Raw genomic sequence first — 57,671 nt, 5'->3', positions numbered from 1 at the left:
AATATTGAATTATCTATTTCAATATTTTCACCTTCTACAACAAGTATTACACGTTCACCTAATATAGTATCCTTTTCTGATGCAATAAAAAACTTTGCATTAATTTTACCACTTAATATGTTTTCTACTTGCTCTGGAAACACTTTTATTCCTCCAGAATTAATAATAGAATCTGCTCTACCTATCCACTCGAATTCAGTTTTAGACTGAAGCTTAACCACATCATTTGTAATTATTATAGTATCTGAAACAAATGGAGCATTAATAATTAAACAGTCTCTATCGTCTTGCTTAATTTCTATATTTGGTAAGGTTTTAAAACTATTGTTTTTAGTAATACCGTTTAATTGCTTAACAGCTATATGAGAAACAGTCTCTGTCATACCATAAGTCTCAAAAATATTAGCTTTAAGTTCTTGTAATTTAGCATTTAATGCTGATGATACTTTTGCACCTCCAACAATAACTGTTTTAATAGATTTTAATTTATCTAAATTTTTTTCAAGTTGTAAAGGTACCATTGCTGTAAAATGGTATTGTTTTTCTAAATCTATTTTGAGGTTAGATTTTGGTTCGATACTATCAATCTCAAGCCCTAAAACTAATGCACGAACTAGCATCATTTTTCCAGCTATATAATGAGCTGGCAAGCATAAAAGGGCTTTACTACTTGGTTGTAATTTAAAGTATTCTCCCGTTGCAATAGCACTATTTACCATTGCTTGTTTTTTTATAACAATTGTTTTTGGAACTCCTGTAGATCCAGACGTTTTAAGAGCTATTGTATTAGAGTTATCTTGCCATAGTAGTAGAAAATCGCCAATATCTTTATTATAAGATAACTTACTTTCAATTAATTTTAAAGCAAAATCTTTTAAAGCAATAAAACTATAATGCTCTCCATTGTACTTAAAACACTTATTAACGATATCGAAACCTGGCATGTATTAATCTATTATTTTATAGTTCTCTTTTGCTGGTTCCACAACTTTTCCTGTAAGTTTTTCTTTCCAGTTAGTCCATTTATAAACACGACTAAAAATGAATAGCAGTATTGGAAAAATAATAAAAACCGGAAGTATTAAATTTGCAAAACCAGCTTCTGGCTCTGCCGTATCTTTAAAAATAGAATGCGTTTGTAAAGCAGTCCAATTTGCAGTAACTAATAAAGCGGTAAAAAGGTTATTGGCTGCATGAAAACCTAAAGCCAGCTCCATTCCTTCGTCCATTAATGTTATAATACCAAGAAACAAACCTGTTCCTATATAATAAACCATAATAGAATAACCCAACTTATCTACTTCTGGATTTGCAATATGCAATAAGCCAAAAATAACTGATGTTATAATTAATGGGACCCATTTATTTTTAGCCACAACTCCTATACCTTGCATTAAATAACCTCTAAATAAGTACTCTTCGAAACTTGTTTGAAAAGGAATTAAAATAATGGCAATAACTGCCAATATAAGAAACCTATTAAGTTCAAAATTATCTAAATAACTCTCTGGAGATAAAAAGTAATCTAAAAGTGTCATTCCAGAAGATACTATTCCCCAAAAGAAAAAAGCAAACCAAATACGTTTCCAATCAATCTTTTTTCTAGCTGTAGTTAAGCTTCTAATACTTTGCTTATGTAGTAATTTTACAATAATTAATAAGAATATTAGACCACCAGCAAATGGTAGTAAAACAAAAACAAGGTTAATATTAGAGTCGAATAAAGACATTAAGTAATTAACATCGTCTAGCCTTGTTAAATCAACAGTGCCTTCCATTCTTTTCATAAAAATACCAACAAAATGTGGTATCGAAAAGACACCTACACCAATAAAAGCGACAATGAGACCTAAAACGTATCTCCACCAATCGTGTAAATTTTTAAATGTTTGAGCTATATACATATTCTATAAATTAAAATTCCAATTTCTATTGTTATTGTACTGTAATGTACCATTTTTCACTTCTAAAGGCGATTGAATGTTGTTAGTAAACAAACCTCCTGTGCCCAAGCCTTGCGGCATACTATTTTGTTTTAAATAAGTGTATTGTGCAATAGCACTAAGCCCAATATTGCTTTCTAATGCACTTGTAATCCACCAACCACTATTTTGTTTTTCAGCTAAAGCAATCCATTCGTCTGTGCTTTTAAAACCGCCAATAAAACTAGGCTTTAATATAATATATTGTGGCTTTATGGTTTGTAATAATTCTATTTTATTCTCAGTAGAAAACACACCTATTAGTTCTTCGTCTAAAGCAATAGGCAAAGGTGTTAGTTCACACAATTTAGCCATTTCTTTAAATTGATTAGCCTTAATTGGTTGCTCTATAGAATGTATACTAAAATCACTTAATCGCTTCAGTTTTTCTAAGGCACTATCGGTACTAAATGCTCCATTAGCATCTACACGAAGTTCTATATCGCTTTCGCTGAAATGTGTTCTAATCCCTTTTAGTAAGCTTAATTCTGTATTAAAATCTATGGCACCTATTTTTAATTTAATACACTTAAAACCAGCTTCAATTTTATCTTGAATTTGCTGTTTCATAAATGTTTCATTTCCCATCCAAATTAATCCATTTATAGAAATTGAATCTTCGTTTTTGGTGAATTTTGATGGAAATAATTCGAAATCATCATTGGCTTCAAAAGACATAAAAGCCATTTCTAAACCTATTTGAATACTAGGGAATTCTATATTTTTTTCTAACAGGAAGATTAAACCTTTGTCTATATTCTCGCAAGTATATTTAAGTTGTGCTTCGTAATTTGGTCTATCATCTACAGATAAACCTCTAAGAATACCACATTCTCCAATACCACGTTTTCCTTCCGAAGATAATATTATAAACCACGTTTCTTTAGTTTTTAAAACACCTCGTGATGTACCACTTGGTTGTTTAAAATTAAGGATGTGTTTTTTGTAAATTGCTTTCATAAATCTTATCAAAAATACTCAAAAATAATTGTAACTTGTGTGTAATTATCCCCTAAACTAATGAGCACTTTTCCATATATAATTTTATTTGCTATTCCTTTTTTCGTAATCTCTATTGCTTTAGAAGTTTATGTTATTATTAAACAATATAAAAAGTACGATTATAAAGATGCTATAACTTCAATTTCTATGGGAAGTGGTAATGTTTTACTCACCTTTTTTAGTAAAGCTATAGTACTTTTTTGCTTTTTGTATATCTATAATAATTTTAGATTATTTACTATCCCAATGGTTTGGTGGAGCTTTATTTTACTACTATTTCTAGACGACTTCTGTTACTATTGGTTTCATAGAATATCTCACGAATGTAGATTGTTTTGGGCCTCACATGTGGTGCATCATTCTTCTAAAAAATACAATCTAAGTACCGCTTTAAGACAAACGTGGTCTGGTGGATTTTATACTTTTATCTTTTGGATAGTACTACCATTTTTAGGTTTTCATCCTGGAATGATACTTTTACAAATGTCTGTTAGTTTAATATATCAATTTTGGATACATACAGAAACTATAAACAAGCTGCCTAAATGGTTTGAAGCTATATTTAACACACCTTCTCATCATCGTGTCCATCATGGTAGTAATCCTATTTATCTCGATAGAAACCATGCAGGAATTTTTATTATTTGGGATCGACTATTTGGCACTTTTCAAGCTGAACTAGATTCTGAAAAGGTACAATATGGATTAACAGCCAATATAAATACAAACAACCCAATTAAAATAGCGTTTCAAGAATGGATAGCCATGTTAAAAGATGCATCTATGAAAAAAGTATCTTTTATTAACCGACTAAAATACCTTGTAAAACCTCCTGGTTGGAAACATGATGGTAGCGGAGTTAATTCAAACGATCTTAAAAAAGAATGGCTAGAAAAACAAGTCTTAAAATAAGTGACCAACACCTAAAAGCACTGCCAATAGTACTGTTGATAGTGCTAGTTTTTTTAATTCAGGATCAAAATCTTTTAAATTCGTAATTGCATTAACACGTTTTAAATGTAATACTAAAGGTATGTATGCTATAAAAAATATTAAATTAAAAGGAGAGACATAATATAAAATCCCAAAAACAAGAGATGCCACCATTGCTCCAATAATTAAAAAGTTATGGTATTTTTTCGCCTTTTCTTTACCTAATTTTACTGCAGTTGTTATTTTGTTACTTTTAAAATCGTTTTCTATGTCTCGCATATTATTTAAATTTAAAACACCTGCACTTAGTAAGCCTAGCGCAATAGCAGGCAAAATAGTAACGTGATCTAATTGTTTAGCAAACAACACGTAACAACCTATAACACTAACGATTCCAAAAAATAAAAACACATAAACATCGCCTAAACCTCTATAGCCATAAGCTTTGTTTCCCATTGTATATTTTATAGCAGATCTTACAGCAAATGCTGCAATAACAAAAAACAGAAGTGCTAGTAATAAATGTTTAGATCCAAAAGCTGAATAAATTAAGCCAATGGTTAATACTATGCAAATAAGAATATTCAATCTTATAGCATAAAACATTTCGCCTGGCGTAATACCACCACTTTGTATGGCACGTTCTGGTCCTATTCTATCATCGTTATCTGTGCCTTTTTCGGCATCACCATAATCGTTTGCTAGATTAGATAGTATTTGGTAACTAATAGTTGCTGCAATGGCCAATAAAAAAATTTGCCAACTAAATACGCCATTATATTCTGCAAGACAGCCAGCAACTATAATTCCTGAAATTGAAAGCGGTAATGTTCTTAATCTAATTGCAGATAACCAAATTGAAATATTTTTCATTAATTTATTTTATGGAATCCACTGCTTTGGGAAATTAGGTTTTCTTTTTTCTAAAAAAGCGTCTCTTCCTTCTTTAGCTTCATCCGTCATGTAAGCCAAACGTGTTGCTTCTCCAGCAAATACTTGCTGTCCAACCATACCATCATCAGTTAAATTCATTGCGAATTTAAGCATCTTAATAGATGTAGGAGATTTTTCTAATATTTCTTGTGCCCATTGGTAAGCTGTAGATTCTAATTCGTCGTGCGGAATTACTGCATTTACCATTCCCATTTCATAAGCCTCTTGAGCAGAATAATTACGACCTAAAAAGAAAATTTCTCTAGCTTTTTTCTGACCAACCATTTTTGCAAGATATGCAGATCCATATCCACCATCAAAACTAGTAACATCGGCATCTGTTTGCTTAAAAATAGCGTGTTCTTTACTTGCTAAAGTTAAATCACAAACCACATGTAAACTATGCCCTCCACCTACTGCCCAACCTGGAACGACAGCTATTACAGCTTTAGGCATAAAACGAATTAAACGCTGGACTTCTAATATATTTAATCTATGGTAACCATCTTCACCTACGTAACCTTTATGTCCTCTGGCTTTTTGGTCTCCACCAGAACAAAAAGAATAGATACCATCTTTAGTTGATGGACCTTCTGCTGATAGTAAAACTACTCCAATATTAATATCTTCTTGTGCATCGTAAAATGCATCATAAAGTTCTTTTGTTGTTTTTGGTCGAAACGCATTTCTAACGTTTGGTCTATTAAAGGCTATTCTTGCAACACCACCACTTTTATTATAAGTAATATCTTCATAATCTTTAACCTTAACCCATTTTATCTCGCTCATATTATTTCTTAATTTTTCAGATTTTAAAAATACATAATTTCGGTTATTGTAGTCCTTATTTTTTCAATTATTCTTCAATAAACTAATCGGTTTTATCTATTTAAACTATTAAATCAATGTTTATTAGAGAGTTACAAATCGATTGTTTTGTAGGTAAAAACTTATAGATAAATATTTTTAATCGTCCAAAAAACACCTTTTGTCGTAAAACGATTTAATAATATTTAAAAAAATGCAAATAAATGAGTTCGCAATACCTTTACAGTGTTATTAATCCACATACAAACCCTTATAAATGAGAACAATTAACTCTCCGCTTTATCAAAAAGTACTAGAAACACATCATTTAACCATTGGTGATTTTTATTTTTTAGAAAACTTTTTAATCGCCGAAATAAATGAAGGCATCCATCTAGATTCAACAAACACTAGGACACTTTTAAAAATTGTAAACTCCTTTTTTAAGAATCGTAATTTTGGACATATTATAAATAGAGTAAACAAATATTCAGTTTCTCCATTAGACTATGCTAGTTATTGCAAAAAGCTTAATAATGTAGTGTCTTTTAGTTCTATTACATACGATAATCATTTCGATAATATGAATGTAACAATAGAGAATCACTTTTTACACAAACCTTTTCATGTTGCAAAAAATATTGAAGAGTCATTTCTGTGGTCTGAAAATAAAATAAAAAAAACGCTTACTATTAGCGCCTAGTGATAACATATAATTATATATGAATCAACTATATATAACAATGCACTTAAACAATAAATTTAATGACTAACATAAATTCCCTTTATTTATCATTAACAAAAAAGCTACTATAAATATAGTAGCTTTTTAATTTTATTGAAAAGTAAAATTGACAAATTAAACCAAACGAATACCATCTTTTTCGATAGTAATTTGCTTTTGCTTGTAAAGTGCACCAATCGCTTTTTTAAAGTTTTTCTTACTCATTTCTAAAGTTTCTTTAATAGCTTCTGGTGAAGATTTATCGTATAATGGTAAATATCCAGAATTGTCTTCAAGGATGTCTAAAATCTTTTTAGCATTAGGCTCTATGTTTCTAAAACCGACTTGACCTAAAGCAATATCTAACTTATTACCTGGTCTAATTTTTTTAACAATACCTTTTAAGCGATCTCCAATACTTAATTCTTGAAAAATACTATCCTTGTAAATTAAGCCCATATGTTGCTTATTTACAATAACATTCATTCCAAAATCACTTGGGTGCGATACTATTAGCTCTACTTCTTCAAATTCTGCAACCGTTAGTATTTCATTATCTAAAAATCTATTGGTTTTACTTGTTGCTACTAGTCTTTCGCTTTTTTCATCTAAATAGCAATGTACTAAGTACCACCCTCCTTTTTTCATTGGGAAAGCTTGCTCCTTAAACGGGCAAAATAATTCTTTTACCATTCCCCAATCAAGGAAAGCACCATAATCGTTTACGGCATTACAGCGTAAAACCGCAAAATCACCTTTTGTAATATGTGGCTCGTCCGTTACTGCAACTAAACGCTCATCATTATCTAAATAGATAAAAACTTCTACATCATCACCTACTTTAAAAACGTCTTCAACGTAACGATTAGGTAATAAAACCTCATTACCATCTTCATCTGACAAGAACATACCCGGTTCGGTTTCTCTTATTATTTCTAAAGTATTATATTCTCCTATATTTATCATGCGGCAAAAATACTAATATTAAAATTCAAAAATGATTTTTTTTTATATTTTGAAAGCAATTTTAAACACTTTAAAAAAAATCACAAAAAAAAGCGTTGTAAACTAAATTACAACGCTTTATATATGTTAAAAAAGGTATTCTATTTGTAAACAGATTCTTTCTTAAAGTGTCTTGCTAATAAATAATAAACAACTGCTCTATATTTATTTCTGTTAGACTTACCATATTTCTCCATTACAGAAGCAATAGCTTTATCTAACTCTGCACTATCCTCTAAGCCTAATTTTTTAATTAAAAAATTATTTTTAACTGTAGCTAATTCTTTATCATCTGAACCAGAAACCGTTGCAGCATCTTTATTATAAATAGATGGCCCGCAACCTATTGTTACTTTAGTTAAAAAATCCATATCTGGAGTTTCACCTATTTTGTCTTTTAAATCAGCAGCATATTTTGCGATTAGATCATCTCTTTTACTCATAATTATAGTTTTAAGTGGTTTAATTCTTCTTAAATATACAATTTTTTTAAACCAATAAAATAACTGACTTAATAAATTATAGCTATAATATCGATAAACGGATAAAACTACCGATTAATTACTTAATTTGTGCAAAATACTTCAATAGCGTCTCATCGTTCAATTCGCTTGGAGTAAATATTTCAAGTAACTTAGGCTTAGTACCTTCAATATAAAACTGATCTAAACCTGAAACTAATTCAAGTTCGTTAGAAGCCGTTCTATATTCAAAACCATACATGGCACAAAGCTGCTTGGCTGTTAAGTTGTGCTTTGTTTCAAAGTAAGTATCATAATTTAAGGTGTTTTTATGTCCAGGTAAAATCCTGAAGATCCCTCCTCCTGCATTATTAACAACAATTACTCTAAAGTTATTGGGTATATAATTATTCCAAAACGCATTGCTATCGTACAAGAAACTTAAATCTCCAGTAATAAATGTGGTTTGTAATTTAGAAGCCGTTGCTGCACCAATAGCTGTACTAGTACTGCCATCTATACCGCTAGTTCCTCTGTTACAAAAAACTTCAATGGATGTTTTTAAATCGAAAAGCTGCGTGTATCTTATTGTAGAGCTATTTCCGACTTGTAATTGTGAATTACTAGGCAATGTATTTAATAAAACTTCAAAAGCTTTAAAATCACTAAAAGGGATTGTTTTTAAATACGCTTCGTGCTTTTTTCTTCTGCTATTAAAAGCAGTAAGCCAAAAGCTGTTGTAATCACTTTCTACAGTGTTTGTTTGAAATAAAAATTGAGAAAAGAATGCATTAACAGACATTTTAAATACTTTATTTAAAGCAAAAAAGGTATCGTTAGCATGCTGCTCTCCAATATGCCAATGCTGTTTCAAATTACAATCTCTTAAGAATTTTTTAATTTTTTTAGAAACTACAAGACCTCCAAAAGTTAAAAGTATCTCTGGTTTTAATAGCTCTAGTTCCTCCGTATTTAAAGCAGCTATTAATTTATCTATACCTGGAATAAAACGCTTGTTATGGATATTAGAAGTTGTTTCGGTAAGTACTAAAACACTTTCATCTTGAGCTAAAACATCTAAATATTGCTGTTCTACAGTATTTGGCTGGTTTACACCGACCAATACTAATTTACGCTTGGCAGTATTCCAAAGGTTAATAAAAGTAGATAAATCTTCCGTTATGGTTTCTTTTGTGCTTAAAGGAGTCACTGTTGGTTTGACAACTAATGCTTCAACAATATCATACAAAGGCTCGTTAAAAGGTATATTAATATGTACAGGTCCTTTTTCTGAAACCGATATGTTAATTGCCTTATTTATTTCTTCTTCATTAAAATCTTGTACACTCTTTTGCAAATCTAAATACTTCGCTTTTTCACTTGCTTCAAGTTTATTTACTTCATCTATATCTTGCTTTAAATTAGCAGAATACAAAATATGGTTTTTATAAACATCTTCTTGATTTATAGTTTGTCCGTCGCCAATACCAATTAAATGTTTTGGTCTATCTGCACTTAAAACTACTAAAGGAATATTACTAAAAAAAGCTTCTGCAACAGCAGGATAATAATTTAAAAGTGCACTGCCCGAAGTACAAACAACAGCTACTGGCTCTTGAATTTGCTGTGCAATTCCCATAGCAAAAAACGCAGCACAGCGCTCGTCTACAATACTATAACATTTAAAAAAGGGATCGTGAGTAAAACCTATTGTTAAAGGTGCATTTCTACTACCTGGAGATAATACTATATGTTGTATATTCTTAGCTTTACAAAGCTGAACAACGGTTTGAGCGAGTGGTATTTTTGGGTGCTTCATCTGTGGTGTAAAAATACAAAATCACACTTTTAATCCGAATTAAAACAACACCTTTTTCATGGTTTGTGTTTTATTCACCGTTTCTTGCCATTCATTTTCAGCAATCGAGTCTTTTGTTATACCGCCACCAACATAAATACTCGCTTTTACATCTGTTAATTGCATACAACGTAGGTTTACATATAAATTAGAAATCGTTTTTACGGCGCTGTACGCATTATTCTCTACGTTTCTACGGTTGGTGTTTCGAGTGGTTTTTTCTTTAATGTTTAGTTCGCCTAAATAACCTGTGTAAAACTCACGATTATAGTTTTCGTTGTTTAAAATAAATTGCTTTGCAGTTGTTTTTGGTAAGCCACAAACCGCAGGCGTTGGATGTAAAACAGTTACAACCTCTTTTAAATTTGAAGTTAGCAGTCCAGATACTCTAGTTTTTAAATGTAGTAAGCTACCTGCTTTTATCGTTTCTACTTTTGCTACACTCAAATTAGTGACTGAAGCCTCTAAACTTTCGACTAAAAAATCTGTAACCAATTGTTGCTCTTCACTTTCTTTGGCTTCCCATTTTGGGTTGGCATCTCCTTTAAATTCTTGAGTACCTGCCAAAGCCATTGTTGTAAACCTGTTTCCGGTGACGCTTAATAAAGTTTCTGGTGTTGCACCTAGCCACAACCCTATTTTGGGATGGTACCAACAATACACAAATGCTGTTTTATATTGTGATAATAAGCGTTTAAAAAGCTGAATGGGATTACTTTCTAAAAGTACCACTTCTTCCTTTCGTGAAATTACTACTTTCTTAAAAGTGTTCTCTTTTATCGTGTCTATAGCTTTTGAAACTAAAGCGATATGAAACGTTTTAGCGTTGTTTAAATCGGCTTCACTTTCGTTTGACTTCAATGTATCTTCAGCTTCTCGATTGTCTTCAGTAACACTAAAACTTGTTTCTAAACTATCGGATTGCTCGGTAGGAATTAATACCGTTTCCTTGTTTGAATCGAAAGGCGAAAAAATGAATCCGCTTTCGGTTAAATTTTCAGAAGTATACACTATATCATTTTCTTGAAACACTCCTTTAACAAACGAAGTATTGGGTTTAGAATACAATACAAATGGTAAAGCATCGTCAAAATGATTTTGGGTACTCTCGAAAAAATCTGATGATTGCATTTATTACTTCTTTTTTGGTAACGAGATTGTAGACAATCTACAAATAGAAACTAAATTATCGGCTTCGTCTGTTACTCTAATATCTAATAATTGTGTAGTCCTCCCTTTGTGTAAAAAAGTCGCTTTTGCATAAACATAACCGTCTTTTACGCTCTTTAAATGATTTGCTGTAATCTCTAAACCGCGTACAAACATATTCTCTGTGTCTGTAAATATATGCGAGGCAAAACTACCTACACTTTCTGCCAAAGCCGCTGTTGCTCCACCATGTAATACGCCATCTGGTTGGTGTACTCTTGGTGTTACTGGCATTCTGGCTACAAGAAAATTATCGCCAAAATCGACCATTTCAATGTTTAAAGTTTCCATTAAAGTATCTTTACTAGAAGCGTTTGCTTTTGCTAGCATTTCTGTTTTAGAAATATTCATCTATTTACTGTATTTTTATAACCTCAAAAATACGAAACATAGCAAGAATGCAATCTACCCAAAAGGAAATATTTTACACTACCAACAAACCTTATTCTACTTTAAACACTTTAACAGATAAAACCAAGAATGTATGGTTTGTATGCCATGGTTTGGGTTATTTAAGCAAATATTTTATAAGATATTTTAAAGGTTTAAATGCCGAAGAAAATTACATTATTTCTCCTCAAGCGCCTAGTTTATATTATCAAGACGGTTTTAAACATGTTGGTGCCTGCTGGTTAACTAAAGAAAACACACAAGTTGAAACCCAAAATATTGTCAATTATTTTGATTCTATTTTAGCCGAAGAACAAATTCCTGAAGACAAAAATATTATTGTTTTAGGCTATTCTCAAGGTGTTAGTGTAGCGACACGTTATATTAAAAATAGACAGTTACCATGTTCTCAACTTATATTGCATTCTGGAGGTTTACCAAAAGAATTAGTAGCCGAAGATTTTAAACTATTAAAAGCAAAAGTGTCTTTGGTTTATGGGACTGAAGATGAATATTTAGATGCAAAACGTATTGCCCATGAAACTGAACGTGCCCGTGAATTGTTTGGAAAAGATGTGAGTATTATTCCTTTTGAAGGTAAACACGTGGTTAATGTGGATATTATTAATGGATTGGTATGATGGATTGGTTGGATTTAGGACGTTTCGTTTAATGTTTCGTTGATATAAAATCGTTTCAATGTTTTATATCATACGTTAAACGAAGTTGGACTATTTTTTTGACAAAGTCAAGCATTCGGTTTTAGTACTTTTTATATTAAAATCAAGTTGAATTTAATTTTCCTTTTCCTAAAAAACATAGTTGTCTCAACATTAAAACGAGTTAGTCTTATTACACTTTGTAAATATATATCACTGCTAATGATATAGATTTTATGAGAAAGATTGTTAGTAATAATTTGTTACTAATCTTTTCCGAATTTGGTTTTGGAGTAACCTATAAATTCTAATAAAATAGTCTTAGGAATAATATCTTTTTCATATTTAATAAGTCTAATTTTAATATGTTTTTTATTTTACTGCTGCAACTTAGATTTTATTCTACTTAAAGTTTCTTGAGAGATATTAATATAAGAAGCAACTATTTTATTTGGTAGGCGTCTAACAATATTAGGGTTTATTTTAAACAACTGCTGATACCTTTCGGATGCATCGAGAGTGGTAAATGATATTAGTCTTTTACTACTATTAACGTAGGCTTTTTCTAAATAGATGTTATAAAAATCTTTCCATTTAGGAATCGTTTTTATGAGAGTTCTAAAGTCATCATGAGTAATATATAGCAACTCACTCTTTTCTATAACTTGAATATTTTCTTGTGCAGGCTCGTTAGTTATAAAGCTAACAAGTTCTGTCGCAAACTGATTTTCGAATGCTATGTAACGTGTAATATCCTTGCCCTCTTCATCTATATAAAAAATCCTTAGACACCCTTTTTTAACGAAATAACTAACCTGACTGTTCTTTCCATTTGAAAGTAAAATTTCATTTTTACTTTTTTTAATGGGTTTAAAATAAGACAAGACGACTTTTAAGTCTTCATCCTCAATATCAATATTCTTTTTTATGAAATTTGTGAGTTCAATGTATTGCTCCATTTATTTATAGTCTCTTACAAATTTACGGTAATGAATAATATCTTGTATTGATAACGCCATTAAATTATGCTCTTCTGTAAATTCTATAATAGTATCCATTTTTGCCATTGTACCGTCGTCGTTCATTAACTCGCAGAGTACAGCTTCTGGTTTTAAGCCTGCTAGTTTCATTAAATCTACACTTCCTTCTGTATGCCCATCTCTTTCCAATACACCGTTATTTTTAGCTCTTAAAGGAAATATATGCCCTGGTTTTGCCAAGTCGCTGCTTACGGCATTTTCGTTGCTAGCTACTTGTATTGTTTTTAATCTGTCTTTTGCTGAGACTCCCGTAGTTACACCTTCCTTTGCTTCTATAGAAATAGTAAAAGGCGTTTGAAAACTACTCGTGTTTTCCTTTACCATGTATGGTAAATTAAGTGAATCTGCTTTTTCATTGGTTAAACAAAGACAAACAATACCACTACACTTTCTTATCATGAGTGCCATGTTACTATTAGTCATATTATGTGCAGAGAATATTAAATCGCCTTCGTTTTCTCTGTTTTCGTCGTCCATTAAAATAACTCCTCTTCCATTTTGAAGGTGTTTTAATGCTTTTTCTACACGTTCCTGACTATCGTTACCAAAAAGTGTTAATGTATTTAATTCTGTAAGTACCATTATTAGTTTTTATTGTTATTTGAAAACACAAAACTAATGGTCTCTTAAATCAATTTGTTTGACGTAGGTCAATAAATGTGATGTTTTTAAATTTTATAATTAGTTTAACAGAAAACTAAGCACTAATTGGTTTAGTATTCTAATACAGAACTATTACTTTTTATATAAACTTCTTTTTCTAAAGCTAGTAAATGACAAAGCTTTCCATCTTTATCTTTTAACGGAAACATCTCTATTTCACAGCGATACATTTCTCCACTTTTCTTATAGTTTATTATGGTTTCCTTAAATGGTAATTGATTGTTAATATTTTGTCTTATTCTATTTAAAGTCTCTTTTGAAGTCTTTTCACCTTGTAAAAATTTTGGAGATTTACCTTTGGTGAAATTTACCGGATAGCCCGTCATCTCTTTAAAACCAACATTAACCCATTCTATTTCTTGATTACTATTAGTTAAAACTATAGCATCGAAATTTACTTTATTTAATTGTTCTTCTATATTAAAAGTCCAATTGTATTTATCTTGAAACTCTTTTAATGCAGCTATATCGGAGTTTCTTTTAAAATCCTCTGCTTGCTTTTGAAGAAACATAGAATAGATGTCCCAGCATTTTAATGGTCCTCGAAGTGTTGTTTTTAACATTGGTTTCATTTTTAATTGCTTTTTAAATGAAACACTAATAGTGAAGAATAACTACATTCTTAAAAACTATTAAAAGGCTTCAAATCGCGAAAGCATTATTATTAATTAGTAAAGGCAAGTAATCTGGCTTATAATAATTTATATTATTAATTACAGTTGCGCGACAGCTTGTGATTTTAACACAATTCCTTTTAACGTTTAAACGACCTTTTACAATACAAGGATAATACTTAATAAATGAACTTACAATGTCTTGATATTATTTAACAAAAAAGCCCTTGAAGATTTCAAGGGCTCTATTTTTTTTTAAGCTGTTTTAATTAAATTACTTTATAAAGACAATATAGCTTTATTCAGTCAGTTTTTTCAAAGCCTCAATAATCTCATCTGGTTCTGAACGCGTTCTATAATCAACATTAACATAATTCCACTTAACTAGTCCGTCACGTCCCAAAATAAACGTAGCTGGAATAGGCAATATAGCGCCGTTACCATTATTAATTTTATCTAAATCAAGATTTCGATCTACTCGCATATGTTCCATCAAAAACTCAGGTACTTCCCAAGCTACACCATATTGCGAAGCAACTTTCGCATCTTGATCTGACAATACTATAAATTCCATTTCATTAATCTCACTTTTTGACAAAGATCCATCTGGTACTTGTGGGCTAATGGCAACTAATGTTGCACCTAACGCATGAATTTCGCTTAATTTACCTTGTAACGCTCTAAGTTGTAAGTTACAATAAGGACACCAGTCACCACGATAAAATGTAATAACAACAGGTCCTTTTTCTAGTAAAGTATCTAGCGACACTAATTTCCCTTCAGGATTAGGCAACTTGAAACTTGGAGCTTTATACCCAATTTTGATAGCATCATCTCCTTTTTCGAAAGCTTTTGCTTTTGCAATAATATCATCGACACCTTTCATGAAGTCTGGTTTTGCTTTTCTTCCAGCTGCAATTTTAGCGTCCGTTTGTTCTTTTAAAGTATCCATTCTTTTTTTTATAAAATTAGCGAAAAGTTAAAATATTAGATAGTCTATATTCTAAAAAAAACGTTATAATAAACAGGATTTAGTTAACCAACTTAGCAATGATATCCTTTATAGGTAAAATGGATTTTGTGTATTCGATACTTGGTCCCGCTACCCAAACAGTTTTATAAGTGGCTGTTTTAGCTGCATTTTCTGTAGCTTTCATTCCTATTGAAAAACGAATCATTTTAACCCATTTTTTTAAGCTCTTATTTTTATTTAAAACAGATTCTAACCAAGATTCTTTAGTACCAATCTTTTGTACATAAGGCGTGTTAATTACCGTACACGGTGTACCAGAGATACGCTGTGTCATTATAATATCTTTTGCTCCATAATCTACACAAGCTTGCTTATACTCGTCTGTTACTCCTGCTTCTATAGATGCTATAAACGGACTCCCAACGCTAACGCCTTCTGCTCCGTAGCTTATCATTTTATCAATATCTGCTTTACAACCTACTCCTCCTGCTGAAATTACTGGAATACTTAAAGCTTTACTTAATTGGTTTGTTAATTCTTCTGGAGACAGATTACCTCTATGGCCTCCAGCTTCATTATTTACAGCAATGGCAGCATCTGCTCCTAATTGTTCTACTTTTTGTGCAAAACGTAAATCGGTAACATCGCAAAATACTTTTATACCGGCTTTGTGTGCTTGCTTAATCGTTTCTTCTGGGCTTCCTAAAGACGTAATTATAAAATCGCAACCTTCTTCGCAAATTACCTCTAACTGACCTTTGTACTTAAGGTTAGATTTATTTACAATTAAATTAAATCCAAATGAACCGCCTTCAACTTTATTCGCTTTAAGCTCCTTTAAAACAGCTCTTAACTCATCTAAAGTTCTATAATTAAGCGCAGGAATGCATCCTGCTATACCTCCTTTCATGGCTTCTGTTACCATAGCAACATTTGAAACCAAAAACATTGGTGCTTGAATTATTGGATACTTTATATTTAAAAGTTGAGTTAATTTAGTTTGCATAATCTTTTATTTATTTAAACAAATATAATCAATAATTTATTATGCATGCATAATTCTTTTTAATATGAAGCATAAAAAAAACGCAACCAAATTAATGGTTGCGTTTTTAATATTTATGGATTCCGCATCAAGTACGGAATGACAAAAAGATTATTTAACTTCTTCGAAGTCTACATCTTCTACATTGTCACTTTCTGCTTGAGCTGGTTCTCCTGCTCCTGCATCTGGTCCAGCTGCTCCACCTTGAGCATCTGCTTGTGCTTTGTACATTTCTTCGCTAGCTACTTTCCAAACTTCGTTAAGTTTGTCTAAAGCTGGCTCAATAACTGCTACATCTCTAGTTTCGTATGCTACTTTTAATTCTGCTAAAGCTTCTTCAATTGGTGCTTTCTTATCATCAGATAATTTATCACCAAATTCTTTTAATTGATTTTCTGTTTGGAAAATCATAGAATCTGCTTCGTTTAATTTCTTAGCGTTTTCTGCTGCTTTAGCATCTGCTTCTGCATTTGCTTCAGCATCAGCTTTCATTGCTTTAATTTCTTCTTCAGTTAAACCAGAAGACGCTTCGATACGGATATCTTGAGTCTTGTTAGTTGCTTTATCTGTAGCAGAAACTTTAATGATTCCGTTTGCATCGATATCGAAAGTTACTTCAATTTGAGGTACTCCTCTTTGTGCTGGTGGAATATCACTTAAGTGAAAACGTCCAATTGTTTTGTTATCTGCAGCCATAGCTCTTTCACCTTGTAATACGTGGATTTCCACTGAAGGTTGGTTGTCTGCTGCTGTAGAGAATACTTGAGATTTTTTAGTAGGAATCGTAGTATTTGCTTCAATAAGTTTCGTCATTACGTTACCCATTGTTTCGATACCTAATGATAAAGGTGTTACATCTAAAAGTAATACATCTTTAACATCTCCAGATAAAACTCCACCTTGAATTGCTGCTCCTAAAGAAACAACTTCATCAGGATTTACTCCTTTAGAAGGTGCTTTTCCAAAGAACTTTTCTACTGCTTGTTGTACTGCTGGGATACGTGTAGATCCACCAACTAAAATTACTTCGTCGATATCACTTTTAGATAATCCTGCTGCTTTTAAAGCTGTTGCACAAGGCTCTATTGTTCTTTTTACTAAATCGTCAATTAACTGCTCGAATTTAGAACGTGTTAATGTACGTACTAAGTGTTTTGGTCCAGATGCAGTTGCAGTAATATAAGGTAAGTTAATTTCTGTTTGCTCTGAAGCAGATAACTCAATCTTAGCTTTTTCTGCAGCTTCTTTTAAACGTTGTAAAGACATTGGATCTTTACGTAAGTCCATAGACTCTTCAGCGTTAAACTCATCAGCTAACCAATCAATAAGTTTTTGATCTACGTCATCACCACCTAAGTGCGTATCACCATCTGTAGATAAAACTTCAAATACACCATCTCCTAATTCTAAGATAGATACATCATGCGTTCCACCACCAAAATCGAAAACAACGATTTTTTGATCTGTTCCTTTTTTGTCCATACCATAAGCTAAAGCTGCTGCTGTTGGCTCGTTGATAATACGACGTACTTTTAATCCTGCAATTTCACCAGCTTCTTTAGTTGCTTGACGTTGTGCATCGTTAAAATATGCTGGTACAGTAATTACTGCTTCAGATACTGAAGCACCTAAGTAATCTTCAGCTGTTTTTTTCATTTTCTGTAATACCATTGCAGATAATTCTTGTGGCGTATATAAACGACCATCAATATCAACACGTGGTGTGTCATTATCTCCTTTTACTACTTTGTAAGGTACACGTTCTGCTTCTTTTTTAGACTCAGAATACTTGTTACCCATAAAACGTTTAACCGAATAAACTGTTTTTGTTGGGTTAGTTACTGCTTGTCTTTTTGCTGGATCTCCAACTTTAATTTCTCCTCCTTCTACAAAGGCAATTACAGATGGTGTTGTTCTTTTACCTTCTGCATTAGGGATAACTACTGGCTCGTTACCTTCCATTACAGAAACGCAAGAGTTGGTAGTTCCTAAATCGATTCCAATAATCTTACTCATATCTTTATTTGTTTTATGTTTTCCGCTTAATGCGAAATAAATTATATTAATTATTTACGATTGCATAAAGACAATGATTATGCCATTAGAAAAAATGTGACATGATGTCATATTTTATTATTCATAAATTATATCTATTTGGCACTACTTTGGTACTAGTTTTGTTATATTTATTAAAAAAACTAAATATTATGAAACGTATATTATCGGTAATTACTGTACTTACTTTATTATTAACGTCTTGCGAAGGCCCAGAAGGACCTAGAGGTTTCGATGGTGCTATTATAGCTTCTTCTGCTTTTGAAATTGAATTAGACCTTAACCAAACTAACAATTATGAATACTTTGAAGCTTATGGTTTTCAAGTGTTACCAACAGACGTTACGTTAGTCTATATATTATGGGAAACAGTAAACGGACAAGATGTTTGGAGACTTATGCCACAAACGGTTCAGTTTGATGATGGTGATTTGGTTTATAACTACGACTTTACACAAACCGATGTTAGATTTTTTCTAGACGGCACAACAGATTTTTCTCTTTTAGATAGTTCATACACGCAAAACCAAGTATTTAGAGTTGTCGTTGTACCTGCCGATAATGTTGGTAAAGCTTCTAACACTAATTTAGAGGCTGTTATGACACGTTATAGTATTAAAGAGTTTACTAAACGCTAATATACTAGTCATTAATATAATAAAAAAAAACAGCTTTAATTACTGAAATCAAGGCTGTTTTTTTATGTTTAAAACATAAACAATAAGCTATATTTGTGTTACTAAAACGATATAGTAATTATGGAATGTATTTCAGTTTTCGATATGCTAAAAATTGGTGTTGGGCCATCGAGTTCTCACACTTTAGGACCTTGGCGTGCTGCCGAACGTTGGTTACAAGAATTAAAAGATGATAATGTCTTTAATACTGTTACCAGAATTCAAGTAGATTTATATGGCTCGCTATCCTTAACAGGAAAAGGACATGCTACAGATTTGGCTGTTATGTTAGGTTTAAGCGGTAGTGATCCTGAATACATACCTACCGAAACTATAGACATAATTATAGCTTCGATTACAAATACTGAAAAACTTGTTTTAGGTAACGAAAAGATTATTGACTTTGACATGCAATCTGAGATTGTATTTAATAAAGTATTTCTTCCTTTTCATTCTAACGCTATTACTTTTACAGCATTTAGTATGAATACCGAAATACACCAATCTACCTTCTACTCTATTGGTGGTGGATTTGTTGTAAAGGAAGAACGTACTGTTGCTGCAGAAAACCAAGAACTTAAAAGTGAGTTTCCTTTTCCTGTAGATAAAGCAACAGAATTATTAGCTTTTTGTAAAAGTGAAAATAAAATGATTTCTGAAATTGTTTTAGAGAACGAACGCTCTCTTAGAGATGACAAAACTATAGATTTCGAGTTACAACGTATTTGGCAGACTATGTTAGACTGTATGTTTACAGGCTGCCATACCGAAGGTACTTTACCTGGTGGTTTAAATGTAAGACGTCGTGCTTACGATATGCACAAAAACTTAAATATTGAAATGCCTTATGTTACTTCTCAAGATTGGTTACAATCTATAAGACAAAGTGAAGTTAAATTTAGGCAAATATTAAAATGGGTAAGTTGCTTTGCATTATCTGTAAACGAAGTAAACGCATCTCTTGGTCGTGTGGTTACTGCTCCAACTAATGGAAGTGCTGGTGTTATTCCTGCGGTTTTAATGTACTATATGGTAATAGAAAATCATGAAGCAGATTTTAAACACATCAAACAATTTTTATTAGTTGCTGGAGAAATAGGAAGTATCTTTAAAAAAGGTGCCACTATCTCTGCCGCTATGGGTGGTTGTCAGGCCGAAATTGGTGTAAGCTCTGCAATGGCAGCAGCTGCTTTAACTGAGCTGCTTGGTGGTTCTCCAGAACAAGTTATGATTGCAGCAGAAATTGCAATGGAACATCACTTAGGGTTAACCTGTGATCCTATTGGTGGTTTAGTACAGATTCCATGTATAGAGCGTAATGCAATGGGCGCTATTAAAGCCATTAATGCTGCTGAATTGGCATTAGATACAGATCCAAAAAATGCAAAAGTACCTTTGGATAAAGTTGTTGAAACAATGTGGGAAACAGCAAAAGATATGAATAACAAGTATAAAGAAACCAGCGAAGGAGGCTTGGCAGTTCGTGTTAATATGGCGGATTGTTAAAATCTAAATAATCAAATAAAACAGAGTGAATTATGATACGCAATTAAATAGGTCTAATCGAATTAATGATAAGATCGAACAATTGAGTAAGTAATTTTAGTATTTTTACACTCTATCTTAATTTAAACTAAATGTCAGTAGCAAAAAAAGAATATAAAAGAGTAACGGTAAAATCATTAGTCGATATGAAAAAGCGCGGAGAGAAAATTTCCATGCTTACTGCATACGATTATACTATGGCAAAAATTGTTGATGGTGCTGGAATAGATGTTATTTTGGTTGGTGATTCGGCTAGTAATGTTATGGCTGGACACGAAACAACATTACCTATTACTTTAGATCAAATGATTTATCATGCTTCTTCTGTTATTCGTGCTATTGATCGCTCTTTAGTAGTTGTAGATTTACCTTTTGGAAGTTACCAAAGTGACCCAAAAGAAGCTTTACGTTCTGCCATTAGAATTATGAAAGAATCTGGCGGACACGCCGTTAAAATGGAAGGTGGTAAAGAAGTAAAAGACTCTATCAAACGTATTTTACATGCTGGAATTCCTGTTATGGGACATTTAGGTTTAACACCACAATCTATATATAAATTTGGTACTTACACTGTTCGTGCTAAAGAGGAAGAAGAAGCAATACAGCTTAAAGAAGATGCTTTAATGCTTGAAAAAGCTGGTTGTTTTGCAATTGTTTTAGAAAAAATACCTGCTAAATTGGCCGAAGAAGTTGCTAAGAGTGTTTCTATTCCGGTAATTGGAATTGGTGCTGGTAACGGTGTCGATGGTCAAGTTTTAGTAACGCATGACATGATTGGTATGACACACGAGTTCAATCCTCGTTTTTTAAGACGCTACATGAATTTATATGAAGAAATGACCAACGCCTTCACACAATATGGTGAAGATGTTAAGAGTGGTGATTTTCCTAATGATGAGGAACAGTATTAAAATTGAATTAATTAGATTTTTGGATTCCTCGATCTTTCGAACTTACTCGAATAAATACTAAATGAAATTGTATTAATTAGATATATTTTTAGTTGTTTTTAAAAATTGAACTAATCAAATAAATAAATGCATAGATTTAAAGATTTAGAATTCTGGAAGAAAAGCCGACTATTTTGTTCTGAAATTTATGCTATTACTTCTAAATTTCCTGAATCTGAAAAATTTGGTTTAACAAATCAACTTAAAAGAGCTTCTGTTTCAATACCATCAAATATTGCAGAAGTCTCTTCTAGGCAATCTAATAAAGATTTCTCGCGATTTCTTCAAATAACTTTAAGTTCCGCTTACGAAGTTGAAACACAATTATTAATTGCTTCAGATTTAAATTTTATAAATCATGAAGAATTAGATTCTCCTTTAAAAAGTTTAGAATCTATAATAACAATGACCTCTAAGTTTAAATCTACTCTCAATTAAATCTAAAAATCTAACTATCGAGTGATCCAAAAATCTAAAATAATTTCTACAAAAGACAACCTTCAGGTTATTTACGAAGACAATCACATTATTGTAGTTAATAAACGTGCGGGAGATATTGTACAAGGTGATAAAACGGGAGACAAACCTTTAAGCGATGTTGTAAAGGAATATATTGCCGAGAAATATAATAAACCTGGAAACGTATATTTAGGTACAGTACATAGGCTTGATAGACCTACTACGGGTTTGGTTATATTTGCAAAAACTAGCAAAGCGCTACCGCGTTTAAATAAATTATTTGTCTCTAAAGATATTTCTAAAACCTATTGGGCTTTAGTTAAAAATAAACCTAAAAAAGATAGCGATTCACTTATTAATTGGCTTATTAAGAATCCTAAAAACAATAAATCTAGAGCACATATTAATGAGGTTCCAGATAGTAAAAAGGCTATTCTTCATTATAAAACAATCAAGACTTTAGATAATTACTTTTTACTAGAAGTTAATTTAGAAACTGGTCGTCATCATCAAATAAGAGTACAATTATCTACTATTGGCTCTCCTATAAAAGGTGATTTAAAATATGGTTTCGATCGTAGTAATAAAGATGCCAGTATTAGTCTTCATGCAAGAAACATAAAGTTTATACATCCTGTTTCTAAAGAAGAATTAAACATAACCGCGCCTCTACCTAAAGATCCAATTTGGAATGCTTGCTTATAGTTAAAAGTTTAAGATTTTGTTACAATAGCTTTCCGTTTTAAAAGCGTAACTTACTTTTTTAATTAACTACTTATGATCCCTAAATTATTACAATCTCAAAAAGAGAATTTTAAAACTGGAGAAACAAAATCTGTTGCTTTTAGAAAACAAACTTTAAAAAGACTTAAAACGGAGCTTATAAAACGTGAAAACGATATCATTGAAGCTTTAGCTAAAGACTTTAAAAAGCCCGCTTTCGAGTCTGTTTTAACAGAAACTGTCGTTGTCCTTTCAGATTTAGATTTAATGATTAAAAACGTATCTAAATGGTCTAAACCTAAGCGAGTTATGCCTGCTTTAATGAATTTTCCGTCTACAGATAGATTGTATTCTGAACCTTATGGGCAAACGCTAATTATTGCGCCATGGAACTATCCATACCAATTAGCAATTGCTCCAATGGTAGCAGCAATTGCTGCTGGAAATACCGTTGTTTTAAAACCGAGTGAACTTACTCCAAATACTTCAACTTTAATAAACACAATTATTAAAACTGTTTTTAAACCAGAACATGTTTGTGTTGTTGAAGGCGGTGTAGATGTCTCTACTACTCTACTTGCACAACGTTGGGATTATATTTTCTTTACAGGAAGTGTAAATGTTGGTAAGATTGTAGCCAAAGCTGCTGCTGAAAACCTAACACCAATAACATTAGAATTAGGCGGAAAAAATCCTTGTATTATAGACGAAACAGCTAATATAAAATTAACCGCGAAACGAATTGTTTGGGGTAAATTTTTAAATGCAGGACAAACCTGTATTGCTCCAGATTATATACTAATTGATGAACGAAAAAAAGATGCTTTTTATAAAGCAATGAGAGCTGAAATTGAAAAAGCTTATACTAATACCCCTAAAGCATCAGAAGATTTTTGTCGTATTGTAAACCAAAAGAATTTTGAGCGTTTAAATAGAATGCTTACCAACGAGAACTGCCTTATCGGTGGACAAACAGATGCCAAAACATTATACATCTCTCCTACTCTTATAGATGAACCAAGTTTAGACAGTGAAGTCATGAAAGATGAAATTTTTGGACCAATACTTCCTGTTATTTCTTATAAAAATGAAGCAGAAATTGAAACTATAATTTCTAAATACGAAAAACCTTTGGCACTTTACGTGTTTAGCACAAATTCAGCGAAAGCTAAAAAAGTGATTGAAAAATTCTCTTTTGGTGGCGGTTGTATTAATGACACTGTTATTCATTTTGCGAACCATAGATTACCATTTGGCGGTACAGGAAATAGTGGTATTGGTGCTTACCATGGTAAATTATCTTTCGATACTTTTTCTCACAAAAAAGCAGTTGTTAAAAAAGGAAACTGGTTAGATTTACCGGTACGTTATGCTCCTTATACTGGAAAGTTAAAAAAAGTAAAGAAGATTTTGAAATGGTTGTAATTGAAGAAATAAATTATTTCTCTTCATGATTATAAGGATACTTTATTTCTAATACAACACCTTCACCAACCTTAGAGTTTAAATTATAATCTGTATTAATTAGTTCTGCACGGCTTTTCATGTTAAGTAAACCTGATCCTTTTTCTACAGTGGCCATATCGAAACCTTTTCCATCGTCACTTGCTACTATTACAAGCTTATCTTCTAAATAATTTAATTTTACTAATAGATTTTTAGCTTGAGAATATTTTACAGTGTTAGAAAAGAATTCTTGAAGTATTCTAAAAATAATAATTTCATGTTTAGTATTTTTAAAAGGTACAATCTCTCCCTTAACATGTAATTCTGCAGTAGCAAATCTTAATTTCTTAAGCCTATTTAATTCATTTTCAATAGACTGTTCAAACCCAATATTTAAAACAACTTCATTATTTAAAGAGCGAGATAACATTCTCACTTCTTTTAAACTTTCTTTTACAGTACTAGCAGCTTCGGTAAAGTTCTCTTTTACATCATCACTAACTTGTGTTTTTAGTATGTTCATTTGCATACTTGCAGCAGCTAGTAATTGACCCACATTATCGTGTAGTTCCCAACCAATATTTTTTAAGGTTTGTTCTTGTATTTCGGTTTGTGCATTACTTAATTCTTCCTCAAAGGCTTGTTGTTGCTTAATTTTATCAATTAGTAACTTATTTTTCCTTTTCTGAAAAACAATAAAAAATAAAATAACCAAAGCGGTTACTATTATTAAAACACCAATCATATAGATTAATAAATAGCGTTCTGCAGAAGTAGATTTTTTCACCTCTTGAAATATAGAGGATAGCATTAGTAAATTATACATAATGAGATTGTGGTTTAGAAATGATAAGGCCAATAGCAAAACAAGAATACATAAAGATATTGGCAAAAACAAAAATGCGTCGTTTTAAATAGACAAAATCGAAGTCTACAACGGTATTATATGCTTCAAAAAATAAAATTGGAGTAACTATAAGCCACCAAATTAATATTGCGCTTAAAGCATAAAAACTGTACGTTTTTAAAGCATTTGAAATAGTTTCAGAATTAATTAATTCTATAAAGTAGACTGAACACCCAATTAATAAAGAAAATGCTCCCGTAAATTGATAATAAGAATCATGCGCCTTAAAAAATACATTTGGATAAATATAAAAATGACATAACATGAGTGCAAGATATACGCCACCTAATACAAGAATAAACCTTCTATTAAAATTATTACGTAATACACTATATATGTAATATAGTATTAATAATACAGTGCCAAATATCCAAAACAAATTATACCAAGACATACTATTAAAGCCTATACTTCTAAGGTATGTGGTTAGCTTAAAATTATTATCATAAAAAAAAGTAGCTCCTGTAAAATCTATTAGTACAATGTAAATTAAAAATAGAATAAAAAATGTAGTTGTTGTGCCTTTGTATTTTTTTAAACATAAGAGTCCTGTGAGCATTGCTAAAAACTCAAAAAAATAGCTTATAAAATTAAAATTCTTTGTTATAAATTCTAGCACTAAGGGAATGTTAGGGTTCTTCTAAAATACATTAAAATTATTTAGCATACTCCAATATTAGAAGTGGTAATTGATAGGTGGTTATTGATTGAGACTATTAAGTTCTGTATTATGGTGCAGTAATGGTTTTGTAAGTTTCTTTTGAGTCTAATTCTGGTTTTGAAAATATTAGACCCAAAGTAAATGTGGTGTACATAAAAAAGTTAGCAAATAAATATATTTGCCATTGTAAAACTATAAATTTCCAATCTGAATTTTTAAAATATAAATCGTAAAATGATAACGGTGTTATAATTATCCACCAAGTAAAAATTGAAATTGATATATAAAAATATATTGATTTATAGAATTTTAAGATTTGATTATTTTGTAATATTTCAATAAAATAAAATACTGAACACATAATAATAATTAAACCACCAAAAATTTGAACAGGTATAAAAAACTGAAAAAAGAATAAATGTCTATTTAAAATTAAATAGATTAAAGTGAATACAATAAATAGTATAGTGATTCCTTTTAGAGTCTTGCAAAAAACAGGAGATTTCAGTATTTTTTGAAACAGTATTGAAAATAGTATTATTGTTATGATGTCAAAAGTAAATGTAAACCACCAATAATTCTGCATAAAAATAGAATTATATACTGGTTTTAAAAACTCAAATTCCTCATAAAAAAGTGAATAACTACCTATTAACTCTACAAAAAACAAGTAGATAACAATCTTTATAAAAAAAGTAGCAGTAGTACCTTTATACTTCTTATAAGAAATAATCCCAGTAATAACTGCTACTAATTCTACACCAAACAATAGCCAGGTATAATTGTTTCTAAAAAAATCTTCCAATTCTATTAATTATGGGTTTGGGTATCCTTTTCCAGGAGGCATCCCACCTGTTCCTCTATCTAATCCTCTTGCATTTGGATCGTCATTATTTGGATCGTTTTCTCCAGGTTTATAATCTGGGTTTGGTACCGTTGGTACCATAAAAATTGTTGTTTTACCACCTTTACCTAAACTATCATCAACACCTAAATAAAATCTAATACCTGTAATATTATTATTCTCTCCTTCAACTATAGATAAGTAACTTTTTATATCTTCTATTGAATACCAAGAAGAGCGATTATCTACACCTCCAAAAGCAACAGAATCATTAACCTGTTTTCTGTAGTCTGTCCAATTATTGTTTAAAGCTTTTGCTTCAGTTGTTGATATTAATCCTCTTGGAGGATCTTGTGTTGGTAAAGCTCCAACATTGTTTTTGCAGCAATAGAAGTACATAATTAGTATTCCTATTAGTAGGCCTAATACAAGCCCAATTAAGATTTTCATTTTTTTTTAGTTTAAAAAGTTAGTCATAAATGCAATAAAGGTTTTATTACAAATTAATTAGTATTTATATTAAAAAAATAAATACTAAAATTTACATAATAGATATAATTTTAAAATTAATAGCGATTTAAAAGTAATAAAAAAAAATGACTACTACTTCTTTTCTGGTTGCGAAACTATTAATCCTATGGAAAAAGTTGAATACATAAAAATATTTGAAAAAATGTAAATACTTCTTTTCAATAAAACGAAGTTTTTATCTTCTAAAACATAATACTTTTCAAAAAACACTAACGCTGTCATAACAAGCCACCATAAAAAAATAGTAGCACTTATATAAAAATATAATGATGTTGAAAAGTATAGAATTTTATCTCCTTTAAGAATCTCAGTAAAATGAAGTGACGCACAACATAATATGACTACTGCTTGCAATACATATAAAATAGTATATGCTGATTTAAATAGAGCATCTACATTATAAAAAATTAAACCTAGCGCAAAAATAAAATAGGCTAATGCTATATATTTTATTATAGATTTATAAATCTGATTTTTTAAAATCTTTTGATACAAAATAGCGAAAAAAGAGACAGCAATTATATCAAAAAACACAGTAAACCACCAATTATTCGCTCTAAAAACACTGTTTTTTATTGGTTCCAAGAAGTCGAAAGTATTATAATATTTAGGGTACATTCCTAAAACATCAATCAAAAACAGATAAACCAATAGCCATATAAAAAAAAGGGCAGCAGTACCTTTATACTTTTTTAAACAAAAAAGCCCAATAATTACAGCCAAACCTTCTACACTATGAGTAATTAAACTATTATAATAAAATAAAAACTCTAACATGAAATTTTATTGAGGGTATCCACTCTGTACTGGATCTCCTTGTTCACCTCTATCCATTCCTTTTGCATTAGGAATATCTTTATTATTTCCTTTACCATCATCTTCTGTTGGTACCATAAAAATAGTTGTTAAGCCTTTGGGATCTTTTTGGGTAGTTTCAGTACCTAAATAAAAACGAACTCCATTTACATTTTTATTTTCCTCTTTAATTAGATTTAAGAAATCTTGCATGTCGTCCAGCGAATACCAAGACGAGCGATTATCTGGTTTACCAGCAGCTGTGTTGTTTTCTCTAGATCTTAGTTTTGTCCAATTGTCGCTTAAATCTTGAGCTTCACCAGCTGTAATAATTCCTTTAGGTATAGACATAGTTTTGTTTCGTTAATTAATAGCGTTCAAATTAATAAAAGATGTGAATATATAAATATTTAACAGTTTTTGCTTAATTATTTTTATATTTTATCACTTTTAGTCCGAAACAATGCTATTATTTTATCATTATACAATTTTACCTCTATTTTATTTACTATTAACCCAACCAACCTTCTCTATCTAAACTTCTATATTGAATGGCTTCACTTAAATGACTACCATTAATATTTTGTGCACCTTCTAAGTCTGCAATAGTTCTCGATACTTTTAAAATTCTATCGTAAGCTCTTGCTGAAAGATTTAAACGTTCCATAGCTGTTTTTAGTAATGTTTTTGAAGCATCGTCTAATTTACAATGCTCTCGAATTTGTTTTACATGCATTTGCGCATTGTAATGTACCGTTTCAGATTCCTTAAAGCGTTCTGTCTGTCTTTCTCGGGCTTCTGTAACACGTTTTCTTATATCTATTGATGGCTCTGCTTTTCGTTCGTCTGACAACTTATCGAAAGGCACAGGAGTAACTTCTATATGAATGTCGATTCTATCTAAAAGTGGTCCAGATATTTTACTTAAATAGCGTTGCATTTCTGCAGGACTTGAGGTTACAGGAGAATCTGGATCGTTAAAATAACCACTCGGACTAGGATTCATACTTGCAACCAACATAAAAGACGATGGATATGTAACCGTAAATTTTGCTCTAGAAATAGTGACTTCTCTGTCTTCTAAAGGCTGCCTCATGACTTCTAGAACTTCTCGCTTAAATTCAGGAAGTTCATCTAAAAACAAAACACCATTATGGCATAGCGATATTTCTCCTGGTTGTGGGTAACTACCACCGCCAACAAGGGCTACGTTAGAAATAGTATGATGTGGACTTCTAAACGGACGCTGAGCCATTAATCCTGAATTGGCTTTTACTCTACCAACAACCGAATGTATTTTTGTAGTTTCTAACGCTTCTTTAAGAGACATAGGTGGCAGAATACTTGGTAAACGTTTAGCCAACATTGTTTTTCCTGCTCCTGGCGGACCAACTAAAATTATATTATGTCCTCCAGCTGCTGCAATTTCCATACAGCGTTTTATTCCTTCTTGTCCTTTTACATCGGCAAAATCAAAATCGGGATAATCTAAATTCTTATAAAATTCTTCTCTTGTGTTTATTATCGTTTGCTCTATCGTTTCTCCTTTATCGAAAAAGTTAATGACTTGCTTAATGTTTTCTATTCCATAAACCTTTAAATCACTAACTATTGCTGCTTCTTTTGCATTTTGAATAGGCAATATAAATCCTTTAAAGCCTTCTTCTTGCGCTTTTATAGCTATTGGCAGAGCACCTTTAATGGGTTGTAAACTGCCATCTAAGGATAATTCTCCCATGATTATATAATCTTCTAAATCATCAGCTTGAATTTGCTTAGATGCTGCTAGAATACCTACTGCCAAAGTTAAATCGTAAGCAGAACCTTCTTTGCGTAAATCGGCAGGCGCCATATTTATTGTAATTTTTTTACCAGGAATCTTGTAACCATTATTTTGTAATGCAGCCGCAATTCTATAATTACTTTCTTTAATGGCATTGTCTGGAAGACCTACTAAGTGATATCCTATTCCGGAATTGACGTTAACTTCTACGGTTATTGTGGAAGCTTCTACTCCAAAGACAGCACTGGCAAATACTTTTTTAAGCATAAATGGTTGGTTTAGAAACTAAATGTAGGAAAATTAGCGGATTATTAAACTCTATTTTTAATAAACTTAAAGCCTAACTGCTTAAAAATCTAATATTTACTTAAAAACTCAAGCATTCTCTTTTCGGAATAGTAAATATTTTTAGAATCGTAAAAACCTACATGTCCACCATATTTTGGCATTTCTAAATACAAATATTCATTCTGTTTTGCTGCTTCAATTGGATAGCATTCTTTAGATAAAAAAGAATCATTTTGTGCATTTATTAATAGCGTTGGTATTTTAATTCCTTTTAAAAACTGAAGACTACTTGATTTTTCGTAATAATCGTAAGCATCAATAAAATGATGTGCTTTAGAAGTGTAAAAATCATCAAAATCTTTTAATGTTTTTATCGCTTTTAAATCTTCGTTTTTAATATTCTGCGGAAATAATAGTTGTTTTTCCTTTAGCTTATCTCTTAAGTTATTTAAAAACTTTTTAGAATACAATACGTTTTCATTAGACATTAACCGTTCTAATGAACCTTTTAAATACACAGGAACAGAAACCGTTACTGCTCCTTTTATTTGTTTTGGAATAGTATTATTCTCTCCTAAATACTTTAAAATAACATTTCCGCCAAGGCTAAAACCATTTAAGAAAATGGTGTCGTAATTAAAATGATCTGTAATGTGTTTTATAACAGAAGCTAGATCATCTGTCTTACCAGAATGGTAAGATTGGAAGCTCTTATTAACTTCACCACTACAACCTCTAAAATTAATGCAAACTGCATCCATAGTGTTAGTATTAGCCATTTTAGCGGAACCTAACATATAATGACGCTGCGCATTACCTTCTAATCCATGTAAAATAATTAATAATTTGTTGGTTTTATTAGGTGCATAACTCCAATCTAAATCTAGAAAATCGTTGTCTGGTAATGTGATGCGTTCTCGCTTTTGAGTGACACCTTCTACTTTTCGTAATAATCCAGAATAAATGGTGGATAAATGTCCGTTTCTAAAAATAAATTTAGGTTTGTATGTTGTGGTTAGAATTGGCATTTAGTTTGCTTCTAAACTTGTAAACTCAAAAGTAGCACCACTAAATAATCCTTTATCACTCAACTTCAAAGCAGGAATAACCAACAAAGCCATAAAAGATAATGACATATATGGAGCATTTAAAGTGCAACCAAATTGCTTAGCCATTTTATCGAGCTCTGCATATTGTTTACCAATAGTTTCACCATTTTTATCGCTCATAATTCCTGCAACTGGTAATGCTACAGTTTTTTCTTCGGAAGTATTAACTGCACAAATACCACCTTCGGCATCAATAATAGCATTTACAGCTTTACAAATTGAAGCATCATCTACTCCAACGGCAATAATATTATGCGAATCGTGACCAACAGAACTTGCAATTGCACCTTCTTTTAATCCGAAGTTTTTAATAAATGCAATCGCAGGTTTTGCATTATTATAACGATTAACAACCGTCATTTTTAGAACATCGGTTTTGGTGTTAGACACTAAATTTCCGTTTTCTATTAAACTATCTACAATAATTTCGTTTGTTACTAACTCTCCATCATTACATTCTATAACGCGAATTCTTTTGGCTGAAGATTCAAACCTAAAATCTGAAACTTCTTTTTTGTCACAATTAAAATTATTAAGGTTTTTGAACGCTACATCTTTAATATTTACTTTTCCGAAGTCGTAAACCAACTCACCGTTTATATAGGTTTGTAGTGTTTTAAAATCTTTTAAATCTTCAACTATAATACAATCTGCAGCGCCACCTATTTGTAAAGTTCCAACATCTAGATTGTAATGTTTTATTGGGTTAATACATGCCGCTTGAAGCACTTTAAACAAATCAATATCTTTAGCTACTGCTCTTGCACATAATTGATTTATGTGTCCTAAAAGTAAATCGTCTGGATGCTTATCGTCACTACAAAACATCATGTTTTCAAAATGTTCTGGCAGTAAATCTATTAAAGCATTAAAATTCTTAGCAGCACTACCTTCGCGAATAATAACTTTCATGCCTTTGTTGAGCTTTTCTAAAGCTTCGTCGTAAGTAAAACACTCATGATCTGTAGAAATTCCCGCAGCAATGTATTTTGTAATATCGTCTCCTCTTAAACCTGGCGCATGACCATCTACTGGTTTGTTATAATGTTTTGCCCATGCTATTTTTTTAAGCACTTCTTCGTCATCGAAAAGTACTCCTGGATAATTCATCATTTCGGCAAGATATTTAATATCTGGATTTGCCATTAATGTTTTAATATCTTCAGAATCTATAATAGCTCCTGCAGATTCAAAACTAGTAGCTGGCACACAAGAAGGTGCTCCAAAATTGAATTTAAACGGTGTTTGTTTTCCGTTTTCAATCATGAACTCTACTCCTTTTACACCAAGTACATTTGCTATTTCGTGTGGATCGCTAACTGTTGAAACTGTACCATGTTTTACAGCCAGTTTTGCAAACTCACTAGGTACCAACATAGAACTTTCAATATGAATATGTGCATCTATAAAACCTGGTAATATAAAATGGTTTACGTTGTGTTCTTTTTCTATAATAGAAACAATTTTTCCTGCCTTAATAGTTACTTCTCCTTTAAAGATACGCTTGTTTGGGATATCTACTATGTTACCTTGTATTGTTTTCATTCTTCTAATATTATTGTAAAAAAAAAATCTTGCTACAGCAAGACCTTTTTTTATTATTTAAAATTTTGAATTCCTGTTTTTAGCCAATTAAAATACTCATCTGCATCTGGAGTAAAAGCAACAGGCTCCATTAAGTTTTCTTCGTCATGATCCATTAACACATAATATGGCTGTGTGTTAGACTTATATTTAATGGTTTGAAATTCGCTCCATTTCTGACCAATATATTTAAGTTGTTTACCTTCTCTAAGCTTTGAGTCTACTATTTCATCCTTTTCAAGAGGTCGCTTATCGTCCACATAAAGAGAGATTAAAACGACATCATTTTTTAATGCATTTAATATCTCAGGTTTTGGCCAAACATTTTGCTCCATTTTTCGGCAGTTTACACAAGCCCAACCTGTAAAATCAATCATTATTGGCTTATTCACTTTTTTAGCATAAGCTAAACCTAAATCGTAATCGTTAAATGCTAAAATATCGTGTGGTGCTAATAAATGTGCACCTTCTGGTAAATCGGAATGGTCTGCGCTTGCACTACCTCCTCCTTTCGAGTTTCCAACTCCATATGGAGATTCGCTATAATCTAAAGGTGGTGGAAACGCACTAATTAAATTTAATGGTGCTCCCCAAAGTCCAGGAATCATATAAATTGTAAAAGTTAAAACTATTAAACCAAGACTTAATCTACCTACAGAAATATGTTTTAAAGGTGAATCGTGTGGTAATTGAATTTTACCAAAAAGATACAATGCTAATGTTCCAAAAATGGCAATCCAAATAGCTATAAATACTTCTCTTTCTAATAAGTGCATTTGTAATACTAAATCTGCTTGCGATAAAAATTTAAAAGCTAATGCTAATTCTAAAAACCCTAAGACCACTTTTACAGTGTTTAACCAACCACCAGATTTTGGCAACGAGTTTAGCCAACCTGGAAAAGCAGCAAACAATGCAAATGGTAATGCAATTGCAGATGAAAATCCTAACATTCCAATAATTGGAGCTAAACCACCTTTAGAAGCTGCTTCTACTAAAAGCGTACCTACAATTGGTCCTGTACATGAAAAAGAAACAATAGCTAAAGCTAAAGCCATGAAAAAGATACCAACCATACCACCTCTATTAGCTTGAGAATCCACTTTATTTGCCCAAGAATTTGGTAGCATAATTTCGAAAGCTCCTAAAAAAGAGAATGCAAAAACAACTAAAAGAATAAAGAAAATAATATTAAACCAAACATTTGTTGCTAACGCATTTAAGGCATCGGCTCCAAAAATTCCTGTAACAGCAGTACCTAATAATAGATAAATTACTATAATACATAATCCATAAATAATGGCGTTTTTTATACCTGCAGCTTTAGATTTACTTTGTTTAGTAAAAAAGCTAACAGTCATTGGTATCATTGGAAATACACAAGGTGTTAGTAATGCCGCAAAACCTGATAGGAAAGCAATAAAAAATATTCCCCATAAACCTTTAGATTCACTATCTGAAGAAGAGTCAATATCTAATGCAACTTCATTATCTGATGCTGACTTTGGAGTAGCATCTGTTAAACTTGTTTTTAAATCAAAAAATGTTGGAGCTAAACATTTTTCATCATCACATGCTTGAAAATAAGCTTCTGCTTCAATTGTTTTTAAATCTGTGTTTAATACTTTTATTTTCTGAGTAAAAACAGCTTCATTAGAGAAGTATTTAACATCCATATCGAAAGCTTTTTCAAACTTTTCTATACTCTTAGATTCTTTTAATCCTCCTATTAATTTAAAATCTTTATTATCATTTTTAAATGTAATCTCTGTTGGTATTGGTCCCATTGGATCCTTATTGTCCTGAGAATAAATATGCCATTTATTATCTAAAACTGCTGTGTAAGCAATCTCATATTCATCATTTCCAAGCGAATAAATTGATGACGTCCATTTTACCGGATCTAAAATATTACTTTCTTTTTTATTGCTTTTAATCTGAAAATCGACAGTTTTACTTTCAAAAATACATTTAGCATCATCACAAGCTTGGTAGCTCACTTCTGCCTCTATTGATGTTAAGTCTGGGTTTAATATTTTAATTTTTTGAGTAAATGTAGCCTCATAATCAAAATAAGTCATGTCCATTTCAAAGACTTTATCAAATTTGGTAGTGCTTGCACTTTCTGTAGCTTTCCCTACTAATTCAAAATCTTTAGAGACTGCGTTTTCATCGTAAATAAACTCGGTTGGTATCGCTCCTCCTTCTGGTAAGTTTTGAGAATACAAATGCCAATGATTCTCAATTTCAGCATTAAAAATTAAATTATATTCTGTGTCAGAGATTTTCTCAACCGTACCAGTCCATTTTACAGGTTCTAATACTTGCGCAAAAATGGTTTGCATTGAAAATAATACGAATAATAAAGCTAAGATTTTCTTCATTCCTTCAAGGATATTTTTAATATTTTATTAGTATTGTTTGTCACTTTAAAACGTTCGTCTGCTCTATAATTTAAGATCCAAACAATTTCATTATTAGAGTACAATAAAAGACATTTCTCTTTATCTAACAAAGATAGTTTTTCATCTTTAAAGTACTTGCTTAATTTCTTTTTGCCATTACCTCCTAAAGGATAGAAATAATCGCCTTCCTTCCACTTTCTTACAGTTAGTGGGTAATTTAATTTTTCTGTATCTACAAAAATCTCGTTTTTAGAGGCTTTTTCTATTGTGTTTACTTCCTCAAAAAACAAAACTCCGTTTGGTATCGATTTATCTTTATCTTCTTTAATAATAGTAATTAAAACAGCTTCTTCATCTAACGATAATGGAGCTAATATTATATGCGATCTATCTTTTATAAGTCTATGCGTTTCAGAAAAAATTTGTTTTCCACTTTGCGCAGTTAACAAATTTTGAATATCTCCAAAAGCAGTAAAACCAAATGGTTTAAACACTTCTACCAAGTATGCTTTAGGATTTTTAAGTTTAACAAATTCTGAAATATCATAGGTTATTTCATCATTATCAATAGCTATAATTGCTCTTTTTAAAACAGCGTTTACACTTTCTGTTACAACACTAGACGCATCGTTTAAATGCATTAAAGTTGTATCTAAATTTTGTAACAATTGTGAATTTGTTTCTTTTAACTTTGGAATGATTTCATGACGCAATTTGTTTCTTAAGTATTTAGTAGATGCATTACTACTATCTTCTCGCCATTCTATTTTTTGTTGTTCAGCAAAACTTAAAATTGTTTCTCTAGAAAACTTTAATAATGGCCTTACAATGTTTCCATTAGTTTCTGGAATTCCTGTTAAGCCTTCTAAACCTGTTCCTCTAGTTAAATTAATTAGAAAAGTCTCTAAATTATCGTCGGCATGATGTGCCGTTAAAATATAATCGAAACCAAGTAGATTTGACAACTCTTGAAACCAATTGTAGCGCAACTCACGAGCCGCCATTTGTATGGACAATTTGTTTTCTTGAGCGTAAATAGTCGTATCAAAATGTTGCGTAAAGACTTCTATATCTAATCTTTCTGCTAGATTTAAAACGAATGCTTCATCTCCATTGCTTTCTTCATCTCGTAAATTAAAATTGCAATGTGCAAGCGAGATATCGAGTTTAGCTTCTTTACATAAATGAGTAAGTACAACACTATCTAATCCTCCAGAAATGGTAATTAATAGCTTTTTTCCTTTTAGAAAATTAAACCGTTTATTTATATGTTTTTTAAAGATTTCTTGCACATTGTAAATGTACGTTTTTTGAAGATTTTTTAAAGCGAATTATGATGATTTTAATAGTTGTAATCTTTAACTCGCAAACATGTAAGTTTCAAAACTTTCAATAGTACATAATCAACTATTAATCAGTAGTTAAAAGATAATTATTGTTTAACCATTTTGTTATTGTTTGCATCATTTCTTGAGCGCAAACATCGTGATGTAACTCGTGATAACAATTATTATACAATTTTAAAGTTGCAAATTTGGACTGCTTACTAAAATCTATTGAACCTTTATAATCAATAATTCTATCTCCAGTTCCATGAGTTATAAAAGTTGGAATTCTTAATTTACTTGCATTTGCAAGTGCGTATTCTCCAGCATCTATTACAGGAAATAAGAACATAGGACTAATTTTATCATGTACCAATGGATCTTCGCAATAACGCTCTACTTCATTTGGAATACTTGAAATAGCTTCTACTTCAATCTCACTAAGCAAAGTAATAGAAGGTAAAACACGAAATAAAAACCTACCTAAATTTACTTTCCATTTTGGAGGCGTAAATGCTAATTTTAAAAACGGACTTGTAGCAATTACACCTTTTATATTTGGTTGTTTTCTCAATGCATAATTTAAAACAATATTTCCTCCCAAACTATGTCCATAAAGATATACAGGTAAATCCTTAAATAACGATTCTGCTTTTTCAATAACACTTTCAAGGCTTTCTAAAAGCGCACTATAGCTTGGGCAATTACCACGTTTTCCTTTTGTTTTTCCGTGACCAAATTGATCGTAAGCTACTACAGCATAGTTTTCTTTTAATAAATACGGTACTACAGATTCGGCATAACGCCCAGAATGTTCTCCCATACCGTGAACTAAAACAACTATTGCTTTTACAATTTGCGGTTTCCAATATTGCCCAAATAATTGAGCATTGTGCGATTTTAAAGAGAAAGTGTTTTCCATAATTAATTCTCTAAAACCGTACGCATGGCTTTTGCTTTAACTAAACATTCTTCATATTCTTTAATAGGATCACTTTTGGCTGTAATTGCACCTCCTACAGAAAAGGATACGTATTGTTTAACTTCATTATAAAGAATACTCCTTATAACTACATTAAAATCGAAATCGCCAGTTGGTGAAATATAACCAACACTCCCGGAGTATAAACCTCTTTTGGTTTCTTCTAAATCTTCAATAATTTTCATTGCAGAAATTTTTGGAGCTCCCGTCATGCTTCCCATTGGAAATGTTGTTTTTATAATATCTATAGGGTTTGTAGTCTCTTTAACTTCTGAAACTACCGTAGAAATCATTTGATGGACTTGGTCGAAACTGTATATTTCACAAAGTTCTTCTACCTTTACACTACCTTTTGTTGCTGTTTGAGAGAGATCGTTACGTACTAAATCTACTATCATTATATTTTCACTACGCTCCTTTTCATCACTTACCAAATCGTTTTTTAAAATAGAATCCATAATATAATCTGGATCGCGTTTGGCTGTTCCTTTTATAGGTTGCGAAATCACCTTTGTTCCTTCCTTTTTTATGTACCGTTCTGGCGAAGCCGAAAGTAAATAATTATTCCTTACTTTTAAAAACGTAGCAAAAGGTGCATTTGAAATTGTGTTAAGTTTATTATACGTTTCTAAAGGATCTATAGTTGTGTTTTCGGCATAGAATTCTTGACAAAAATTAGCCTCGTAAATATCTCCTCTGTGTATGTGAGAAAGTACTTTTGTTACTTTATCAAAGTATTCGTCTTTATGTATTTTTAATTTTATTTTTACTGGATTGTCTGTTTCATTTAACAGATTGTCACGTCGTTCATCCTCGCAATAACATATTGCTTTTAAATCAGCTTCAAATTCATCGTCAACAGCCTTTAAATATCTTATTTCTAAAACATCTCCTTTAATTAAAAATATTTTTTTTGGCTGAAAGAAATACAAGTCAGCAAACGCTAAACCATCGTCATTATTAGACTTTAATGTTTCTGTATCATTCTTTAAATCGTAAGTGAGATAACCAAAAATCCAATCTTTAGTAGTTGTGTAATACTCTTTTAGTTTATCGAATGCATTAAGATAATCGGTTTGTATTGCAGTAAAGGCATCTACAGCTAAAATGGCATCGTAACTAGAATATTTTTGATTGTCTTGAAATGCTTTCGAATTAGAATCTAACCAAACAACATCATCAAACTGTTGGGCCCAAGACAATAGATTTTGCTTGAACTCCTCAGTATTAGTTATTTTATGTTTTGCTGTTGTTCTCAATGTATAAATGTTGTGTAAAGTTAAGCAGAATTGATAAAAAAACGAGTATTTTAGTCATTAGATTATATAAAAAATATGTTCGAATTATCTAATAGTATTTTAAAAATTAAGGTTAAACCCATAGGAGCAGAACTTTGTGAAATAAGTTCGGTCAAAAATAAGAAACAGTTTATGTGGCATGCCGATCCAGATGTTTGGGGAAGCTTTGCTCCCAACCTCTTTCCTATTATTGGAGCGCTAAAAGATGAAACTTATATCTATAATGGAACAAAATATAACATGCCAAAACATGGCTTTATTAGACATAGTAAAGACATTAAACTTATTAAAGAAACAGAAAACAGTCTAAGTTTTAGTTTAACTTATAATGAAGATTTACTAAAAATATATCCTTTTAAATTTGAGTACATTATTACTTATACATTAATTGATAACACCTTAGACATTAATTATACTATAAAGAATTTAGATAATAAATCTATATACTTTTCTATTGGAGGACATCCAGCTTTTAAGTGTCCTTTATATAAAGATGAAAATTATACCGACTATAATTTAGTTTTTGAAACCGAAGAAACATCAAAAACACATTTATTAAATACAGAAACCGGATTAGTTAAAAATGAAACTAAACCTATTTTTAATACTAAAAATAGCATTCAATTAAAGTCCGACTTATTTAATAACGATGCTCTTATTTTTAAAGATTTAAAATCTAGGAAAGTGGCTTTAGTTAGTGATTTGCATGGAGAAATACTAAATGTCACTTTTAAAGACTTTAATTACCTTGGACTTTGGGCTAAACCTAACGCATCTTACGTTTGTATTGAACCTTGGTTAGGCATTGCAGATCATGAAAATGCATCTCAAAACATAACAGAAAAAGAAGGTATTATTAAATTAACTGAAAATGAAACCTTTAGAGCAAACTATAGCATACAAATACATGAGCATCATTTAGGGTAAACAAAATATAAATAGTAATTTTGCGACTTAAATAACACGTTTTGACTTTTAGAGACTTAAACTTAAATACACCATTATATAACGCGCTTGACGATTTAGGCTTTACAACGCCTACTCCTATTCAAGCCGAAGCTTTTAGCGTTGTCGCCAGCGGTAAAGATATGGTTGGAATTGCACAAACAGGAACAGGAAAAACCTTTGGTTACATGCTTCCTGTACTTAAAAACTTACCATTTTCTAAACAAGAAAACCCAAGAGTATTGGTTTTAGTGCCTACTCGAGAGCTTGTTGTACAAGTGGTAGACGAAATAGGAAAGCTAACCAAATATATAAACACTCGCGTTTTAGGTGTTTATGGTGGTACAAATATTAATACTCAAAAAAGAGCTATTGCTGAAGGTATTGATATTTTAGTTGCGACTCCTGGTCGTATGTACGATTTAGCTCTAAGTCATGTTTTAAATTTAAAATCTATTCAAAAATTAATTATTGATGAAGTAGATGTGATGTTAGACTTAGGTTTTAGACATCAATTAATTAATATTTTCGATCTTCTACCAGAACGTCGTCAAAATATTATGTTCTCTGCAACCATGACTCATGATGTAGATGCATTGATTGTAGATTTCTTTAAATCTCCAGAAAAAGTATCGATTGCAACTTCTGGAACACCATTAGAAAACATTAAGCAAACACGTTATATAGTTCCTAATTTTTACACAAAATTAAATTTACTAAAGCATTTACTTCAAGATGCAGAGACTTACAACAAAGTCTTAATTTTTGTTGCTTATAAAAAGATGGCAGATCGTCTTTTTGAAGCTTTAGCTGAAGAATATAATGATGAGCTTTGTGTTATACATTCTAACAAAACACAAAATTATAGACTGCGTAGTATCGAGCAATTTCGCGAAGGTGATAATAGAATATTAGTTGCGACAGATGTTATGGCTCGTGGTTTGGATATTGATAATGTAACACATGTTATAAATTTTGACACTCCAGATTTCCCTGAAAACTATATGCACAGAATTGGTAGAACCGGTCGTGCTGAACGCGAAGGACTAGCACATGTATTTACTACGGAAAAAGATTTGCATGCGATTGAAGATATTGAAGCATTAATGCAAATGACTATTACAGTTGAAGCATTACCTGCCGAAGTTGAAATTTCTACTGAATTAATTGAAGAAGAAAGACCTCAAATTAAAGAGCACAACAATCCACATAAACGCTTAAAAGACGAAGATGCTCCTGGTCCTGCTTTTCACGAAAAATCTGAAAAGAATTCTAAAGAAAACCGAGGTGGATCTTATAAGTTTAAAATTGCTGCTAAGTATAAAAAGCCAAAAACTAGAGGAGATAAAAATTACCACAAGTATAATAAGAACAAATAATCTATAAAGGCATTAATTTTTTTAATGCCTTTTATTTTAATTCTAACTTCTTTAATCTTAAAATATTATCTTTAGTTTTTCGTTTGTAATAAAACGCTCTAAAACTAACTAATGTCTGCTGCTATATTTAATTTACTGCCAAACCTACAACCGTTTCATCACGAAACGCATTATGAGGACTTGTTTTTAAACCAGCATTGGGTTTTAGTAAATGGTATTTCTAAAAAGAAAGCTGTTTATGTTTTTAAAGATGAAAATACTTTACACATTTCTGAGAGTAAAACAATTACAGAAACCTCTTGGTGTATAGAGAAAAAGAACCTTTTTTCTATTGTAACAGAAGATGGAGAAACTACCGTTAAAGCATATTTTAAAGATGATGACATCTTAATACTTAATAGACTACAAACAGACGATTGTGCTATTTTTATTAATGAGAGCAGCTATTCTGACTCTTTAAACTCCTTAGAAGATGTACAACAATTTCTTCATGAAAAATATAAAAATAAAGCTAGTGATATAATTCACGATCACGAGTTTTACTACATAGAAAAATCTAAAGAGTTTGGTCCTTTTACTGTTGAAGAATTAACAAAAAAGGTTAAAGATGAAGTTATTAGTCCGTACTGTTTTGTTAGAGACGTAAACGAGAATGATTATAGTAATCGATTACGAATTAGAGATTTAACAAGAGAATTGTAATAAAAAAAAGAGTAACTTAATATTTAAGATTACTCTTTCTTTACCTAAAATTATAACTCTTATTTTTTAATAGCGCTTCTTAATACTAGTATCCCTACTCTAGCAACTACAAAAGAAAACAATCCAAAAGTCGCTGTTAATAATGAGACTTTTAATCCTGCGGCAAATACATCAGGATCTATATTGCCCATTGATTGAATAGAGTCAAAAGCTGTAATTAAACCAATAACAGAACCTAAAAAACCTAAAACTAAGCCCAAAAGACTAGAATCTACTGTAAGTTTAATCATTTTACTAGAAAGTGCTTCATTAGTTTTAAGGCTCAAAAATCCTTTAATAATAAAGAAAACGGATAGTAATAAGCAAATTAAAATAAGAGACATAAATACTGGTCCGCCTTCCACAAAAGGATTAATTACAAGAAATCTTGATGATACTACATTCATAATTGTTAGTGTTTTGATTAATGTTTTTCAAACTTACTTTAGATTTCAGCTTAAAAAAATTAAAAGCGATAGACTACCAAATTAGCAATCGATTCTACAAAATGCTAAAACAATTGCTAAATCCGTCATTCGTCTACAAATTATTAATCCCGAATAAAAATATACTATTATTGTAATACAATTTATAAATAATGCTAAAAAAGGAATTCATCTTAAAAAAAATAAGACAAGTACTTCTACATGTTCTTTTCTGGTTTTGTGTGCTCCTATTTTACATTTACTTTTTTGGTGTTGGTAGTACAGATTTTAATAAAACACTATCGTTTTCATTGTTTTTAATGCCTATAACAATTGCGCCAACTTATGTTTCAATCTACAAATTAATACCTGATTATTTAATAACAAAACAGTATTTCAGATTTGGTTTATATAGCCTATACACCTTAATTATATCGGCTTATTTAATTTTTGTTTCAATCTTTTTTAGTTTAATTTTTTTATCGAATTTCGAATACGATAAAATGAACCCAATAAGTAAAAACTTATTGTTTGTAATGACAGGTGTTTACCTAGTTGTTATTATAGTTAGTGCTTTTAAGTTATTAAAACTGAATTTAAAAAACAGTGAAAAAGCAAATGCTCTAGAAAAGAAAATATTAGAAACACAGCTAAAATTAAAAGAACAAGAACTAAATTATTTAAAAATACAAATTCATCCGCATTTCTTGTTTAACACATTAAATACAATGTATGGTTTCGCCTTAAAAAAGGCTGACGAAACACCAGAAATGATACTAAAACTATCCAACTTATTAGACTACTTACTCTACCAAATAGATAAACCTTTTGTTAGTTTAACCGAAGAAATAAACCATATAAAAGATTACATTTCATTAGAACAATTACGCTTTAATGATACATTAGTTGTTTCATTTGTTTCTGATAATATTAAGGAAACTACCAGCATACCTCCAATGCTATTAATGCCTTTTGTTGAAAATAGTTTTAAACATGGTTTTATACAAAACGGAACATTAAAAGTTAAAATTACTATTTCTTGTGAATCTGAAAATTTAAGGTTTCATATAAAAAACACATCAAAAGTACAATCGAATAATAAACATGGTATCGGCTTAGAAAACATAAAGAAACGATTAGAATTGTTATATAAAGATCAATACACACTTGAAATTAATGATAACAAAACTACTTTTGAAGTACTATTAAATCTTAATACAATTAAAGATGTATAAACCAATCTCTTGTCTTATTGTAGATGACGAAGCTATTGCAAGAGAAATAATTGCAACACATTTATCTAAAATAGATAATATTGAAATTGTTAAAAGTTGCAGCAATGCTGTAGATGCTTTTAATTGCATTAATGCTAATAAAATTGATCTGATTTTTTTAGATATTAATATGCCCGAAATTTCAGGAATTGCTTTTGCAAAGTCTATAAATAAAGATATTAAAGTAATATTTACCACTGCATATAGAGATTATGCTGTAGAAGGTTTCGAATTGCAAGCTGTTGATTATTTATTAAAACCAATAGCTTTTCAACGTTTATTAAAAGCAGTAAATACTTATTTTGAGGTTTACAATACTAAAGAAATAGAGACTAGTAAAACTGAAATAGCTAGTGATTTTATGTTTGTTCGATCTGATAGACGTATGATAAAAATTGATTTTAATGCTATAGTTTATATTGAAAGTTATAGTGATTATATTAAAATTCATTTAGCAAATGAAACTATTGTTACTCGAGAAACCATAACTGCAATTGAAGCTAAACTACCTAAACAGCAATTCATGCGTATTCATCGATCGTATATTATTTCTGTAAAGCACATTGAATCTTTTACTAATGAACATATTACCATAAGTAAAAAAGCGTTGCCAATTAGTAGGAGTTATAAAAAGGAGATTTTAAATGTTTTAGAACAATATTAAGTTTCCTGTTGAGTTCTTTTAATTATGGCATTCCAGATTACTAAATCATCCTCTTCTAATATGGTTTTATTTTCTAAAACGAAATTTAAATATTTGATTTTTTCGTTTTCTAATCCTTGAAGATGTAATCCATAATAAAGATACATTGCAGCACATAAAGTTTGATTGTTAGGAAAATTAAAATTTATCAAAGGTTTTAAAAGTCTAACTCCTTGTTTTAAATTTCCCATCTCTATTAAAACAGAACCTCTTGTTCCTTGAAAATGAGGATTTAATGGACTAATAGAAATTGCAACTTTTGAAGGATAATCAATATTAGTATAATCTTGCTTTAATAAACTAAGCCAAGCCATTATTTACTAATGCTTTATAAGTTTTGTATTTTTTATCTTCAATCATTGGCAATATAGCCTCATAATAGAATAGGCCTCTTCAACCCTATTAATTTTAGAATAGATCAACCCAATATTCATTTTAGCTACTATCTCCATGTCTTTATCATCTATGTACTTTTCATAGATAGGAAGCCCTTTATTATATTGTTTCGCTTCGATAAATTCGTAGGCTTCAAAAAGATCATTTCTATTAAAACTAATGTTTTTTTCTTTTGAAAATATTAGTTTTAGCATGCTTAATCCATCAGAAGGTAATTTAACACCTAATTGAGTTACATAATATGGTAATAAGCTAATTACAACCAACAATACATTAGCAAAAATAAGTGCTGAAAAAAAATTAATTCCATTTAAACCTAAAATAAAACGAAAATCAAAACCGCAAATATTATAAACAATAATAACTAAAATCAGATTTGTTAATGGACCTCCTAAAACATTAACAAGGCGTCTTAATCTTATTTGCTTCATAGAATTGAAATTAGAAAAAGCCAATCCTCCTTTGAAGTTTTGATTTAAAATTATTTTAATATTAGAAACCTCAAATCTATATATCTCATGACCCTGACCAAGTATAATACGTTTTGGGTTTCCTCCTGCTAGTTTAGCAAAAAGCAAGTGACCTAATTCGTGTAAAACTACTCCAATTTTTAAACAAAATAAAATAGCTATATAATTAAATATAATTATTGATAATGGTTTTAGAGAAACAGAAAAACTCATAAAAACTCCAATACATAAAATTATGTATTGGTATTTAGGAAAAAGAAAAAATATGCTTTTTTTTATCATTAAACATTAAGTTTATCTATAACTAAAATAGATTAATTTGTATTTACAAAATAAAAAAACGAATAAAATTAGCTCGTTTTAAAATATTCTTTGTTTAATTTTATTTAAAGCTTAATCTCTCTCAACAATTACTTCTTCTGTTTCCGAAAGATACTCCATGACAATCTTTTTCATTTTTAAAGCATCTTCTTGGTTCATTTTAAAATCTCTTCTTTTTAATTTATATTTTCTAGATAGCCAATTTTTAAATTCAATATATGCGCTCTTTCTTTTGTTTTGATAAAGGTTGTAGCCTTTGTTTTTTGAGCTTATTATCTTTAGAATTTTCCCATTAGAAACAATGAATGTTTTTTTGCATTTATAAGGCATTTTACCTAATAGTTTATCTAAATCTGAATAATAAGTAGAATTAACAACTACTTTTTTACCTGTAACGCTAAGTACTTCAATCTCTTCAGTATCTTGCATAATACTACTCCAAGCATAATAATCGGCATGCTCACGTTTATTTTTTGTTACCGTTAATGTATTCCAATATTCACCAAAGTTTTTATGTATAAGGTTAAGAGTTGCAATAGAATCTTTTTGGTTAAAGCTTTTTACATAATCTTCGACAAGTGCAACGTTTTTGTTTTGCGAATTGCTAAAGGACATAAAAAAACAAAAAACAAGTGCTAGGTAGGCAGTTTTCATAATGTTAGTATATTAAATTTGGGATTATAAATATACTTAAATACTCGATTAAAAACTATAATAATCGACAAAACACACTTTGTTTTAACATACGTCTATTAAAACTGCTAAGCCTAAAATATAAAAACGTAAGATTATTACTGTTATATTAAAATGAAAATTACTTTTTAAAACAAAAAAAAGCGAACTGATATAAGTTCGCTTTTAATACTATATGTGTTGTAAAACTATGCGTTTATACTTGGAATGTTAACCATTTCATCAACATCTTTATCGTAATCAATACCATCGACTTTAAATCCGAAAAGATTAAAGAAATCTGTTTCGTAACCTTTTAAATCTCCAATTTCTGGTAAAGTTTCTGTTGTAGCTTGTTTCCAAAGCTCTAAAACTTTAGCTTGAATATCGTCGCGCATTTCCCAATCATCAATTCTAATGCGTCCCGCTTCATCTAAAGGCATATTTTCAGCATACAAACGTGCATTAAACAAACGTTCAATCTGTTCAATACAACCTTCGTGAATACCTTCTTCTTTCATTACTTTATATAATAATGAAATATACAATGGTATTACTGGAATTGCAGAACTAGCTTGTGTTACTAATGCTTTATTAACCGATACATAGGCTTGTCCATTAATATCTTTTAAACCATCTGTAATTTTAAAAGCTGTTGCTTCTAAATGGTCTTTTGCACGACCAATAGTTCCTTTTCTGTAAACTGCTTCAGTTAATGAAGGGCCAATATAAGAGTAAGCAACTGTTTTAAAATCTTTAGATAAAACACCTGCAGCTTTAAGTTGATCGATCCACATTTGCCAATCTTCACCTCCCATTACAGTAACAGTATTTTCAATTTCCTGCTCTGTGCAAGGCTCTATAGAAACTTCTTTAACTTCACCTGTATGAAAATCTACTGTATTATCTGAAAACTTTTGTCCTATTGGTTTTAAAACCGATTTAAAACGTTCTCCAGAATCTGGATGTGTACGTACTGGAGAAGCCAAACTATAAACCAATAAATCTATTTCTCCTAAATCCTTTTTGATTAGGTCAATAGTCTCCGTTTTTATAGCATTAGAAAATGCATCTCCATTTATACTTTTTGCATATAATCCATCTTTATGAGCCTGAGCTTCAAAAGCTGCACTATTATACCATCCTGGTGATGCTGGACGACCTGCTGTTGGTGGTTTCTCAAAAAAAGCACCAATAGTTGCAGCGTTAGATCCGTAAGCACTTGTAATACGTGATGCTAATCCAAATCCTGTAGATGCACCGATTACTAATACTTTTTTAGGACCTTCTGTAACTGGTCTTTCCTTTATATAATCTATTTGGTTTATTACGTTTTGCTCACAACCTTTTGGATGAGATGTTAAACATATAAAACCTCTTGTTTTTGGTTCTATTATCATAATTTATACGTGTAAAGCTCTATCATCTGTTGCTGCTAAAGCGGCTTCTTTTACTGCTTCTGCAAATGTTGGATGTGCGTGAGACATACGAGAAATATCTTCTGCGCTTGCTCTAAATTCCATAGCAACTACTGCTTCAGCAATTAAATCTGCACAACGTGCACCAATCATGTGTACACCTAAAACTTCATCCGTTTTTTCATCGGCTAAGATTTTTACAAATCCGTCGATATCTCCACTTGCTCTTGCTCTACCTAAAGCTCTAAAAGGAAACTGTCCTGCTTTGTAAGCAACACCTTCTGCTTTTAACTCTTCTTCAGTTTTACCAACTGCAGCAACTTCTGGCCAAGTATAAACAACACCTGGAATTAAGTTATAATCGATGTGTGGTTTTTGTCCTGCTATAGTTTCAGCAACAAAAGTTCCTTCTTCTTCAGCTTTGTGAGCTAACATTGCTCCTTTTACAACATCACCAATGGCATAAATATTAGAAACATTTGTTTGTAAATGTTCGTTTGTTTCTACTTGTCCACGATCTGTTAACTTAACACCAGCAGCTTCAAGGTTTAAACCATCTGTATATGGCTTACGTCCTACAGATACTAAACAATAGTCTCCTTTAAACTCTACTACTTCTCCTTTTTTGTTTTCTGCTTTAACGATAACTTCGTCTCCATTACGCTCTACAGATTGTACTTTGTGAGACAGCATCATTTTGCATTTTGCTTTCTTAAAAACTTTGTTAAGTTCTTTAGATAAGCCTGCATCCATTGTTGGAAGAATGCGATCCATATATTCTATAACAGTAACTTCTGCTCCTAAACGACGGTATACTTGACCTAATTCTAAGCCAATAACACCACCACCAATTATAATTAAATGCTTAGGGATTTCTTTAAGTTTTAAAGCTTCGGTAGATGTTATTACACGTTCTTTATCTAGTGTGATAAATGGTAAAGTAGATGGTTTAGATCCAGTAGCAATAATACTATGCTTAGCCTCAATCTCTGTAGTCTCTTCTCCTGTAATTGTTATGTGTGTAGCGTCTTTAAAACTTCCAACACCTGTAAAAACATCGATTTTGTTTTTCTTCATTAAAAAGTCAATACCTCCTGTTGTTTGGTCTACAACGGCTTGCTTACGACCAATCATTTTTTCTAGGTTTACTTTTATCTCTCCTGGTATTTCAATACCATGCTCTTCAAAATGTTTTGTAGCTTCCTCGTAGTGGTGAGAAGAACTTAACAATGCTTTACTAGGAATACAACCAACGTTTAAGCAGGTTCCTCCTAATGTTGAATACTTTTCAATTATTGCTGTTTTCATTCCTAGTTGTGCGCAACGTATTGCTGCTACATATCCTCCAGGTCCTGAACCAATTATGGCTACATCGTATTTACTCATAAAAAATGTTTTTGTATAGTTTTTCGTTTTGCGAAAATGACAAATTTAATATTATAACAAAAGTACAATTTTGAATGACTAATTACGAATGGTTTCCGGGAATTTTAACGTTTAGTTTTTTAGATAACTAAAACAAAAAAAAGCCTAATTAGAAAAGTGCTTTCTAGACTAGGCTTTTAAATAATAGAATTGATTAATAGCAATGCGAAGTTCTAAATAATTATAAAACTCTACAATACTCAATTTGAGTAATTTTATTAATATACCAGAGTTCTATTAATTTTTAGCATCCCTATTAACTCTCCAGTTGATGATATTTTAAGTTTCTTTAAAATGTTCCTTCTGTGCGTATCTACAGTATGCGGACTAATATTTAATCGTGCAGATATTTCTTTACTAGAATAATTTAAGACCAACAACCTAATAACATCGCGTTCTCTATTGCTTATTCCTGAGTGTAAAAGTTTTTGCGAAAAATTATTATGATAAATGGTTTCATATTCATTTTTATCGTTTAACAACTTTGCTGTAGCTGCAATTGGCATTTTAATATTATTGCATAAAACTGTGTAATGTGCCAAACCTATAATTGGTTTCTTGTTAGTATCGAAAGCTAAAGGTGTTGTGTTTTGAATAATATTTACATACTCTCCTTTTGCTTTTTTAAATCTGTAATTCCATGTATAATTGGCAGTAGTTCTATCTTTTTCAGAAATTTCATCAATTGTAAATTCCATCAATTGGTTTAAGGCTGATAGCCAAACTTCTATATCTTCTGGATGAATTCTACTCCAAAAATATTTCATGCCTTTAGCTTTAAGCTCAACAGAATCTAAGCCTAAACAGGCTTTAAAGTTTTTACTGATGTATTCGAACTTTAAGTCTTGAGTATTTGTAATACAAAAGAATGTAGAACTGTAAGGCAGAAACTGATCCAGCTCTATTATTTTTTGAATGTGAGTTTCTAAAGAAGGCTTACTATAAGATTCGAAAATAGATTTATAGACTTCCTGTATTTCTTGGTATTCCATAATAAATGATTAATAGCGCTTACAAAGTAATAATTTTACTACAATAAAAAAAGGCTACCAACTATTTATAAAGGCTAACTAGGGAATCCAAGCATTTCTCCCATACCCACGGTAAACAACCAACAACCATAAATAGCATGTTCTATAGATACTAAAAGTGTAGATTTTGTTTTTTTATAAGTGAAAGCAAAAAGTAAACCTCCTAAAAAGGTTAAAACGATTACCAGAGTATTTTTAAAAAATAAATGTGCTAAAGAGAATACAATCGCATTTACAAAAATGAATAGGTTTTTATTCTGAAATAAATTCTCGTAACGCTGAAAATAAAATGTTCTATAGATTAATTCTTGTGGGTAAACTGAAAAAGCAGAATACACAAATAGAAAAAACAACCACATTAAAGGTTTGTTTAAAACAACTTTAAACAGATTTTCTCTATCTGAAAAATAGACAAAAGCAATTGTTATAAAAGCGATAGCGACTAACTTAACTAAAGTATCTCTAAAAAATCGAGACCAATTAAGACCTTTAGCTACTTTTAATTTGTTTTTCTGAACTTTCAACAATACATATATTATATACGCAAAGCCTGTTATAGCAATAATTCCTTTTATCTTAAAGGAAAAATTTAATGTAAAACTTACTGGAGTGACAATAAATATTATAAAAAATTCTATAAGCTTATATTTTGCAGATTGAAACATAGTTCTTAAATATTAAACAGAAATTGCTGTTGTATGTTTCACTTCGTTAATCATGAACATACTATGTGTGCTTCCAATATGGTTAATATTAGTTAACTTATTTACCATAAATTCTCTAAAAGCCTCCATGTCTTTTACCAAAACTTTTAGCAAATAGTCATAATCACCACTTATGTGAAAACATTCTAGAACTTCGTCTAATTCGGTGACCTCCTTTTCAAACTTCATTACATAAGCTTGAGAATGCTTTTCTAATTTAATATGACAAAAAGCAACAAACGATTTTTCTATAGCTTCCTTTTTTATTAAAGCCACATATTTATCTATTACGCCATTATTTTCAAGTTTTTTAATACGCTCGTAAACAGCTGTAATGGATAAGTTTAATTTATTTGAAAGTTCCTTATTGGTTTGCTTACAATCTTCTTGTAGCAATTGAATTAGCTTAGTATCTATAGCATCAAAAGTCATAATCGAAAAATTTTCAGTTGGATTGGGAAATTCTAAATAAATAATTAAAATTAAACCACAAAAATATAATTATTCAGTTTTAAAAACTGAATTTAAACAAATCTATTGATTATTAATCTAAAATAGATCAGTTTTACACCATAATAATCACATACATTAATTACTTATATACAAAACTATGAAATTTAAACCAGCAAATAATATTCAGGACCTACAATATTTTGGAGAATTTGGAGGTATAAATCCTTCAATTTCAGACTCATCTACTTACACCTTTATATCTGCAAAAACAATGCAAGATACTTTTGAAGGTAATACAGATGGTTGTTATTTATATTCAAGACATACTACTCCTTCTAATCTATATTTAAGTCAAGCTTTGGCTGCAATGGAAGGCACAGAGTCTGCTAATGTTACAGCTTCTGGAATGGGTGCAATTACACCTGTAATTTTGCAACTTTGTGGCGCTGGAGATCACGTAGTTTCTAGTAGAACTATTTATGGAGGTACTTATGCTTTCTTAAAAAACTTTACACCGCGTTTAAATATTACAACATCTTTTGTAGACATTACAAAATTAGATGTTGTTGAAGCTGCTATAACTCCTAATACTAAGGTTTTATATTGTGAATCTGTTAGTAACCCATTATTAGAGGTTGCAGATATAGAAGGTTTAGCAAAATTAGCTAAAAAGCATAATTTAAAATTAGTGGTAGATAATACATTCTCTCCTTTATTGGTTTCTCCTACTGTTTTAGGTGCAGATATAGTAATACATAGTTTAACAAAATTCATTAACGGATCTAGTGATACTGTTGGTGGTGTAGTTTGTGGAACGCAAGAATTTATAGACAGTTTAAAAAGTGTAAACGATGGTGCTTGTATGCTTTTAGGAGCTACAATGGATAGTTTTCGTGCAGCTTCAGTGCTTAAAAATTTAAGAACATTACATATTAGAATGCAGCAACACAGTTATAATGCTACTTTTCTGGCTGAAAAATTTGAAGATTTAGGTATAAAAACAGTGTATCCAGGATTAGCATCTCATCCTTCTCATGAGTTATTTAAAACAATGATGAATGAAAAATACGGATTTGGCGGCATGCTTACTATAGATACTGGTTCTCTTGAAAAAGCAAATGCTTTAATGGAATTAATGCAAGAGAAAAACTTAGGCTACTTAGCAGTAAGTTTAGGGTTCTACAAAACACTATTTAGTGCTCCTGGAAGTTCTACTTCTTCTGAGATTCCTGAAGACGAACAAAAAGAAATGGGATTAAGTAACGGGTTAATTCGTTTTTCTATTGGATTAGATGCAGACATAGAACGTACTTTCGATATAATGAAAGCATGTATGCTTGAAATTGGTGTTCTAAAAACAGAAATGGTATAATTAAACTAGCAATTTTATAAGTACAATGAACGAAGTAATAGCATTCGGGATCTTATCATTCACCTCCTTTTTTACGTTGATAAATCCTTTTGGCACAATGCCAATATTCATGACGATGACTGCAGACTTAGATAAAAGTCATAGAACTAAAACTGCACAAAGAGCATCGATAGTATCATTTATTACCATAATAATCTTTGCCTTTTCTGGTCAAGTATTATTTAATTTCTTTGGCATCTCTGTAAATAGTTTTAGAGTTGTTGGTGGTGTCATCTTTTTTCTAATGGGAATGGACATGCTACAAGCACGCTTAGGAAAAGTAAAATTAAAAGACTCCGAGATTAAAACCTATATAGATGATATTTCTGTAACACCATTAGCAATCCCGATGATTTGTGGACCTGGCGCATTAACCAATGCCATAGTAATGATGGAAGATGCACATTCTATAGAGAAAAAAGTAATACTTATTCTTGCTGTAGTAGCTGTTATATCTTTAACCTATATTATTCTATACAGCTCGACTAAAATTATTAAAATTCTTGGTCAAACAGGTATAAATGTAATGATGCGCTTAATGGGTTTAATAGTTATGGTAATAGCTGTAGAATTCTTTTTTAGCGGTCTTAAGCCAATAATATTAGATATTTTAAATAGCCAAGCAAGTAGTATTATCTCTTAAAGAAATGACAATCGTTTAATTTTAAACACTAAAAAACCTGAATATAATAAATGTTCAGGCTTTTTTTACACTTATAAAACTAAGTCATATTTATTAAAATAACTTCTCAAATGGCAACTAAAAAAAGAATTCGACTATGTAAATCTATATAAACCGTTAATTTACAGCACATACTTGAATTTGCATAACTTCTTGTAAAATCGTAACATTACATATCCAAAAATAAACTGACTAACATGCAAGACGATAATCTTTCTGATATAGATATTAATGACCAAAAAATAATTGACAATAAAGAACTCAATATTTTCGAAGCATTAATACCTGTAGTAATTTTAATGAGCTTGTTGGCTTACAATATCTTCTTTGTAGAAGGCCAAGAATGGTTTGGTGGTTATACAAATCAAATCATTTTATTAATAGGTGGTTTTGTAGCCATGATTGGTGGTTTTTTAAACAAAGTCTCATTTAAAATTATGGTTAAAGAAGTTTGGGAAAACCTAAGAAGTGTCTTCACTCCTATCTTGATACTCTTTTTTGTTGGTGCATTAGCTGGTACATGGCTAGTTAGTGGTATTATTCCGGCTATGGTTTATTATGGTTTACAAGTATTAAATCCTTCTATATTTTTACCAGCCTCTGTAATAATCGCAGCTATTATATCTATTGCAACAGGAAGTTCATGGACCACATCTGCAACCGTTGGTATTGCATTAATTGGTATTGGTAGTGCTTTAGGTATACCATCTGGAATGATTGCCGGTGCGGTTATTTCTGGAGCCTATTTTGGAGATAAAATGTCACCTTTAAGCGACACCACTAACCTTGCTCCTGCAATGGCTGGAACAGATTTGTTTACACACATTCGTTACATGACAATTACTACAGTACCTACAATTGTAATTACGCTAATTGTTTTTGCTATACTAAGTACTACAGTAGACACAACAGGAAGCGCAGATATTAGTGGCTTATTAGCAACTATGGATGCTACTTTTAATATTACACCTTGGTTATTTACTGTTCCTTTAGTAGTTGTTGGATTAATACTATTAAAAACAAAACCACTTATAGCTTTAGGTATAGGTGTAACTCTTGCGGCTGTTTTTGCTTTTATATTTCAACCAGAAATTTTAAATGGAATAGCAGATACTAAAATTGGTGCAATTACAAATGCCATTTTAACAGATACTAGTATAGTTACAGATAATCCTAAACTTAACGACTTATTTAGTTCTGGTGGAATGAATGGTATGATATGGACCATACTACTTATATGTTGTGCCATGGTGTTTGGTGGTATTATGGATGCCATTGGTGCCTTAGCCAGAATTACAAAAGCATTATTATCTATAGCAACAACTGTTTTTGGTTTATTTGCAAGTACAGTAATAAGCTGTTTAGGTTTAAACACTATTGCCAGCGATCAATACTTAGCATTAGTTATACCAGGTAAAATGTTTAAAAAAGCATATCAAGACAAAGGTCTTGCACCAGAAAACTTAAGTAGAACTCTTGAAGATTCTGGAACAGTAACCTCTGTATTAATACCTTGGAATACTTGTGGAGCTTATCAATCTGGTGTATTAGGTGTTGGCGTTGGCGAATACTTTGTTTATGCTGTTTTTAACTGGCTAAGTCCATTTACTACACTTTTCTTTGCGGCGCTTAATATAAAAATAAAACTACTTAAAGATAAATAACTAAAAATTATAACTACAACCTTTTACTATAATCAAAATTTATAGCCTAATAAGATTTTAAGATTTTATTAGGCTATTTTTTTTGCCTTCTAATGTATCTTTGTAATTAGAAAAAACAATCTAATAATTATACAAATTTTACACAAATGGCAATAGTAGGAAAACAGTTCCCAGATTTAAATGTAGACGCAATGAACGAAATGGGTGACACCTTTAAATTAAACGTTCTTGAAGAAGCAAAAAACAACAAGAAAAAAGTATTATTATTCTGGTACCCAAAAGATTTTACTTTTGTTTGCCCAACAGAATTACACGCATTCGAAGCTGCTAAAGCAGAATTTGAAAAAAGAAATACTATCGTAATTGGTGCTTCTTGTGATACTCCAGAAGTTCACTTTGCATGGTTAAATACTCCAAAAGATAACGGTGGTATTGAAGGTGTAACATACCCAATTCTTGCAGATTCTAACCGTAACTTAGCAAATACTTTAGGTATTTTAGATATCACTAACGAAAAGTACAACGAAGAAACTGGTGTTGTAACTGTAGACGGAGACAACGTAACTTACAGAGCAACTTACGTAATAGACGAAGATGGTGTTGTACAACACGAAGGTATAAACAACATGCCAATTGGTAGAAACGTAAACGAATTTTTACGTATTATCGATGCATTAACGCATGTACAAGAAAAAGGAGAAGTTTGTCCTGCAAACTGGGAAGAAGGAAAAGACGCTATGTCTGCTAACAGAACTGGAACTGCTGAGTATTTAGCTTCTCACTAAAAATAAAATATTATGGTACAAGAATTAAGTCAAGACAATTTAGCCGAAATTATTGCTGCTAACGATACTGTAGTAGTACAATATTCTGCAACGTGGTGTGGTAACTGTCGTATTATGAAACCAAAGGTTAAGAAATTAGCTGGCGAATTAAAAAATATAACATTTGTTATCGCTGATGCGGAAAAATTCCCGGAATCTAGAAAATTAGCTACAGTAGATAACTTACCAACATTTGCGGCTTTTAAAGACGGAAAATTTGTAAATCAAACACAGACTAACAAATTCGATGTTTTAAAAGCATTAGTTGACGAAGTAGCATAATAACAAAACTATTTTCGCTTTCGCGGAAGTAAAAAAATAAATTTATCAATGAAATTACCAGTAATAAAACACCTTACGCAATTTATAGAAGACAACGACGAAGACTTTGTTATCGAAACCATTGAAACGCTTGAAGCCCTAACCGAAGTACCTTCTCTTAAAGATGAGGAACTAGACGTTATTGGAGAATTAATCTCTAATATGTATGGCGCTATAGAAGTGAATAAAATGATTAAAGATGGAGCGACTAAAAAAGATGCCGTTAATGGTTTTATGAAACGTGTTTTAGGATCTATTGATAAATAGAAAAACTGAAAAAGAAAAATTATTTAAAACCACTTTGCGAAAGCAAAGTGGTTTTTTGTTTTTACTCAAACCTAAAACTTTAATAATTTTGGCTAACTTCGTTTCATTATCTATAAAATCAAATAACACAAAACTTTAGCACAGTGTTTTATAGCATTACATACTCTAACAATGAAAAACTTACTAAACTATATTCAATCTCGATTTACTTTAACTGAAGACGATATCCGTTTAGTTAAAAACTATTTTATAATCGAAAATAGGCCTGCACAAACCAAGCTTTTAGAAGCCGGTAAAACAGAACGCTATATTTATTTTTTAAGTGAAGGCATTGTAAAAGGCTATCAAAATATTGATGGAAAAATTGTAATACAACATTTAGTACCAGAGCACGATTTTTTCACTTCTTTAGAGAGTTTTATGACCGAAACTCCTGCTCCCGACTACTACGAAACCGTTACCGATTGCAAACTATTAAAAATCTCTAAATCAGATTACAACCTACTACAAGCCAACTCTACATTTTGGAGCAATTTTATAAAAACGGTTACTAACGAACATTTAAATTGCAAACTAGAACGCGTTAAAGATTTTCAGATATTAACAGCAAAACAACGCTATTTAAAATTTGTAGAACAGCAACCAAACCTGGCTTTAAATGTCTCTATAGATAATATCGCTTCCTTTTTAGGTATGGAACCACAATCTCTAAGCAGAATTAGAAAACAAATCACTTTCTAACAAATGTTATTTTTAGACTCTTAATTACCACAGACCTTTGCTCAAACAAAAAACAAAAACATGAGTAAAGACATTGCATTAGTTACAGGTGGAAACGGACATTTAGGAAATAATTTAATACGCTTGCTACTTTCTAAAAACCAACACGTAAGAACCACCGTTAGAGATATTAATAATACTTCACCTTTTAAAGGTTTAAATTGCGAAGTTGTGCAAGCAGACCTTTTAGACAAACCATCACTAGAAAAAGCCTTTAAAGGTGTTACACATCTATATGCTGTAGCTGCAAATTTTAGTATGTGGGCAAAAAATCCAAAGGTCGAAATTTACGACAACAACTTAAAAGGCACACAAAATGTATTCGATGTGGCTAAAGCTTGTGGTATTAAAAACATTGTGTACGTAAGTTCTGTAGCTTCTTTAGATTTTACAACCTTACCAGCAAATGTAGATAATGGCTATAATAAAGACCGTAGAAACTGGTATTACAATTCTAAAAACGACTCCGATAAACTTGCTTTAAAATTAGGCAAAGCATATAATATTAGAACCGTATTAATTTTGCCATCTGCCATGATTGGTAGCTACGCACACAAATTAAGCTATTCTAATAATTTAGTCCATCAAATTTTAAAAGGCGAAATTCCCATAGATACCAACGTTACTTTAAATTGGGTAGATGTAAAAGATGTAGCTTTTGGCACTTATCAAGCCATGATAAAAGGCGAAAACCAAGAAC

The 57,671-nt window shown here is 30.9% G+C and carries 60 protein-coding genes and 1 riboswitch (2 of these 61 running past the window's edge); of the genes, 22 read left to right on the top strand and 38 right to left on the bottom strand.

The genetic code is table 11. The annotated features are described in order from the left end of the window. The 3 genes in view from ASC41_RS12790 to ASC41_RS12780 are tightly spaced (at most 3 nt apart) and all read right to left on the bottom strand, a layout consistent with a single transcriptional unit that may run on beyond the window. Positions 1 to 944: the 5' portion of an AMP-binding protein gene (locus ASC41_RS12790; RefSeq protein ID WP_055437034.1), read on the bottom strand. It extends 118 nt beyond the left edge of the window; 944 of the gene's 1,062 nt are visible here — the first part of the coding sequence; it begins with the start codon at positions 942 to 944; its stop codon lies beyond the left edge, outside the window. 3 nt (positions 945 to 947) lie between these two features. Beyond that, positions 948 to 1,904 carry a CPBP family intramembrane glutamic endopeptidase gene (locus tag ASC41_RS12785; protein WP_055437033.1) on the bottom strand — a complete coding sequence of 319 codons (957 nt, stop codon included), beginning with the start codon at positions 1,902 to 1,904 and terminating at the stop codon, positions 948 to 950. 3 nt (positions 1,905 to 1,907) lie between these two features. Further along, positions 1,908 to 2,942, bottom strand: a complete 1,035-nt coding sequence (locus ASC41_RS12780) for an o-succinylbenzoate synthase (protein ID WP_055437032.1) — start codon at positions 2,940 to 2,942, stop codon at positions 1,908 to 1,910. A 60-nt stretch (positions 2,943 to 3,002) separates the two neighbouring features. Between ASC41_RS12780 and ASC41_RS12775 the strand changes: the two genes are divergently transcribed. After that, positions 3,003 to 3,896 carry a sterol desaturase family protein gene (locus ASC41_RS12775; RefSeq protein ID WP_055437031.1) on the top strand — a complete coding sequence of 298 codons (894 nt, stop codon included), beginning with the start codon at positions 3,003 to 3,005 and terminating at the stop codon, positions 3,894 to 3,896. On the opposite strand, the gene menA is transcribed toward ASC41_RS12775, so the two are convergent. Next, on the bottom strand, positions 3,888 to 4,790 hold the full coding sequence (gene menA, locus ASC41_RS12770; protein ID WP_055437030.1) for a 1,4-dihydroxy-2-naphthoate octaprenyltransferase: 903 nt from the start codon (positions 4,788 to 4,790) through the stop codon (positions 3,888 to 3,890). The two genes, ASC41_RS12775 and menA, sit on opposite strands and share 9 nt — an antisense overlap. A gap of 9 nt (positions 4,791 to 4,799) precedes the next feature. Further along, on the bottom strand, positions 4,800 to 5,639 hold the full coding sequence (locus ASC41_RS12765; RefSeq protein ID WP_055437029.1) for a 1,4-dihydroxy-2-naphthoyl-CoA synthase: 840 nt from the start codon (positions 5,637 to 5,639) through the stop codon (positions 4,800 to 4,802). 295 nt (positions 5,640 to 5,934) lie between these two features. Between ASC41_RS12765 and ASC41_RS12760 the strand changes: the two genes are divergently transcribed. Further along, the gene (locus ASC41_RS12760) at positions 5,935 to 6,360 is read left to right on the top strand and encodes a hypothetical protein (RefSeq protein WP_055437028.1); all 426 of its coding nucleotides are present in this window, start codon (positions 5,935 to 5,937) and stop codon (positions 6,358 to 6,360) included. Positions 6,361 to 6,516: 156 nt separating this feature from the next. Here the strand turns inward: ASC41_RS12760 and ASC41_RS12755 are convergent, their stop codons facing one another. The 5 genes from ASC41_RS12755 to ASC41_RS12735 form a co-directional block, all read right to left on the bottom strand. Continuing rightward, positions 6,517 to 7,347 (bottom strand): CvfB family protein, encoded by an 831-nt coding sequence (locus ASC41_RS12755; RefSeq protein ID WP_055437027.1) that lies wholly within the window; start codon positions 7,345 to 7,347, stop codon positions 6,517 to 6,519. A gap of 140 nt (positions 7,348 to 7,487) precedes the next feature. Next, complete coding sequence (locus ASC41_RS12750) at positions 7,488 to 7,829, bottom strand: DUF2853 family protein (protein WP_055437026.1); 342 nt, start codon at positions 7,827 to 7,829, stop codon at positions 7,488 to 7,490. Positions 7,830 to 7,947: 118 nt separating this feature from the next. After that, positions 7,948 to 9,666 (bottom strand): 2-succinyl-5-enolpyruvyl-6-hydroxy-3-cyclohexene-1-carboxylic-acid synthase, encoded by a 1,719-nt coding sequence (gene menD / locus ASC41_RS12745; RefSeq protein ID WP_055437025.1) that lies wholly within the window; start codon positions 9,664 to 9,666, stop codon positions 7,948 to 7,950. A gap of 39 nt (positions 9,667 to 9,705) precedes the next feature. Next, positions 9,706 to 10,836, bottom strand: a complete 1,131-nt coding sequence (locus tag ASC41_RS12740) for a chorismate-binding protein (protein WP_055437024.1) — start codon at positions 10,834 to 10,836, stop codon at positions 9,706 to 9,708. A 3-nt stretch (positions 10,837 to 10,839) separates the two neighbouring features. Then, complete coding sequence (locus tag ASC41_RS12735; RefSeq protein ID WP_055437023.1) at positions 10,840 to 11,265, bottom strand: PaaI family thioesterase; 426 nt, start codon at positions 11,263 to 11,265, stop codon at positions 10,840 to 10,842. A 47-nt stretch (positions 11,266 to 11,312) separates the two neighbouring features. Between ASC41_RS12735 and ASC41_RS12730 the strand changes: the two genes are divergently transcribed. Next, positions 11,313 to 11,945: an alpha/beta hydrolase gene (locus ASC41_RS12730; RefSeq protein WP_055437022.1), complete on the top strand. Its 633-nt coding sequence runs from the start codon at positions 11,313 to 11,315 to the stop codon at positions 11,943 to 11,945. A 395-nt stretch (positions 11,946 to 12,340) separates the two neighbouring features. On the opposite strand, the gene ASC41_RS12725 is transcribed toward ASC41_RS12730, so the two are convergent. The 6 genes from ASC41_RS12725 to dnaK all read right to left on the bottom strand — a co-directional run bounded on the left by ASC41_RS12725 (position 12,341) and on the right by dnaK (position 18,356). Continuing rightward, positions 12,341 to 12,922 (bottom strand): Crp/Fnr family transcriptional regulator, encoded by a 582-nt coding sequence (locus ASC41_RS12725; RefSeq protein WP_055437021.1) that lies wholly within the window; start codon positions 12,920 to 12,922, stop codon positions 12,341 to 12,343. Next, positions 12,923 to 13,585: a 3,4-dihydroxy-2-butanone-4-phosphate synthase gene (ribB, locus tag ASC41_RS12720; RefSeq protein ID WP_055437020.1), complete on the bottom strand. Its 663-nt coding sequence runs from the start codon at positions 13,583 to 13,585 to the stop codon at positions 12,923 to 12,925. A gap of 131 nt (positions 13,586 to 13,716) precedes the next feature. Next, positions 13,717 to 14,238, bottom strand: coding sequence for a PAS domain-containing protein (locus ASC41_RS12715; RefSeq protein WP_055437019.1), 522 nt, complete (start codon positions 14,236 to 14,238; stop codon positions 13,717 to 13,719). A gap of 87 nt (positions 14,239 to 14,325) precedes the next feature. After that, a riboswitch (cobalamin riboswitch) is annotated at positions 14,326 to 14,455 on the bottom strand. 123 nt (positions 14,456 to 14,578) lie between these two features. Beyond that, positions 14,579 to 15,166 carry a peroxiredoxin-like family protein gene (locus ASC41_RS12710; protein WP_241489670.1) on the bottom strand — a complete coding sequence of 196 codons (588 nt, stop codon included), beginning with the start codon at positions 15,164 to 15,166 and terminating at the stop codon, positions 14,579 to 14,581. A gap of 145 nt (positions 15,167 to 15,311) precedes the next feature. After that, entirely contained in the window at positions 15,312 to 16,259 is a 948-nt protein-coding gene (locus ASC41_RS12705) for an NAD(P)H-dependent flavin oxidoreductase (RefSeq protein ID WP_055437017.1), read from the bottom strand. 150 nt (positions 16,260 to 16,409) lie between these two features. Next, positions 16,410 to 18,356, bottom strand: a complete 1,947-nt coding sequence (gene dnaK, locus ASC41_RS12700) for a molecular chaperone DnaK (RefSeq protein ID WP_262494970.1) — start codon at positions 18,354 to 18,356, stop codon at positions 16,410 to 16,412. A gap of 149 nt (positions 18,357 to 18,505) precedes the next feature. On the opposite strand from dnaK, the gene ASC41_RS12695 reads away from it, so the two are divergent. The 6 genes from ASC41_RS12695 to ASC41_RS12670 all read left to right on the top strand — a co-directional run bounded on the left by ASC41_RS12695 (position 18,506) and on the right by ASC41_RS12670 (position 24,132). Then, entirely contained in the window at positions 18,506 to 18,991 is a 486-nt protein-coding gene (locus ASC41_RS12695; RefSeq protein ID WP_055437015.1) for a hypothetical protein, read from the top strand. Between the two features lie 120 nt (positions 18,992 to 19,111). Further along, the gene (locus tag ASC41_RS12690; protein WP_055437014.1) at positions 19,112 to 20,536 is read left to right on the top strand and encodes an L-serine ammonia-lyase; all 1,425 of its coding nucleotides are present in this window, start codon (positions 19,112 to 19,114) and stop codon (positions 20,534 to 20,536) included. A gap of 131 nt (positions 20,537 to 20,667) precedes the next feature. Beyond that, positions 20,668 to 21,486 (top strand): 3-methyl-2-oxobutanoate hydroxymethyltransferase, encoded by an 819-nt coding sequence (gene panB, locus ASC41_RS12685; RefSeq protein WP_055437013.1) that lies wholly within the window; start codon positions 20,668 to 20,670, stop codon positions 21,484 to 21,486. A gap of 126 nt (positions 21,487 to 21,612) precedes the next feature. Continuing rightward, the gene (locus ASC41_RS12680) at positions 21,613 to 21,963 is read left to right on the top strand and encodes a four helix bundle protein (protein WP_055437012.1); all 351 of its coding nucleotides are present in this window, start codon (positions 21,613 to 21,615) and stop codon (positions 21,961 to 21,963) included. A gap of 24 nt (positions 21,964 to 21,987) precedes the next feature. Further along, positions 21,988 to 22,689, top strand: a complete 702-nt coding sequence (locus tag ASC41_RS12675) for an RluA family pseudouridine synthase (protein WP_055437085.1) — start codon at positions 21,988 to 21,990, stop codon at positions 22,687 to 22,689. 72 nt (positions 22,690 to 22,761) lie between these two features. Beyond that, the gene (locus tag ASC41_RS12670; RefSeq protein ID WP_055437011.1) at positions 22,762 to 24,132 is read left to right on the top strand and encodes an aldehyde dehydrogenase; all 1,371 of its coding nucleotides are present in this window, start codon (positions 22,762 to 22,764) and stop codon (positions 24,130 to 24,132) included. A 13-nt stretch (positions 24,133 to 24,145) separates the two neighbouring features. On the opposite strand, the gene ASC41_RS12665 is transcribed toward ASC41_RS12670, so the two are convergent. The 13 genes from ASC41_RS12665 to ASC41_RS12605 all read right to left on the bottom strand — a co-directional run bounded on the left by ASC41_RS12665 (position 24,146) and on the right by ASC41_RS12605 (position 38,626). Beyond that, complete coding sequence (locus tag ASC41_RS12665) at positions 24,146 to 24,979, bottom strand: sensor histidine kinase (protein ID WP_055437010.1); 834 nt, start codon at positions 24,977 to 24,979, stop codon at positions 24,146 to 24,148. Next, positions 24,972 to 25,619, bottom strand: a complete 648-nt coding sequence (locus ASC41_RS12660) for a hypothetical protein (protein ID WP_152971475.1) — start codon at positions 25,617 to 25,619, stop codon at positions 24,972 to 24,974. Before ASC41_RS12660 ends, ASC41_RS12665 begins: the two co-directional genes overlap by 8 nt. A 169-nt stretch (positions 25,620 to 25,788) precedes the next feature. Then, positions 25,789 to 26,526 (bottom strand): hypothetical protein, encoded by a 738-nt coding sequence (locus ASC41_RS12655; protein ID WP_152971474.1) that lies wholly within the window; start codon positions 26,524 to 26,526, stop codon positions 25,789 to 25,791. A 9-nt stretch (positions 26,527 to 26,535) separates the two neighbouring features. After that, positions 26,536 to 27,015, bottom strand: a complete 480-nt coding sequence (locus ASC41_RS12650) for a hypothetical protein (RefSeq protein WP_055437007.1) — start codon at positions 27,013 to 27,015, stop codon at positions 26,536 to 26,538. 153 nt (positions 27,016 to 27,168) lie between these two features. Then, positions 27,169 to 27,873: a hypothetical protein gene (locus tag ASC41_RS12645; RefSeq protein ID WP_055437006.1), complete on the bottom strand. Its 705-nt coding sequence runs from the start codon at positions 27,871 to 27,873 to the stop codon at positions 27,169 to 27,171. Between the two features lie 6 nt (positions 27,874 to 27,879). Continuing rightward, positions 27,880 to 28,242: a hypothetical protein gene (locus ASC41_RS12640; RefSeq protein WP_055437005.1), complete on the bottom strand. Its 363-nt coding sequence runs from the start codon at positions 28,240 to 28,242 to the stop codon at positions 27,880 to 27,882. 160 nt (positions 28,243 to 28,402) lie between these two features. Further along, the gene (locus ASC41_RS12635) at positions 28,403 to 29,941 is read right to left on the bottom strand and encodes a YifB family Mg chelatase-like AAA ATPase (RefSeq protein WP_055437004.1); all 1,539 of its coding nucleotides are present in this window, start codon (positions 29,939 to 29,941) and stop codon (positions 28,403 to 28,405) included. Between the two features lie 89 nt (positions 29,942 to 30,030). Continuing rightward, a complete protein-coding gene (locus tag ASC41_RS12630) occupies positions 30,031 to 30,990 on the bottom strand; it encodes a YheT family hydrolase (protein ID WP_055437003.1) in 960 nt (319 codons plus the stop codon). Next, on the bottom strand, positions 30,991 to 32,616 hold the full coding sequence (gene ade, locus ASC41_RS12625; RefSeq protein WP_055437002.1) for an adenine deaminase: 1,626 nt from the start codon (positions 32,614 to 32,616) through the stop codon (positions 30,991 to 30,993). 53 nt (positions 32,617 to 32,669) lie between these two features. Beyond that, a complete protein-coding gene (locus ASC41_RS12620; RefSeq protein WP_083477208.1) occupies positions 32,670 to 35,039 on the bottom strand; it encodes a protein-disulfide reductase DsbD family protein in 2,370 nt (789 codons plus the stop codon). Beyond that, positions 35,036 to 36,352, bottom strand: coding sequence for a tRNA lysidine(34) synthetase TilS (gene tilS / locus ASC41_RS12615; protein WP_055437001.1), 1,317 nt, complete (start codon positions 36,350 to 36,352; stop codon positions 35,036 to 35,038). Before tilS ends, ASC41_RS12620 begins: the two co-directional genes overlap by 4 nt. A 118-nt stretch (positions 36,353 to 36,470) precedes the next feature. Next, positions 36,471 to 37,307, bottom strand: a complete 837-nt coding sequence (locus tag ASC41_RS12610; RefSeq protein WP_055437000.1) for an alpha/beta hydrolase — start codon at positions 37,305 to 37,307, stop codon at positions 36,471 to 36,473. Positions 37,308 to 37,309: 2 nt separating this feature from the next. Beyond that, complete coding sequence (locus ASC41_RS12605; RefSeq protein WP_055436999.1) at positions 37,310 to 38,626, bottom strand: anthranilate synthase component I family protein; 1,317 nt, start codon at positions 38,624 to 38,626, stop codon at positions 37,310 to 37,312. A gap of 75 nt (positions 38,627 to 38,701) precedes the next feature. On the opposite strand from ASC41_RS12605, the gene ASC41_RS12600 reads away from it, so the two are divergent. The 3 genes from ASC41_RS12600 to ASC41_RS12590 all read left to right on the top strand — a co-directional run bounded on the left by ASC41_RS12600 (position 38,702) and on the right by ASC41_RS12590 (position 41,691). Next, positions 38,702 to 39,592, top strand: coding sequence for an aldose 1-epimerase family protein (locus ASC41_RS12600; protein ID WP_055436998.1), 891 nt, complete (start codon positions 38,702 to 38,704; stop codon positions 39,590 to 39,592). A 41-nt stretch (positions 39,593 to 39,633) separates the two neighbouring features. Next, a complete protein-coding gene (locus tag ASC41_RS12595; RefSeq protein WP_055436997.1) occupies positions 39,634 to 40,989 on the top strand; it encodes a DEAD/DEAH box helicase in 1,356 nt (451 codons plus the stop codon). 111 nt (positions 40,990 to 41,100) lie between these two features. Further along, the gene (locus tag ASC41_RS12590) at positions 41,101 to 41,691 is read left to right on the top strand and encodes a hypothetical protein (protein ID WP_055436996.1); all 591 of its coding nucleotides are present in this window, start codon (positions 41,101 to 41,103) and stop codon (positions 41,689 to 41,691) included. Between the two features lie 59 nt (positions 41,692 to 41,750). Here the strand turns inward: ASC41_RS12590 and ASC41_RS12585 are convergent, their stop codons facing one another. Then, positions 41,751 to 42,137 (bottom strand): MotA/TolQ/ExbB proton channel family protein, encoded by a 387-nt coding sequence (locus tag ASC41_RS12585; RefSeq protein WP_055436995.1) that lies wholly within the window; start codon positions 42,135 to 42,137, stop codon positions 41,751 to 41,753. Between the two features lie 521 nt (positions 42,138 to 42,658). On the opposite strand from ASC41_RS12585, the gene ASC41_RS12580 reads away from it, so the two are divergent. Both ASC41_RS12580 and ASC41_RS12575 read left to right on the top strand, forming a co-directional pair. After that, positions 42,659 to 43,390, top strand: coding sequence for a sensor histidine kinase (locus tag ASC41_RS12580; protein WP_241489669.1), 732 nt, complete (start codon positions 42,659 to 42,661; stop codon positions 43,388 to 43,390). Then, the gene (locus ASC41_RS12575) at positions 43,383 to 44,093 is read left to right on the top strand and encodes a LytR/AlgR family response regulator transcription factor (RefSeq protein WP_055436993.1); all 711 of its coding nucleotides are present in this window, start codon (positions 43,383 to 43,385) and stop codon (positions 44,091 to 44,093) included. The genes ASC41_RS12580 and ASC41_RS12575 overlap by 8 nt, the downstream gene beginning before the upstream one ends. On the opposite strand, the gene ASC41_RS12570 is transcribed toward ASC41_RS12575, so the two are convergent. The 8 genes from ASC41_RS12570 to ASC41_RS12535 form a co-directional block, all read right to left on the bottom strand. Then, positions 44,090 to 44,446 carry a hypothetical protein gene (locus ASC41_RS12570; protein WP_055436992.1) on the bottom strand — a complete coding sequence of 119 codons (357 nt, stop codon included), beginning with the start codon at positions 44,444 to 44,446 and terminating at the stop codon, positions 44,090 to 44,092. The two genes, ASC41_RS12575 and ASC41_RS12570, sit on opposite strands and share 4 nt — an antisense overlap. A gap of 42 nt (positions 44,447 to 44,488) precedes the next feature. After that, on the bottom strand, positions 44,489 to 45,280 hold the full coding sequence (locus ASC41_RS12565) for a M50 family metallopeptidase (RefSeq protein WP_152971473.1): 792 nt from the start codon (positions 45,278 to 45,280) through the stop codon (positions 44,489 to 44,491). 111 nt (positions 45,281 to 45,391) lie between these two features. Beyond that, on the bottom strand, positions 45,392 to 45,973 hold the full coding sequence (locus ASC41_RS12560; RefSeq protein WP_055436990.1) for a hypothetical protein: 582 nt from the start codon (positions 45,971 to 45,973) through the stop codon (positions 45,392 to 45,394). A 227-nt stretch (positions 45,974 to 46,200) separates the two neighbouring features. Beyond that, positions 46,201 to 47,391, bottom strand: coding sequence for an enoyl-ACP reductase FabV (fabV, locus tag ASC41_RS12555; RefSeq protein ID WP_055436989.1), 1,191 nt, complete (start codon positions 47,389 to 47,391; stop codon positions 46,201 to 46,203). 3 nt (positions 47,392 to 47,394) lie between these two features. Beyond that, entirely contained in the window at positions 47,395 to 48,795 is a 1,401-nt protein-coding gene (gene lpdA / locus ASC41_RS12550) for a dihydrolipoyl dehydrogenase (protein WP_055436988.1), read from the bottom strand. 257 nt (positions 48,796 to 49,052) lie between these two features. Then, positions 49,053 to 49,826, bottom strand: coding sequence for a LuxR C-terminal-related transcriptional regulator (locus tag ASC41_RS12545; RefSeq protein WP_055436987.1), 774 nt, complete (start codon positions 49,824 to 49,826; stop codon positions 49,053 to 49,055). Positions 49,827 to 49,900: 74 nt separating this feature from the next. Next, a complete protein-coding gene (locus ASC41_RS12540) occupies positions 49,901 to 50,530 on the bottom strand; it encodes a CPBP family intramembrane glutamic endopeptidase (RefSeq protein WP_055436986.1) in 630 nt (209 codons plus the stop codon). A gap of 12 nt (positions 50,531 to 50,542) precedes the next feature. Beyond that, the gene (locus ASC41_RS12535; protein WP_055436985.1) at positions 50,543 to 51,001 is read right to left on the bottom strand and encodes an Lrp/AsnC family transcriptional regulator; all 459 of its coding nucleotides are present in this window, start codon (positions 50,999 to 51,001) and stop codon (positions 50,543 to 50,545) included. 178 nt (positions 51,002 to 51,179) lie between these two features. Here ASC41_RS12535 and ASC41_RS12530 point away from each other — a divergent pair, with 178 nt between their 5' ends. The 8 genes from ASC41_RS12530 to ASC41_RS12495 all read left to right on the top strand — a co-directional run. Then, complete coding sequence (locus ASC41_RS12530) at positions 51,180 to 52,394, top strand: aminotransferase class I/II-fold pyridoxal phosphate-dependent enzyme (RefSeq protein WP_055436984.1); 1,215 nt, start codon at positions 51,180 to 51,182, stop codon at positions 52,392 to 52,394. Between the two features lie 25 nt (positions 52,395 to 52,419). Next, the gene (locus ASC41_RS12525) at positions 52,420 to 53,076 is read left to right on the top strand and encodes a MarC family protein (RefSeq protein ID WP_055436983.1); all 657 of its coding nucleotides are present in this window, start codon (positions 52,420 to 52,422) and stop codon (positions 53,074 to 53,076) included. A 236-nt stretch (positions 53,077 to 53,312) separates the two neighbouring features. Continuing rightward, positions 53,313 to 54,779, top strand: a complete 1,467-nt coding sequence (locus ASC41_RS12520) for a Na+/H+ antiporter NhaC family protein (RefSeq protein ID WP_055436982.1) — start codon at positions 53,313 to 53,315, stop codon at positions 54,777 to 54,779. Between the two features lie 146 nt (positions 54,780 to 54,925). Continuing rightward, on the top strand, positions 54,926 to 55,564 hold the full coding sequence (locus tag ASC41_RS12515; protein WP_055436981.1) for a peroxiredoxin: 639 nt from the start codon (positions 54,926 to 54,928) through the stop codon (positions 55,562 to 55,564). A 12-nt stretch (positions 55,565 to 55,576) separates the two neighbouring features. Beyond that, positions 55,577 to 55,885, top strand: a complete 309-nt coding sequence (locus ASC41_RS12510) for a thioredoxin family protein (RefSeq protein ID WP_055436980.1) — start codon at positions 55,577 to 55,579, stop codon at positions 55,883 to 55,885. Positions 55,886 to 55,933: 48 nt separating this feature from the next. Next, positions 55,934 to 56,191: a DUF6952 family protein gene (locus ASC41_RS12505; protein WP_055436979.1), complete on the top strand. Its 258-nt coding sequence runs from the start codon at positions 55,934 to 55,936 to the stop codon at positions 56,189 to 56,191. 171 nt (positions 56,192 to 56,362) lie between these two features. After that, positions 56,363 to 56,932 (top strand): Crp/Fnr family transcriptional regulator, encoded by a 570-nt coding sequence (locus ASC41_RS12500; RefSeq protein WP_055436978.1) that lies wholly within the window; start codon positions 56,363 to 56,365, stop codon positions 56,930 to 56,932. A gap of 60 nt (positions 56,933 to 56,992) precedes the next feature. After that, on the top strand, positions 56,993 to 57,671 hold the 5' portion of the coding sequence (locus tag ASC41_RS12495; protein ID WP_055436977.1) for an NAD-dependent epimerase/dehydratase family protein. Its footprint extends 326 nt past the window's final position; 679 of the gene's 1,005 nt are visible here — the first part of the coding sequence; it begins with the start codon at positions 56,993 to 56,995; its stop codon lies beyond the right edge, outside the window.

Origin of the sequence: Lacinutrix algicola, assembly GCF_001418085.1 — a bacterium.
GTDB lineage: Bacteria > Bacteroidota > Bacteroidia > Flavobacteriales > Flavobacteriaceae > Lacinutrix > Lacinutrix algicola.
The sequence above is the reverse complement of the archived record's forward strand: the minus strand, read 5'-3'. Positions and strand labels throughout refer to the sequence as shown.

What these genes read in the sequence shown, in the direction of transcription:
- ASC41_RS12785 (WP_055437033.1), bottom strand. Translation starts at nt 1,904, where the DNA reads ATGTATATAGCTCAAACATTTAAAAATTTACACGATTGGTGGAGATAC.
- ASC41_RS12780 (WP_055437032.1), bottom strand. Translation starts at nt 2,942, where the DNA reads ATGAAAGCAATTTACAAAAAACACATCCTTAATTTTAAACAACCAAGT.
- ASC41_RS12775 (WP_055437031.1), top strand. Translation starts at nt 3,003, where the DNA reads ATGAGCACTTTTCCATATATAATTTTATTTGCTATTCCTTTTTTCGTA.
- menA (WP_055437030.1), bottom strand. Translation starts at nt 4,790, where the DNA reads ATGAAAAATATTTCAATTTGGTTATCTGCAATTAGATTAAGAACATTA.
- ASC41_RS12765 (WP_055437029.1), bottom strand. Translation starts at nt 5,639, where the DNA reads ATGAGCGAGATAAAATGGGTTAAGGTTAAAGATTATGAAGATATTACT.
- ASC41_RS12760 (WP_055437028.1), top strand. Translation starts at nt 5,935, where the DNA reads ATGAGAACAATTAACTCTCCGCTTTATCAAAAAGTACTAGAAACACAT.
- ASC41_RS12755 (WP_055437027.1), bottom strand. Translation starts at nt 7,347, where the DNA reads ATGATAAATATAGGAGAATATAATACTTTAGAAATAATAAGAGAAACC.
- ASC41_RS12750 (WP_055437026.1), bottom strand. Translation starts at nt 7,829, where the DNA reads ATGAGTAAAAGAGATGATCTAATCGCAAAATATGCTGCTGATTTAAAA.
- menD (WP_055437025.1), bottom strand. Translation starts at nt 9,666, where the DNA reads ATGAAGCACCCAAAAATACCACTCGCTCAAACCGTTGTTCAGCTTTGT.
- ASC41_RS12740 (WP_055437024.1), bottom strand. Translation starts at nt 10,836, where the DNA reads ATGCAATCATCAGATTTTTTCGAGAGTACCCAAAATCATTTTGACGAT.
- ASC41_RS12735 (WP_055437023.1), bottom strand. Translation starts at nt 11,265, where the DNA reads ATGAATATTTCTAAAACAGAAATGCTAGCAAAAGCAAACGCTTCTAGT.
- ASC41_RS12730 (WP_055437022.1), top strand. Translation starts at nt 11,313, where the DNA reads ATGCAATCTACCCAAAAGGAAATATTTTACACTACCAACAAACCTTAT.
- ASC41_RS12725 (WP_055437021.1), bottom strand. Translation starts at nt 12,922, where the DNA reads ATGGAGCAATACATTGAACTCACAAATTTCATAAAAAAGAATATTGAT.
- ribB (WP_055437020.1), bottom strand. Translation starts at nt 13,585, where the DNA reads ATGGTACTTACAGAATTAAATACATTAACACTTTTTGGTAACGATAGT.
- ASC41_RS12715 (WP_055437019.1), bottom strand. Translation starts at nt 14,238, where the DNA reads ATGAAACCAATGTTAAAAACAACACTTCGAGGACCATTAAAATGCTGG.
- ASC41_RS12710 (WP_241489670.1), bottom strand. Translation starts at nt 15,166, where the DNA reads ATGAAAGGTGTCGATGATATTATTGCAAAAGCAAAAGCTTTCGAAAAA.
- ASC41_RS12705 (WP_055437017.1), bottom strand. Translation starts at nt 16,259, where the DNA reads ATGCAAACTAAATTAACTCAACTTTTAAATATAAAGTATCCAATAATT.
- ASC41_RS12695 (WP_055437015.1), top strand. Translation starts at nt 18,506, where the DNA reads ATGAAACGTATATTATCGGTAATTACTGTACTTACTTTATTATTAACG.
- ASC41_RS12690 (WP_055437014.1), top strand. Translation starts at nt 19,112, where the DNA reads ATGGAATGTATTTCAGTTTTCGATATGCTAAAAATTGGTGTTGGGCCA.
- panB (WP_055437013.1), top strand. Translation starts at nt 20,668, where the DNA reads ATGTCAGTAGCAAAAAAAGAATATAAAAGAGTAACGGTAAAATCATTA.
- ASC41_RS12680 (WP_055437012.1), top strand. Translation starts at nt 21,613, where the DNA reads ATGCATAGATTTAAAGATTTAGAATTCTGGAAGAAAAGCCGACTATTT.
- ASC41_RS12670 (WP_055437011.1), top strand. Translation starts at nt 22,762, where the DNA reads ATGATCCCTAAATTATTACAATCTCAAAAAGAGAATTTTAAAACTGGA.
- ASC41_RS12665 (WP_055437010.1), bottom strand. Translation starts at nt 24,979, where the DNA reads ATGTATAATTTACTAATGCTATCCTCTATATTTCAAGAGGTGAAAAAA.
- ASC41_RS12660 (WP_152971475.1), bottom strand. Translation starts at nt 25,619, where the DNA reads ATGCTCACAGGACTCTTATGTTTAAAAAAATACAAAGGCACAACAACT.
- ASC41_RS12650 (WP_055437007.1), bottom strand. Translation starts at nt 27,015, where the DNA reads ATGAAAATCTTAATTGGGCTTGTATTAGGCCTACTAATAGGAATACTA.
- ASC41_RS12645 (WP_055437006.1), bottom strand. Translation starts at nt 27,873, where the DNA reads ATGTTAGAGTTTTTATTTTATTATAATAGTTTAATTACTCATAGTGTA.
- ASC41_RS12640 (WP_055437005.1), bottom strand. Translation starts at nt 28,242, where the DNA reads ATGTCTATACCTAAAGGAATTATTACAGCTGGTGAAGCTCAAGATTTA.
- ASC41_RS12635 (WP_055437004.1), bottom strand. Translation starts at nt 29,941, where the DNA reads ATGCTTAAAAAAGTATTTGCCAGTGCTGTCTTTGGAGTAGAAGCTTCC.
- ASC41_RS12630 (WP_055437003.1), bottom strand. Translation starts at nt 30,990, where the DNA reads ATGCCAATTCTAACCACAACATACAAACCTAAATTTATTTTTAGAAAC.
- ade (WP_055437002.1), bottom strand. Translation starts at nt 32,616, where the DNA reads ATGAAAACAATACAAGGTAACATAGTAGATATCCCAAACAAGCGTATC.
- ASC41_RS12620 (WP_083477208.1), bottom strand. Translation starts at nt 35,039, where the DNA reads ATGAAGAAAATCTTAGCTTTATTATTCGTATTATTTTCAATGCAAACC.
- ASC41_RS12610 (WP_055437000.1), bottom strand. Translation starts at nt 37,307, where the DNA reads ATGGAAAACACTTTCTCTTTAAAATCGCACAATGCTCAATTATTTGGG.
- ASC41_RS12600 (WP_055436998.1), top strand. Translation starts at nt 38,702, where the DNA reads ATGTTCGAATTATCTAATAGTATTTTAAAAATTAAGGTTAAACCCATA.
- ASC41_RS12590 (WP_055436996.1), top strand. Translation starts at nt 41,101, where the DNA reads ATGTCTGCTGCTATATTTAATTTACTGCCAAACCTACAACCGTTTCAT.
- ASC41_RS12585 (WP_055436995.1), bottom strand. Translation starts at nt 42,137, where the DNA reads ATGAATGTAGTATCATCAAGATTTCTTGTAATTAATCCTTTTGTGGAA.
- ASC41_RS12580 (WP_241489669.1), top strand. Translation starts at nt 42,659, where the DNA reads ATGAACCCAATAAGTAAAAACTTATTGTTTGTAATGACAGGTGTTTAC.
- ASC41_RS12575 (WP_055436993.1), top strand. Translation starts at nt 43,383, where the DNA reads ATGTATAAACCAATCTCTTGTCTTATTGTAGATGACGAAGCTATTGCA.
- ASC41_RS12570 (WP_055436992.1), bottom strand. Translation starts at nt 44,446, where the DNA reads ATGGCTTGGCTTAGTTTATTAAAGCAAGATTATACTAATATTGATTAT.
- ASC41_RS12565 (WP_152971473.1), bottom strand. Translation starts at nt 45,280, where the DNA reads ATGATAAAAAAAAGCATATTTTTTCTTTTTCCTAAATACCAATACATA.
- ASC41_RS12560 (WP_055436990.1), bottom strand. Translation starts at nt 45,973, where the DNA reads ATGAAAACTGCCTACCTAGCACTTGTTTTTTGTTTTTTTATGTCCTTT.
- fabV (WP_055436989.1), bottom strand. Translation starts at nt 47,391, where the DNA reads ATGATAATAGAACCAAAAACAAGAGGTTTTATATGTTTAACATCTCAT.
- lpdA (WP_055436988.1), bottom strand. Translation starts at nt 48,795, where the DNA reads ATGAGTAAATACGATGTAGCCATAATTGGTTCAGGACCTGGAGGATAT.
- ASC41_RS12545 (WP_055436987.1), bottom strand. Translation starts at nt 49,826, where the DNA reads ATGGAATACCAAGAAATACAGGAAGTCTATAAATCTATTTTCGAATCT.
- ASC41_RS12540 (WP_055436986.1), bottom strand. Translation starts at nt 50,530, where the DNA reads ATGTTTCAATCTGCAAAATATAAGCTTATAGAATTTTTTATAATATTT.
- ASC41_RS12535 (WP_055436985.1), bottom strand. Translation starts at nt 51,001, where the DNA reads ATGACTTTTGATGCTATAGATACTAAGCTAATTCAATTGCTACAAGAA.
- ASC41_RS12530 (WP_055436984.1), top strand. Translation starts at nt 51,180, where the DNA reads ATGAAATTTAAACCAGCAAATAATATTCAGGACCTACAATATTTTGGA.
- ASC41_RS12525 (WP_055436983.1), top strand. Translation starts at nt 52,420, where the DNA reads ATGAACGAAGTAATAGCATTCGGGATCTTATCATTCACCTCCTTTTTT.
- ASC41_RS12520 (WP_055436982.1), top strand. Translation starts at nt 53,313, where the DNA reads ATGCAAGACGATAATCTTTCTGATATAGATATTAATGACCAAAAAATA.
- ASC41_RS12515 (WP_055436981.1), top strand. Translation starts at nt 54,926, where the DNA reads ATGGCAATAGTAGGAAAACAGTTCCCAGATTTAAATGTAGACGCAATG.
- ASC41_RS12510 (WP_055436980.1), top strand. Translation starts at nt 55,577, where the DNA reads ATGGTACAAGAATTAAGTCAAGACAATTTAGCCGAAATTATTGCTGCT.
- ASC41_RS12505 (WP_055436979.1), top strand. Translation starts at nt 55,934, where the DNA reads ATGAAATTACCAGTAATAAAACACCTTACGCAATTTATAGAAGACAAC.
- ASC41_RS12500 (WP_055436978.1), top strand. Translation starts at nt 56,363, where the DNA reads ATGAAAAACTTACTAAACTATATTCAATCTCGATTTACTTTAACTGAA.